The organism is Streptomyces sp. NPDC048277, assembly GCF_040652235.1.
Classification (GTDB): domain Bacteria; phylum Actinomycetota; class Actinomycetes; order Streptomycetales; family Streptomycetaceae; genus Streptomyces.
The window spans coordinates 461,374-517,848 of record NZ_JBEZLQ010000003.1 but is presented as its reverse complement, the minus strand read 5'-3'; the positions used below and the strand labels follow the sequence as shown (position 1 = coordinate 517,848).

Genomic DNA, 56,475 nt, shown 5'->3' with positions numbered 1-56,475 from the left:
TCGTGGTCCTGCCAGGGCCCACGCTGGGGGCCGAACTTGTTGCGGCCCATGATCTCGGCGCCGATGTTGCGGGCGAAGTCCCGGGTGAAGTAGTCGTCGAGGCCACGGCTGCCTCCCCCGTCGGTGCGCATCGGCCAGCTCGCCGTGGCACCGGCCCAGGCGAACAGCCTCCCGGGATCGACATGGCCGAAGGGACGCTCAAGGGTCTGGTGCTCACCGGCACCGATTCCGTCACTCGAGACGCTGAAGTTCATGACTCTCAGCAGCTGTTCCATGGTGTTTTCCTCGTCAGGTCCGGTCGCATCCTCGTGTGGCGAGACGCCCCACACCAGGATGTCGAACGGGCCGCGGCCGGATCGACAACGCCCCGCGACTTTTTCCGGCGCGCCCGGGGCAGTGTCCGGTTTCGCCGGGGGTCATGGGCGCACCAGTACCTTCAGGGCCTCGCGGTCGTTCATCGCCCGGTAGCCGTCCGCGATGTCATCGAGGCCGACGGTTCGGTCGAAGACGCGGCCGGGGCGGATCGTGCCGTCGAGGATGTGGGGCATCAGTTCTTCGATGTACGCGCGGGCGGGGGCGACGCCGCCGGTGAGGGTGACGTTGCGCATGAAGTCGGCGAAGCCGAACGGTACGTCGGTGAACTGGGGAGCCCCGACCCGGCTGACGGTGCCGCCGTCGCGTACGACGGCGAGACTCTGCACGAGCGCGTCCTTCAGCCCGACGCATTCAAGGACCTTGCGGGTGCCTTCTCCGCCGGTCAGCTCGCGGACCCTGGCGATGCCTTCGGCGCCGCGCTCGGCGACCACGTCGGTGGCGCCGAAGCCGCGGCCCAGGTCGGTGCGGATGCGGTGGCGGCCCATCAGGATGATCTGCTCGGCGCCCAGCAGCCGGGCGGAGATGACGGCGGACAGCCCCACGGCGCCGTCGCCGACGACGGTGACGGTGTCGCCGGGCCGTACCCCGGCGGTGCGGGCGGCGTGGTAGCCGGTGCACAGGACGTCGGAGAGGGTCAGCAGGTCCGGCAGCAGGCCGGAGTCCTCGCCGACGGGCATCTTGACCAGGGTGCCGTCGGCCTGCGGTACCCGGGCGGCCTGGCCCTGTCCGCCGTCCACCCCGTTGACGCCCCACTGGCCGCCGTGCGGGCAGGAGGTCTGCAGGCCCTCGCGGCAGTACGCGCAGGTGTTGTCGGCCCAGACGAAGGGGGCCACGACGACGTCGCCGGGCTTGAGGGTGCGTACCTCGGAACCGACGTCCTCGACGACGCCGAGGAACTCGTGGCCCATGTGGCGGGGGTTGTCCGTGGGGGCCAGGGACTTGTAGGGCCACAGGTCGCTGCCGCAGACACAGGACAGCACGATCCGTACGACGGCGTCGGTGGGCTGCTGGATCCTGGGGTCGGCGACGTCCTCGGCGCGTACGTCCTGGGCCGCGTACATCAGGGTGGCTCGCATGAGCGGATCTCTTCCTACGGGGGATGGGGGTGGGTGTCAGCGAGGTTCGAGGCGAAGGGTGGACTCGCGGGCGCGGCCGGTCAGCACGTGTTCGACGATGCTCGGGTACCGGTTGACACGCGCCGGACGCCGCCGGCGACGATGCGGCCCTGGTGGCGGGACTGGGTGCCCCGGTACCAGGGGCCGGCGGTGCCCTTGACCGAGCGGACGTAGAGGTGGTCGCCGGCGCGGACGACCCACATGGTCACGGGGTCGCGCAGGGTGCCGTCGGCCCGCTCGGACTCCAGGTCCAGTTCTTCCGCGGCACCGACCTTCGCCAGGTCAGTGTCGCAGCGAGCCCGTGTAGGCGCGGCCGTTCCGCAGCAGGGGGAAGACATCCAGCGGCATCGGCTCGGTGGTCACAGCAGTGGCGCCGCGGCGGCCGGGTCGAGGGTGTCGGGAACGCGGACGACGGCAGGAGTTGACCATGCAGCCGATGCCGACGAGATCCCCGATCTGGTGGCGGGTGACCTCGGATCCGGTCTCGGTGACCCGTCCGACGATCTCGTGGCCGGGAACGAGCGGCTGACGCACGTCGTGGGCGCCGAACGCCCTGACGGTGGTGGACACGGTGAATCCTTCGAACGGAGTGGTGCCGAGGGGGCGGGTCAGGCTTCGGGGACGGCGCGGCCGTAGGCGGCGAGGGTGACGTTCTCGGGTTCGGGGCCACCGCGCCGACCGGTCTCCAACGCGTCCAGGGCGGTGAGCTCGTCCGCGGTGAGCTCGAAGTCGAAAACGTCGATGTTCTCGGCGATGCGGCTGCGCCTGGTGGACTTGGGGATGACCGAGCGGCCCTGCTGGAGGCCCCAGCGCAGCAGCACCTGGGCGGGGCTCTTGCCGTGTGCCCCGGCGATGCGGGTGACGGCCGGGTCATCGAGGACGTTCTTGCGGTGCTCGCCGTAGCCCGGGTAGAAGGTGATCCCTCCGATCGGGGACCACGCCTGGTTGAGGATGCCGTGCTGGTCGTCGAAGTCGAGGACGGCGCGCTGCTGGAAGTAGGGGTGGATCTCCAGCTGGTTGACCGCCGGGACGACAGCGGTGGCGTCGAGCAGCGTGGTCAGGTGGTCGACCATGAAGTTGCTGACACCGATCGCGCGGACCGCTCCGTCGGCCAGGAGCTTCTCCAGGGCGCGGTAGGCGGCGAGGGTCCTGTCGAACTCGGACGGCAGGGCCTGGTGCAGGATCAGCAGGTCGATCCGGTCCACCCCGAGCTTCGCGGCGCTCTTCGCGAAGCCGTGCAGGGTCTCGTCGTAGCCGTAGTCGCTGATCCAGATCTTCGTCTCGACGAAGATCTCGTCGCGCGGCACACCGGAGTCGCGGAGGGCCCGGCCGACCTCGCGCTCGTTGCCGTAGGCGGCGGCGGTGTCGATGTGCCGGTAGCCGAGGTCGAGCGCGGCTCCGACGGCGGCCCGGGTCTCGTCGGGCGGGGTCTGGAAGACGCCGAGTCCGAGTGCCGGCATCTCGACGCCGTTGTTGAGGGTGAGGGTCTGCATCACAGGGACCTTTCATGGTGCGTGGCCCGTGCGGGCACGATGAGGGTGAGGACGGTCACGACCGCCAGCGCGAGCAGGACGGTGGAGCCGGTCAGGGCCGTTCCCGAGCGGGCGGCGATGTCCGCGGCCGTGTGCCCGGTGGAGACGGAGGCGGCCACGGCGGTCAGGACGCTCAGGCTCAGCGCGCTGCCGATCTGGTGCACGGTGTTGACCAGCCCCGATCCGGCCCCCGCGTCCGCGGGGGCGACGCCGTCGACACCGCTGGAGGTCAGCGGGGCCAGCGTCAGGCCCTGGCCGGCGCCGATGAGCGCCATCGGCAGGGCCAGGCCCGTCAGGTAAGGGGTGTGCAGGTCGAGGCGGCTGAGCCACGCCATGCCCAGCGTGGTCAGGACGACCCCGGTCAGGAGCACCAGCGGCCGTGCGGCCCGTTCCAGCAGCCGCGGGACCTGGACGGCGAGGGCGAAGTTGACCAGCGTCATCGGCAGGAACGCGAGGCCGGCCTGCAGCGGTGTCCAGTGGTAGACGCTCTGCACGAACTGCGCGGTGAAGAAGAAGAACCCCATCATCGCGCCCATGTAGAGCATCCGGGCGAGATAGGCGCCGGTGCGCTCCCGGTCGGCGAACAGCCGCAGCGGCACGATCGGCTGCGCGGCCCGCCGCTCCACCCGGACGAACAGCCCGAGCATCACCACGCCGGCCGCCAGCGGCACCAAGGTGGGGACAGCGGTCCAGCCGAGGTCGGCAGCGTCCACGATGCCGAGGACCAGTGCGGTCGAACCCAGTGTCGCCAGCACCGCCCCGGCGATGTCGAAGCGCCCTTGCCGGCGTTCGGTCTCGGGCAGGAACCGCAGGGCCGGCACCATCATCACGACGCCGACCGGGACGTTGAGGAAGAACCCGGCCCGCCAGGAGACCAGATCGGCGACCAGCCCTCCGACGACCAGGCCGAAGGCGGCGCCGAGACCGGCGACAGCGCTGTAGGCGGCCATCGCCCGGTCACGGACCCGGCCCTCGGCGAAACTGCGCGTCAAGAGGGACAGCGCGGACGGCGCCAGCACCGCGGCCCCGATGCCCTGGAGTGCGCGGGCGCCGATCAGCCACCACTGGGTCTGCGCGGCGCCCACCAGCAGCGACGTCAGCGAGAAGAGAGCGAGGGAGAACACGAACACCCTGCGGTGTCCGAACAGATCACCGGCCCGGGCGCCCAGCAACAGCAGCCCGCCGAAGACCAGGACGTAGGCGTTGGTGATCCACGACAGGCCGGTCTCGGAGAACCCCATGTCGGAGCGGATCTGCGGCAGCCCGGTGAAGACGATCGAATTGTCGAGGATCACCATGAAGTAGCTGACGCAGATGATCGCAAGGATCACGGTGGCGCGACCCGACGGGTCGGCGCCGTGCCCGGCGCGGACGTCGCCGGCTTTGTACGTGAGTGTTGCGCGCACGCTGTTCCTTGAGGTCGGTTCCATCGGTTCCATCGGGCCCGCCGAGGACTCGGAGCCCTTGGTCTTCTCCAGACAACCGCGGGTGGACGCGCAGGTGGGAGTCACTGCTGTTCCAGGTAATGGCAGTACCTCGCAGACGCTCACCGACGCACCTACCGTGAGGGAGTCGCGTTGCCCGTCAAGTTCCCGAGGTCCGACCATGACCGAGAGTGACAAGAAGAAGAACCTGGCCGCCGAGGTCCGCGAGTTCCTGAGCACCCGGCGCGCTCGGATCACTCCGGAGCAGGCCGGGCTGTCCGTCTACGGCGGGAAGCGCCGTGTCGCGGGCCTGCGCCGTGAGGAGGTCGCTCTGCTGGCGGGCATGAGCGTGGACTACTACGTCCGGCTGGAGCGCGGAAACCTCAGCGGTGCCTCCGACGCGGTCCTCGAAGCCCTCGCACACGCCCTGCAGCTCGACGAGGCCGAGCGCACCCACCTCTACGACCTGGCCCGCGCGGCCACTCCCTCAGGCCGGCGGCCCGCAGTGACCGCCTCCCGGGTGCGGCCCACGATCCTGCGGCTGCTCGACTCCATGACCGACGTACCGGCGTACGTCCGCAACGCACGGTTCGACATCCTGGCCGCCAACGCGCTGGGCCGCGCCCTGTACACACCTGTCTTCGACTCACCGCTGTTCGCGCAGCGCGGGCCGGTCAACACCGCTCGTTTCATGTTCCTGGACCCCGCGAGCAGGGAATTCTGGGTCGACTGGGACAAGGGCGCCGACGACGCGGTGGCCTTCCTGCGGAACGAGACGGGCCGGGCACCGCACGACAAGGTGCTGACCGATCTGATCGGAGAGCTGACGACGAGGAGCGGTGAGTTCGCGAGCCGGTGGGCACGTCACGACGTGAAGTTCCACCGCTCCGGCGTGAAGCACCTGCACCACCCGCTGGTCGGTGATCTCGCCCTGCCCTACGAGGCGATGGAGCTGCCGTCCGACCCCGGCCTGCGCCTCAACTTCTACACGCCCGAACCGGACTCCCGGGAACGGGAGGCCCTCGGCCTGCTCGCCAGTTGGGCGGGCACCGGCGCCGTCGCGGCGGCCGGGCCCCAGCCGGGGTGACATCGGCGCGGCGCGGCCGACACGGGTCAGGCGCCGTCGATGAGTTCGGACATCGTCGCGCGGATGACGGCAGTGATCGCGTGGCCCCGCATGCCCGGATCGAGGGAGACCCGGCGTGCGCGAACGGTGACGGTCGGCCGGGCCAGCACCTTCCACCGCGGCAGTCTGCGCTCGACCGGCCATGCGTCATCCGTTCCGGTCAGGGTGAGCACCACCATCTCGGAGGTGCGGTACCCGAGCCAGGCAGCCCCGCCGAAAAGCTCCCCGACACCATCGGACCGTTCGTGATCAGGAACGATACGTCCTTCCGCGGCGATCACCACGACCTGGCCGTCCGCGAGCAGGCGCTCGGCCCGGCGCAGCCCGCCCAGGGCCGAACGCCCTCGGAGGGCGGGGATCGCCCGCAGCACACGAAGGACCGTGCGGCTGAAAGGCCTGTCGAAGAAATCCTCGCGGGCGAACGTGTACGGCCACACGCCGTACCTGCGACACAGGGTCACCACCACCAGCGGGTCGAGGAAGCTGCGGTGATTGATGACGATCAGGGGGCCTTTCCCCAGATCACCGCATTCCTCGTCGAGCCCATCGGTCTCCAGCCGGGCCGCTGCCCGCACGCCCAGCGCGATCAGGGCGCCGGCACCGCGTCGCAGCACCCGGGCGGCCAAGCGGTCGAGCGGGTCGACGTCGCGCGGCGACCCCGTGTGCGGAGCGTGCGCCTCCCGGGGCCTTGTCTCAGCGCTGGACACCGGCAACCTGCAGCTGAGGGAGGTTCAGCTCCCGAGCGTACGCCTGGAGCTGGCGAGAGGCTGTTTCGTGTCCGAGGGCCATCAGCCGGGACACATCGCGTGAGGACCACGAGGAGTGTCCGTCGGTGTCGATGACGATCTCGATGTCGGGCTGAACTGCTTCCGCGGGCGGAAGAACCGCGCGCTGAAGCGCTGAGACACCGCTCCGAGAGGACGACGGCACGCGCAGCCGGATGCCGATCGTTCGTGTGGCACCGAGCCGGTGCGCGGCCCAGACGGGCAGCTGCGAGTTGAGTGCCCCGTCGACGAGCACCCTGTCACCGACGCGGACCGGCGGGAACACGCCGGGGACGGCAACCGCGGCCTGGACCGCCGTGGCAGCCGAGCCCCGGTCCAGCAGGACCGCCCGACGGGTGCGCACGTCGGTGGCCACGGCCGCGAAGCGGCGGGGCAGGTCCTCGACGTGCCGGCGCTGGAAGATCCAGTGCAGGTTCGCCCTCAGCGCGGTCGTCTCGATCAGCGAGATCCGCCGGCTCGGCCGGAGGCTTCCGAAGTCCGACCAGGTCGCGACCTCGATGCGCTCGGCGATCTTCGCCGCCGACAGCCCCGCTGCCCACGCACCACCTATGAGCGCGCCCACGCTCGTCCCGACGACGACCTCGGTGTCGAACCCGTACTCGGCCAGGGCCAGCAGGGCACCGGCGTGAGCGGCTCCGCGTGCCGCCCCACTGGAGAGTACGAGGCCCCAGACCTCGGAAGCCTCCGATCCTGGGCTGTTCGCAGCCTCGGTCGACGTCTCCGCGCGGGGTGCGTCCACGGAATGCCCTCTCCCTCATCCTCACGCGAGCGTCACTCCGCTCGCCGACTCGACGGCACAACTGATAGTCACCTATCGATCTGATAGTAGACTATCGGTTAAGTGATCGCGTAGACGACGAGAAGCACCGAAGTGACGGCGAGGACCGTCCCCTCGAAGAACACCCGCGTGGCAATGGGTGCCTCGCGCAGCTCCATGAAGTGGAGGATCACCCAGCGCGCCTTGACCGCGGCGATCAGGAACACCCCGGCGGTGGCCGCGGCCGGGCCGAACGGCCCGTCGGTGAGCAGCCATGCGGAGGCGCAGGTGAGCACCATCAGGGCGATCCAGACGACGCCCAGTCCTCGGGCCGGTGACGGCGGCATCGTCGGTCTCACCTCGTCAGGTAGAGCAGCGGGAACATGATGATCCAGAGCAGGTCGACCAGATGCCAGAACGACGCCACGGATTCGAGGAGCACCTGGTCGCCGACCCTCGGCGCGGACCGCCGGGATCTCACCCGGAGCGCCGCCAGCAGACAGCTCCCCACCACGACGTGCGCCAGGTGCATGCCGGTCAGGGTGAAGTACCACATGTAGAAGGGGTCGGTGGCGGGGGTGATGCCGACGGCGAACTTCTCGCCGTACTCCACCGACTTGGACAGGACGAACGCGGCGCCGGTGAGGAAGCCGCCCGTCAGGCAGATCCGGGACCGCTTCCGCTCGTCCCGTCGTGCGGCCCCCACCGCCAGTGCCACCAGCCATGAACTGGTGAGCAGGATCAGCGTGTCGGCTCCGCCCAGGGTGTGGCTGAGCGTGAGCCGGGACTTCTCGAACAGGGCGGACTGTGCCCTGCGGTCGTTCATGAAGGAGACGAACAGCACGCAGAAGATGACGAGGTCGGCGCCGAGGAAGACCCAGACGCCCTCGACGCCCGGCAGGCGCCCGGGTTCCGGGAGCCTGCCGCGACTCGTGGTGGTGAGTCCCACCGCGGTGTCAGCCGGTGACCGGGACCGTGGCCGCCGTGGCCGCCTCGTCCTCCGCCCTGAGCCTGGGAATGGCTCTGATGATGTGGAAGGACAGCGCCGGGCACCAGACGAACCACGTACCGAACGCGATCCAGAAGCTGATGACACCGTTGAAGGCCAGCGGGCCGGTGGTCACGAACGGGATCGCGCTCACCACGAAGAACGACGCGAAGGTGACCCACCCCCACCAGTTCACCCAGCTGGGCACCAGGGGCCGGTCCCGCGTGTCGCGGGCGAACACCAGGCTGATGGCGGCGATCTGGAAGGACGTCACGAAGTAGGCCAGGTCGATCAGGAGCCAGCCCGCCCAGTACAGCATGTGCAGCAGCTCGGGGCTGAGGGTGCGGGCCTCATGGGCCGCGGTGAGCCAGATCGCGCACGCCGTCATGATCGGCGCCGTGGTGATCGTGGCCCCCATCATCTCCAGGTTGCCGAGCAGTCCGCCGGGCCCCTCGACGCGGCGCATCACATGGGAGATGGCGCAGCCCCATGCCATGTAGAACGACGTCACGGTGAGGCACACCGACATGCCGATCATGATGGCGAGCCGGTGGTCCAGATAGTGCGCCCTGACCTCGGCGGCCGTCGCGCTCGGCGGGAACGGCGGGAGGTTGCCGGCCAGTGCGCCCCACAACAGGATGAACACGGCCATGAACAGCGGCCCGCACCATGCCAGCAGTGTCCAGGTCCGGTAGTCGTGCCGGACCGTGAGCTGTCCGGAGGGCGGATGGGCCGCCGTGTTCCTCGTGTCCGCGATGGTGACCATGACGGGGTGACTCCTCTGCGTCGAGGGGCGGGTGGTCCTCTGCATGGTGGGCACGGGCCCGGCGGAGCGCGTCGTCCCCGCAGAGGGAGATTTCTCCCCCTGTCTGTTCACCCCGAGAATGGTCTTATACATTCAATGGTCTAACCTTTAGCGTAGGGAGGTCGCCGTGCACGCTGCCGTGCTGCGCGCGTTCGGTCCGGCGCGGAACCTTCGGTCCGAGGAGGTCCCGGCGCCCGCCGAGGAACCCGGCTGGACGGTCGTACACCTGCGTGCCGCCGCCTTGAACTGGCACGACGTGCTCGTGCGGCAGGGCAGATACGGCTCGCCGCTGCCCCATGTGCCGGGCGCGGACGGCGCCGGGATCCGGGCCGACACCGGGGAGGAGGTCGTGATCCTGCCCTCGCTGTGGTGGGGGGAGGACGAGAGCGCGCCCGGGCCCGGCTGGCAGATCCTCGGGGACCGGCTGTCGGGCACGTACGCCGAGTCGGTGCGGGTCCCCACCGAGTGCGTGGTGCCCAAGCCCGCCGGGCTGAGCTGGGCGGAAGCGGCGGCGCTGCCGCTGGTCGGACTGACCGTCCACCGCGCGCTGTTCACCCGCGGCAGACTGCGCGCCGGGGAGTCGCTCCTGGTGCTCGGCGCCGGCGGGGGAGTGGCCACCACGGCGGTCGCCCTCGCCGCCGGAATCGGCGCCCGGACGGTGGTGACCTCCTCCTCCGCCGAGAAGATCGCGAACGCGCGCTCCCTCGGCGCCGCCGACGGTGTCCTCTACACCGAGCCCGGCTGGGCCGATGCGGCCAGGAGCCTCTCCCCGGGCGGCCGGGGCTTCGACCTGGTGCTGGACCCGGTGGGCTCCTGGGCGGATTCCCTGCGGGCGCTTCGTCCGGGCGGCCGTCTGGTGGTCCTCGGCGCCTCCCGGGGCGAACGGGCCTCGCTCGACGTACGGCCCTTCTACTTCGGCCAGTACGACCTGCTGGGCACCACCATGGGCAGCCCGCACGACTTCGCCGGCCTGCTCCGCCTCCTGCGCGACCACAGGATCCCGCCCCCGCCGATCGACCGTGTCTTTCCGTTGGACCGGGCCGCCGAGGCACATGAACACCTCGAACAGGGGCGGGGATTCGGCAAGGTCGTCCTCACCCAGAACTGACCGGAACCGACCAGAACTGACGCCGCGCGCGGAGAACCGAAGGGCAGGCATCGTATGACCGGGAAACTCGTTCGCTACGCGGTCGACGAGGCGGGGGCCGCCTTCGTCACGCTGGACCATCCGCAGTCCCGCAACGCCCTCGGCGACGCACTGCTCGACGAACTGCTGGAGACACTGGAGACGGCACGGCGCGACGAAGCCGTCCGGGTCGTGGTGCTGACGTCCTCGCACGACCGTGTCTTCTCCTCCGGGGGTGACCTGCGTGGCTTCGCGGACGGCCGGCCGCCCGTCGCCAAGTACGCCGAACTGGACCGCTTCCCCCGTCTGTTCAAGCTGATCGGCGCCCTGGGCAAGCCGGTCGTCTGCGCGGCGAACGGAGACGTCCTCGCCGGGGCGTTCGGGCTCGCCCTCGCCTGCGACCTCGTGATCGCCAAGGAGTCGGCACGCTTCGGCTGTCCCGAGATCAACGTCGGCGTGTTCCCCTTCATGATCTCCGCGCTGATCTACCGCAACGTCGGCCGGATGCGGGCCAACGAGCTGATGATGCTGGGCGATCTGCTGACCGCGCGGCAGGCGTGCGAGCTGGGACTCGTCAACCGGGTGGTGCCGGACGAGGAGTTCGGGGACGCGGTCGTGTCGTGGGCGCACCGGATCGCGGCCAAGTCACCGCTGCTGATGCGGTTGGGCAAGGACGCCCTGGACACCACCCGGGACATGGGGCTGCACGAGGCCCTCGACACCCTCCAGGCCCAACTCGCCCTGGCCTTCACGACGGAGGACATGAGCGAGGGCGTCCTGGCGTTCCGGGAGAAGCGGTCGCCGCGGTGGCGTATGCGGTAGCGCTCCGCTGGAAGGGCCACGATGCGCCGTCTGGTGGCTGCGGCGCCATCGTGGCTGGTCGCGCAGTTCCCCGCGCCCCTTCGGGGGCGCTGGTCACTCCTCCTCGGTGACCGTGATCTCCGTGCGATCGTCGACCTCCAGGACCGCGTCCGCGTATCCGTGTACGTGCCGGGTCATTCGGCGGACCGCGGCCTCGGGGTCCTTCGCGCGGATCGCCGCGGTGATGGAGCGGTGCGCCTGGGCGGCCGTGCGGCGCACCTCGTCGTCGATGAACCGCTCGTTCTCCGTCGAGGTGTAGATCGCGCGGGACAGGGCGCTCATGAACCCGGCGAGCAGTTCGTTGTGGCTCGCGACGGCGACCGCCACGTGCCAGTCGACGTTGGCCTGCAGGAAGTCGGCCAGGCTGCCGTCCTCCACGGCGATGGCCCGGTTCGCGGCCTCCAGCGCGGCGAGGTCGTCGTCGGTGCGGTGTACGGCGGCCAGCCGGGCGCAGTGGGGTTCGATCGCCTCCCGGGTCTCCAGCAGCGAGGACAGCCGGATCTGGCGGCCGCGGATCAGCAGGCTCACCGAACTGGCGACGGACTCCGTGCCCGGTCGCTGCACGATCGCCCCGCCGCCGCGGCCGGTCTTGATCCGGATCAGCCGCTGCACCTCCAGGATGCGCAGCGCCTCCCGGACCGTCGCCCGGCTCATCTGGGTCTGTACCACCAGTTCGCGCTCCGGGGGGAGCGCGGTGCCCTCGACGAACTCGCCGCTCAGGATGCGCTCGCGCAGCTCGGCGGCGAGGACGTCGGAGGCCTTGGGGACTTCGACCGGTGACAGCTGAATGGTGGACGGCCTGCCTCCGGCGGGCCGGGCGGCTGATGCGTCGGACATGGGTCTCCGGTAGTCAATGGTCTGAACTTAAACCTGTTTCAAACTATCACCCGAGGCGGTCGCTTCGGCGGGCGAACGTCTCGATGACGGCCTCGGTGTTCTCGGCGACCCGCTCGGGAGCCAGGGTGAAGCTGGGCGAGTAGAGCGCCGCGTGGTCGTAGCGCTTCTCCAGGGCCGGCAGGGCGTCGCGCACCTCGTCGGCCGTCCCGGCGACGGCCATCTGGTCGAGCATGGCGTCCGAGACCGCGTCGGTCATCCGCCGGTGGTCGCCCGCCTGGAAGGCGGCCCGGATCTCGGCCGCCTCGGCCGCGAAGCCGGAGGCCACCATGACCGGACCGTAGGCCTTGGGGGCCACGTAGAACGCGATCTGCGCGGCTGCCTCGCGGCGTGCCGACGCGGTGTCGTCGGCGATCGCACAGATGACGACGCCCTTGAGCCGGATGTCCCCCAGGGAGCGTCCCGCCTTGAGCGCGCCCCGGGCGATGGCCGGCCTGGCGACCTCGTCGAGGTACCGGTCGGTGAGCGTGGGGTGGCAGATCAGGCCGTCCGACACCCGGCCCGCCGCCTCGATCATCCGGGGATTGACGCCCGCCGTGTAGATGGGAACGGCGGGTCGGGTGGGTGGCTGGATGTCGGCGGTGGGGGTGATGTCCAGGGAGTAGAAGCGGCCTTGGTGCCGCACCGGCCCTTCGTGCAGCCGCCAGAGCCGGCGCAGCAGCGGGACCAGTTCCTCCATTCTGGTGGCCGGGCCGTCGGGATCGCTGACGCCGTGCCAGTCCTGCATCATCCGGCGTGTTCCGGTGCCCAGGCCCAGGACCAGCCGGCCGTCGCTCAGTTCGTCGAGGAACCGGGCGTCGTTGGCCAGGATCAGCGGGGAGCGGCCCACGGCGTAGGCGATGGCCGTTCCCACGCCGATGCGGGTGGTGGCCGCGGCCGTCGCGGCGACGGAGACGATCGCGGACCGGTGGAGGAACTCCCCGGACCAGACCGCGTCGAACCCGGCCGCCTCGGCCCGCCGGGCGATCTCCCGGGTGTCCTTCAGTCCGCCGGCCAGAACGGTGATTCCTCGTGTGGTCACGCGCACGCTCCTCGCTCGAATCTCGTCGCATCCAACGTAACTGCACACAGCTGATAATGGTCAGACCTTATTAGGTTACAGTGAGGATACCCCGGGGGCCCAGCCCCCGCTCTGCCCGAAGTGCCCGGAAGGGGTCGCCCCATGAGCCCGTTCACCCTCGGCATCTCCGACCAGGACGGCTTCACCACGCCCGACCTGGGCCGCCGTCGCCTGCTGCTCGACAAGGCCGCGGCGGCCGGACTGGCGCACGTCTGCGTCGGAGACCACATCAGCTTCCACGGCGGGACCGGCTTCGACGGTCTCGTCTCCGCGAGCACCCTGCTCTCCTCGCACGAGCGGCTCTCGGTGATCGTCGGCGTCTATCTCCTCGGTCTGCGTCACCCCATGACGGCCGCGCGGCAACTCGCCACGCTGAGCCAGTCCGCGCCCGGGCGGCTCACGCTCGGCGTCGGCGTCGGCGGGGAGGACCGCCGTGAGGTCGCCAACGCCGGTGTCGATCCCCGCACTCGGGGCCGCCGGCTCGATGAGTCGCTGATGCTGGTGCGCCGCCTGCTGGCGGGTGAGGAAGTCACCCATTGCGGCGAGTTCTTCCAGCTCGACCGGGCCCGGATCCTCCCGTCGCCCGAGCCGCACATCCCCCTGGTCATCGGCGGCAAGGGGGAGGTGGCGGTCCGGCGCGCCGCGCGGTTCGGCGACGGCTGGCTCGGCATCTTCTGCTCGGCGCGCCGCTTCGCGGAGACCCGGGCGAGCGTTCTCGAAGCCGCGGCCGGCTTCGATCGCGAGCCGCCGGGCTGGTTCGGGGTCAACGTGTGGTGCGGGCTCGACAAGGACTCCGAGCGGGCCCGGGAACTGCTGGCGGCCAGGCTGGAGGGGCTCTACCGGCTGCCCTACGAGAAGTTCCGGCACATCGCCCCCGCCGGGACTCCTGAGCGGATAGCCGAGTTCCTGGTGCCGTTCGTCGAGGCCGGGGCCGTGCACCTCACGCTCATCCCCGTTGCCGAGTCCGTCGAGGCGGGGATCGAGGCGGTCGCGGAAGTGGGAGAGCTTCTGCAGAAGCATTGTCTAAACGGTCAGACCATTCTACGTTAGGCATCATTCTCACCAGATACGTTCCTACCCGCCCCCGGGAGGACCGGCGACAGGTTGGCAGGCGAGCCGCATGCCCATGGCGACTGTGCACGACCGCTACACCAGAGAACAAATCGACAGCTACTACGCCGACGGAGTGTGGCGCGACCACGGCTTCTTCGGTGCCCTCGAACAGCAGGTGGGGATCCGCCCGGACAAGGTCTTCGTCACGGACTCCACCACCTCGTACACCTACCGGGAACTGCGCGACGCCGCCCTGGGCCTCGCCGTCGGCCTGACCCGGCTCGGCGTCCGGCCCGGCGACCGGGTGGCCGTACAGGCCCCCAACTGGAGCGAGTTCGTGGTGATCGCCGCCGGGGTCAGCCGGATCGGCGCGGTCATCGTTCCGATCATGCCGATCTACCGGCGGGACGAGGTCTCCTACATCGTCGAGACGGCTCAGGTCCGGGTCGCCTTCACACCCGATGTCTTCCACGGGTTCGACCACGGCGCCATGTTCCGGGACATCGCCGCGGCCCAGCCCGGCCTGCGGAACGTGGTGGTGCTGCGTGGCGGGCCGGTGCCCGAGGGCTGCGTGCGGTACGAGGACCTGGCGGCCGGCGTCGTACCGGAGGAGGCCGAGGCGGTCCTGCCCGCGGCTCCCGGCCCCGACGAACCGTTCGCCATCGTGTTCAGCTCGGGCACCACGGCCCGTCCGAAGGGGTGCCTGCACACCTTCAACACCATGGCCGGGGGCGCCCGGCTGCTCGGCAGGGCCTGGAACTACACCGAGGACGACGTGCAGTTCGGCCCCTCCCCGATCACGCACACCACCGGCCTGGTCACCAGCGTGCTGCTGCCGCTCCTGTACGGCGCGGGAACGCATCTGATGGAGCAGTGGGAGCCGCGCGAGGGTCTCGCGCGCATCGCCAAGTTCCGCTGCACGGCGGCCGTCAGCGCCACCACGTTCCTGCGGATGATGCTGGGTGTCTACGACCCCGATGTGCACGACGCGAGCAGCATGCGGTTCTGGACCTGCGCGGGCTCGCCCATACCCGGCGCCTTCGTGCGGGAGGCCAGGGAGGCCTTCCCCGGCATGCGCGTCCTCAGCCTCTACGGCCGCAGCGAAAACCTCTCCACCACGCTCTGCGCGATCGACGACGACCCGGAGCGCTCCGTCACCTCCGACGGCAGGGCGGCCCCGGGGCAGCAGGTCCGCATCCTCGACGAGCAGGGCGACGAACTGCCGCGGGGGCGGGAGGGGGACATCGCGTACCGGGGCGCCACCAACTGCCTGGAGTACATCGGACGTCCCGAGGAGACGGCCGCGATGTTCACCGCGGACGGCTTCTCGCGCTCCGGCGACCTCGGGGTGATGGACGAGGACGGCTATGTGCGGGTGACCGGTCGGCTCAAGGACATCGTGATCCGCGGCGGGCTCAACATCAGCGTCCGCCAGGTCGAGGACCTGCTGGCCGGCCATCCGGCCGTCGGGGAGGTGGCCGCGGTGGGCATGCCCGACGAGCGCCTCGGTGAGCGGGTCTGCTGCTATCTGACCCCGGCGCCCGGTGCCGAGCCCCTGACCCTCGACGAGGTGCGGGACCACCTCCTCGCCGCGGGCCTGGCGATCCAGAAGGTCCCCGAACGCCTGGAGATCGTCGACTCCCTGCCCACCACGGCCACCGGCAAGGTGCAGAAGCACCTGCTGCGTGCCGACATCGCAGAGAAGCTCAAGGCGGCCGGGGGCTGATCGGTTCGCGACGCTCTCGCGATGTGATCACTGAAACGGGAACACTCAGGCCATTTATTTGGTCTGACCTATAGTATAATTTGCAGTCAAGGAGAGGTGGTGATCATGGATCTTTCCGACGCCCCTGACGAGGCGGAGTTCCGGCACGGCGTCCGGACCTGGCTGAGCACGGCACTGCCCCGGCTGCCCTGGCCGGAGCCGCCCGGACTGGTCGCCAAGGCGCCGTTCTGGCGGCAGTGGCAGTGGATGCTCTTCGACGCCGGTTACGCGGGACTGACCTGGCCCAAGGAGTACGGCGGCCAGGGGCTGGACGAGCGGATGCGGGCGATCTTCACCGAGGAGTGCGACCTGGCCGGCGCCCCCGAGCGCCTCAACACCATCGGCGAGGACTTCGCCGGGCCGACCGTCGCGTCCTTCGGCACCGACGCCCAGAAGGCGCGGCACCTGCGGCCGATCCTGACCGGCGAGGAGATCTGGTGCCAGCTCTTCTCCGAGCCGGACTCCGGATCCGACCTGGCCTCCCTGCGCACCAGGGCGACCAAGGTGGACGGCGGCTGGCGGATCCAGGGCCAGAAGATCTGGACCAGCCGCGCCCAACTCGCCGCGCACGCGATCCTGCTGGCCCGCACCGGGGGCGGCGAGCGGCACCGGGGGATCACCTACTTCCTGCTTCCCATGGACAGCCCGGGCGTCACCGTGCGCCCCCTCGCGCACATGCTCGGTGAGCCGGAGTTCAACGAGGTCTTCCTCGACGACGTCTTCCTCCCCGACGACGCCGTGGTGGGAGAGGTGGACGGCGGCTGGAAGGTGGCGATGGCGACCCTCGCCTTCGAACGGGTCGCCATCGCCACCGGCCGGGTCAACACCACCAAGGCGATCGAGGACGTCATCGCCGACGTCCGCACCATGAAGGCGGCCGACGGCAGCCCGCTGGGCGCCGACCCGCACGTCCGGCAGAAGGTGGCCGACCTGTGGGCGCGTGCGCTGGTGCACCGCACGATCGGCGGACGCGTCGTGTCCGGCGCGGTCTCCGAGGGCCCGCCGGGGGCCGTGACCTCGATCGGCAAGCTCTACTTCTGCCCGCTGGTCGAGGATCTGGCCGACTTCCGGCTCTCCCTGGAGCCGCTGGGCGGCCAGTTCGGCCTGGACGACGAGGAGGCGACGGCCCGGCAGTGGCTGCGGCTCGCCAACCAGTCCCGGGGCACCGCGATCGCCGGCGGCTCGACGTTCATCCAGCGCAACATCGTCGCCGAGCGCATCCTCGGCATGCCCAGGAGCTGACATGCCCTACACCTGGCACCCGTCACGGGACCACCTGGAGCACTCCAACGTCGCCCGCCTGATGCGCATCCTCGGCGCGTCGACCGCCGACGAGCTGCGCGCCAGGTCGGTGGCCGACATCGCGTCCTTCTGGGACACGGTGGTCGACGACCTCGGCATCGAGTTCCGCACGCCGTACACCCGTACGGTCGACCTGGACCGGGGCATCGCCCACGCCGAGTGGTTCGCCGGCGGCCGGATCAACATCACGGACGCGGCCCTGACCCGCTGGGCACGCCGTACACCCGACGCGACGGCCGTCGTGCACGAGACCGAGGACGGGGCCGTACGCGCACTGACGTTCGCGGAACTCGACGACCAAGTGGCCAGGGTCCGTGCGGGACTTCGCGCCCATGGCATCGGCAGGGGGGACGCCGTCGCGCTGCACCTGCCGATGACACCCGAGGCGGTCGTCGCGCTGTACGCGGTGGTGGGCATCGGGGCGATGGCGGTGCCGCTGTTCTCCGGCTTCGGGCCCGGCGCGATCGCGTCGCGGATCCGGGACGCGGACGCCAGGGCGGTCATCACGGCGGCCGGAACCGTCCGCCGGGGCAAGGACGTCGGCATGCTCCCGCAGGTGCGGGAGGCGCTGGAGTCCTGCCCCGGCGTGGACCTGGTCGTCGTGGTCGGCGAGACCCGCGACGAGGAGGTGTCCTGGGCGCGGCTCATCGAGTCCGACCCCGATCCGCGGGTCGAGGACACCGCCGCCTCCGACGTGCTCCTGCTCGCCTACACCTCCGGAACCACCGGCAGGCCCAAGGGGGCCGTGCACACCCACGCCGGGTTCCTGGTGAAGACCGCGAGCGAGGTGGCGTACGGCTTCGACATCGCGCCCGGCCGCACCTTCTGCTGGATCACCGACATGGGCTGGATCATGGGCCCGCTCTCCGTCTTCGGCACCCACGCCAACGGCGGCACCCTGCTGCTCTACGAGGGCTCACCCGACGTACCCGACACGGACCGGCTGTGGCGGCTCGCAGAGCGGCACCAGGTGTCCATGCTCGGGGTGTCGCCCACCCTCATCCGCACCCTGCGGGCGGTGTCCGGGCAACCGCCCTCGGCGGACCTCTCCTCGGTACGGGTGCTGGGCTCGACCGGCGAGCCATGGGACCCCGAGTCCTACGACTGGCTCGCCCGCGACGTGTTCGGCGGCCGGGTCCCGGTCATCAACTTCTCCGGCGGTACCGAGGTCGGCGGCTCGTTCCTGTGCCCGTACCCGGTGGAGGACATCAGCAGCTGCTCCCTCGGCGGTCCGGCGCTGGGCATGGACGTCGACGTCGTGGACGACGAGGGCCGTCAACTGCGCGGCACTGTCGGCGAGTTGGTGTGCCGGCAGCCGTGGCCGTCGATGACCCGGGGCGTGTGGAAGGACCCCGAGCGGTATCACGAGGCCTACTGGTCGGCGCTTCCCGGGCTCTGGCTCCACGGCGACCACGCCCTCGTCGACGAGGCGGGCGACTGGTTCGTCCTCGGCCGCTCCGACGACGTGATGAACGTGGCCGGCAAGCGGGTCGCCCCGGCGGAGATCGAGTCCGTCCTCGCGGTGGACCCGGCGGTGGCCGAGTGCGCGGTCGTCGGCGTCCCGGACCCGAAGAAGGGCGAGGCGGTGTGGGCGTTCTACGTGCCGAGCCCCGCGGCGGAGGATGCGGAGACGGTGGCGGCCAGGCTCCGGCGGCGGGTGGCCGATGAGGTGGGCAGGCCGTTCGCGCCCGCCCGGATCGTCGGCGTCGACCAGTTGCCGAAGACGCGGTCCGCGAAGATCCTGCGGCGCGCGGTCCGCGCGGCGGTGCTCGGCACCGACCCGGGCGACCTGTCGGGCGCGGAGAACCCGGACGCGGTCGAGGCGATCCGGCTGCGGGTCAAGGCAAGCGCGACGAGTGGTCAGGAGGGCGGCGGCGGTGCAGTGGAAGCTGTCTGAGGAACAGCAGGCGTACCAGAAGACGTTCCGGGGCTGGCTCGCCGACGTGGCACCCCCGGCGACGGTACGCGGCTGGCTCGACGCGGGCGACGCGACCGCCTTCCCGGCGCGCTTCGCCGCCGACGGCTGGACCGGTGTCGGACTCCCGGAGGAACTCGGCGGACAGGGCGGTGGACTCGTCGAACTCGCCCTCACCGCAGAGGAGTTGGGGCGCGTCGCGGTTCCGTCGGCCGACTGGCTGGCGACCGTGCTCGCCGCGCCCGCGCAGGCCGGTCCGGCCGCCCTGCTGATCCCTGCCGAGGCCGTCCCCGACGAGGCCCCCGTGCCGCTGCGCATGGACGCCGACGGCACGGTCACCGGAAAGGTCGCCAGGGTGCTCGCCGGGGACACGGCCCGGAGCTTCGTCGTGCCGGCCGGGGACGGGCTGCGGTTCGTCGAGGCGGACGCACCGGGAGTCGTACGGACTCCGCGGCGCCCCCTGGACCGCTCCCGCTCCCTCGCCGACGTCACGCTCGACCGCGCTCCGTCGGTCCGGCTGGACGCCGAGGCCACCGACCTGCTGCGTCAGGCGTCGGCCCGGGCGGCCGTCCTGGTCGCCGCCGACTCGCTGGGCGCCACCGAGCGGATGCTGCACCTGACGGTGGAGTACAGCAAGCAGCGGCACCAGTTCGGGGTCCCGATCGGGTCCTTCCAGGCGGTCAAGCACGCCGCCGCCACCATGCTGGTCGGCATCGAGGCCGCCCGGTCCGTCGTCTACTTCGCCGCCGCCTCCGTGGACGGCGGCGACCCCCGGGCCCCGCTGCACGCGGCGGCCGCCAAGGCCCAGGTCACCGCCGAGGGCGCACGCGCCGCCGACACCGCGCTCACCCTGCACGGCGCGATCGGCTACACCTGGGAGCACGACCTCCACCTGTTCTTCAAGCGGGCCAAGCTCGACGAACAGCTCTTCGGCGCCCCGGCGGCCTGGAACGAGCGGATCGCCGACGGGCTCGCCCTCATCACTCCGGAAGGGACGTGAGGTCGTGGACTTCGCCCTCACCGAGGACCAGCAGACCATCCGCACGGCGGTCCGTGAACTCGCCGCGCGCTTCGACGAGCAGTACTGGATGGAGAAGGACGCGGCACACGAGTTCCCCACCGAGTTCTACCAGGCGTTCGCCGACGGCGGCTGGCTCGGCATCACCACCCCCGAGGCGTACGGCGGCCACGGCTTCGGCATCACCGAGGCCTCGCTGCTCCTGGAGGAGGTCGCCGCGTCGGGCGCGGGCATGAACGGCGCCAGCTCCATGCACCTGTCGATCTTCGGCATGCACCCGGTGATCGTGCACGGCAGCGAGGAGATGAAGAAGGAGAACCTGCCGCGGATCGTCAACGGCGACCTGCACGTCTGCTTCGGCGTCACCGAGCCGGGCGCCGGCCTCGACACCACGAGGATCACGACCTTCGCCCGCCGCGACGGCTCCGACTACGTCGTCAACGGCCGCAAGGTGTGGATCTCCAAGGCCATGGAGTCCGAGAAGATCCTGCTGCTGACCCGCACCACGAAGTTCGAGGACGCGGGGAGGAAGACCGAAGGGCTGACTCTCTTCCTCACCGACCTCGACCGCGACCACGTCGACATCCGCCCGATCCGCAAGATGGGCCGCAACGCGGTCACCTCGAACGAGTTGTTCATCGACGACCTGCGCATCCCCGCCGAACACCGGATCGGGGAGGAGGGCCAGGGCTTCCGGTACATCCTCGACGGACTCAACCCCGAGCGGATGCTCGTCGCCGCCGAAGCCCTCGGCATCGGCCGGGCCGCACTGCGCCGGGCGGTCCGCTACGGCAACGAGCGCGAGGTCTTCGGCCGCCCCATCGGCATGAACCAGGGCCTGCAGTTCCCGCTGGCCGACTCCCTCGCCCGGCTCGACGCCGCCGAACTGGTGCTGCGCAAGGCGACCTGGCTGTACGACAACGGCGAACCGTGCGCCCGCGAGGCGAACACCGCCAAGTACCTGTGCGCCGACGCCGGGTTCCAGGCCGCCGACCGCGCCCTGCAGACCCACGGCGGCATGGGCTACTCCGAGGAGTACCACGTCGCCCGCTACTTCCGGGAGGCACGGCTGACCCGGATCGCCCCGCTCAGCCAGGAGATGGTCCTCAACTTCCTCGGTGAGCACGTCCTCGGCCTTCCCAGGAGCTACTGATGTTTTCTCTGGTGGGGCGCACCGCCCTGGTCACCGGTGCGGGCAACGGCATCGGCGCCGCCGTCGCCCGGGCGTTCGCGGCCGCCGGCGCCGCGGTCGTCGTGGCGGACATCGACAAGGACGCCGCGGCGAGGACGGCCGAGGAGATCGTGGCGGCCGGCGGCCGGGCAGAACCCGTACCGCTCGACGTCCGCGACCCCGAACAGGCGGCCCAGGCAGCCCGGTCGGCCGCCGACCTGGGCGACGGCGTGCTGCACATCCTGGTCAACAACGCCGGGGCGATCGCACCCGCGATGTTCCCGAAGATGACCGCCGACCAGTTCTCGCGGGTGCTCGACATCCACGTCGGCGGCACCTTCACCGTGAGCCAGGCCGTCCTGCCCTTCCTCCCCGCCGACGGCACCGGCCGGATCATCAACGTCACCTCGGCCGCCGGCCTGGTCGGGACGATCGGGCAGGTGAACTACGGGGCGGCGAAGGCGGCGGTCGTCGGGATCACCAAGTCCCTGGCCCGGGAACTGGCGAGGAAGCAGATCACGGTCAACGCCGTCGCCCCGCTGGCGGCCACTTCCATGACGGAGACCGTCCGCAGCGACGAGAAGCTCGCCGCGCTCACCCTCGCCCGCATCCCGCTCGGGCGCTGGGCCCAGCCGGACGAGATCGCCGGAAGCTTCGTCTTCTTCGCGTCGGACGCGGCGTCGTACATCACCGGTCAGGTGCTGCCGGTCGACGGCGGGACGGTGATCTGATGAACCGTCGTTCGTCTGCGGCGCCGTCGGGGCTGGGCGCGCAGTTCCCCGCGCCCCTGCGGGGCGCCGCTGTCCGACCCTTTGCCGGCATTGGCCGCGAGGCGCTCATCGTCGAGGCGCTGCGCACGCCGATGGGCAAGTCGCATCCTGAGCGGGGCTGGTACCGCGACACGCATCCCAACGACATGCTCGGCGCCGTCTACACGGCCCTGCTGGAGAGCACCGGCCTGGCCCCCGAGGCCGTCGAGGATCTGGTGATCGGGTGCACGGCGCCCTTCGGTGAGCAGTCCCGCAACATCGGCCGCAACGCCTGGCTGCAGGCCGGCTACCCGCCCGAGGTTCCGGCAACCGTCCTCGACCGCCGCTGCGGCTCCGCCCAGACGGCCGTCGAGATGGCGGCGGCGCTCGTCGCCTCCGGCACGCACGACATCGTGATCGCGGGCGGCGTCGAGCACATGGGGCATGTGCCGATGAACTCCCCGGCGAAGATCTCCGAGTTGTACGGCGACCCGTGGCCCGCCGAACTCCGGGCGCGCTACGACTTCGTACCCCAGGGCGAGAGCGCCGAGCTGATCGCCGACCGGTGGGGCATCTCCCGTGCGGACATGGACGAGTTCGCGGTCCTCTCGCACCGGCTGGCGAGCGAGGCGGTCGCGGAGGGGCGTTTCGAGCGGGAGATCATCCCGCTGGACCTGGCGGGGGAGAAGCGGACCAGCGATCAGACGATCCGGCCCGACACCACCCTGGAAGGGCTGGCGGCGCTGAAGACCGTCTTCCGTCCCGACGGCCGTATCACGGCGGGGAGTTCGTCCCCCATCTCCGACGGGGCGGCCGGTGTGCTCCTCGCCTCCCGGGAGGCCGCCGAGCGGTACGGCCTGCGCCCTCGCGCCCGGATCCTCGACCAGACGACCGTCGGCGTCGACCCGGTGATCATGCTCACCGGTCCCATTCCGGCGACCCGCAAGCTGCTGGAGCGCAACGGCATGGCGATCGGCGACATCGACCTGATCGAGATCAACGAGGCGTTCAGCTCCGTCGTCCTCGCCTGGGAGCGGGAGCTTCGCCCCGACATGGACCGCGTCAACGTCAACGGAGGCGCGATCGCCCTGGGCCATCCCGTGGGTGCCACCGGCGCCCGCCTGTTCGGCACGCTGATCGCCGAGATGGAGCGCCGGGACGTCGAGACCGGTCTGGTCACCATGTGCTGCGGAGGCGGACTCGGCACGGCCACCCTCGTCCAGCGGGTCGACCGATGATCGACCTGACGCGTTTCGTGCGGCCCGGCGACGGGGTGTGGTGGGGACAGGCGGGTGCCGAGCCCGAACCGCTGGTGAACGCCCTGCTCGACCAGGCCGACTCCATCGGCCCGGTCCGCGCCTTCAGCGGCCTCACCTGGAACGAGCGGCTCTCCGGCGACCTCCCCGACGCGCTGACCGTGCTGTCGTACGGCGGTCTCGGCCGGCTGCGCGGACTGAGCCGGGCGGGACAGCTGGAGGTGGTGCCGTGCCACTACTCCGCCCTGCCCCGGATGTTCGCCGAGCGGAGGCTGCCCTGCGACGTCGGCCTCGTGCAGGTCTCCCCGCCGGACGGTGACGGCATGGTGTCCCTCGGGATCGGGGTCGAGTACGTCGCCGACGCGCTGCCGCACACGCGGACACTCATCGCCGAGATCAACCACCGCATGCCCCGGACCGTCGGGTCCGACCGGCTGCCGCTCGGCGCGTTCGCGGCCACGGTGGAGACCGACCGCCCGCTGACCCAGGCGCCCTCCCGCCCGGCGGACGCCGTGGACCGCGCCATCGCCCGGCATGTGGCGGCTCTCATCGAGAACGGCGACACCCTTCAGCTGGGCGTGGGTTCGCTGCCCGGCGCCGTGCTCGACGCGCTCCGCGCCCACACCGACCTCGGCGTCCACACCGGGATGATCACCGACGGTGTCCTGGACCTCGTGGAGCGGGGCGTCGTGACCGGAGCCAAGAAGGAGATCGACCCCGGCATCGTGGTCACCGGGGCCGCGCTGGGCAGCACGTCGATGTACGACCGGCTGCACACCTTCCCCGTGGAGTTCCGGGCCGCCAGCTACACCCACGCTCCGGCGGTGCTGTCGCGGCTGCGCTCGCTGGTGTCGGTCAACTCGGCCATCGAGGTCGACCTGCTCGGCCAGGTCGGCGCCGAAGTCAGCCGCGGAGTGCACATCGGCGCGGTCGGCGGCCAGGTGGACTTCAGCCGCGCCGCGTCCCTGACCGGCGCCCGGTCGATCATCGCGCTGCGCTCGGAGTCGGGCGGCGAGTCGGCGATCGTCCCCGGGCTGCGCGGTGGTGTGGTGACCACGGCACGGGTCGACGTCGACATGGTCGTCACCGAGCACGGCGCCGCCGTACTCACCGGCTGCACCGTCGCCGAGCGCGCCCGCCGGCTGATCGAGGTGGCCGCACCCCAGTACAGAGAGAGGCTGGACAGGAGCCTCGCGGACCAGGAGGTGCCCCTATGACGTTGCTGCCCGACAACCGCACTCCGGGCGAGTCCCGGCGTGTGCACATCCGGGAGGTCGGCCCGCGCGACGGTTTCCAGAACGAGCCGGAGACCATCGCGACCCCCGACAAGATCCGGCTGATCGACGCGCTCGGCCGGGCCGGTGTCACCCGGATCGAGGTGGCGAGCTTCGTCCGCCCCGACGTCATTCCCCAACTCTCCGACGGCGTCGAGGTGTTGAAGGGGATCGACCTGCCGGCCGGTGTCGAGCGGATGGTGCTGGTACCCAACAGCAAGGGCCTCGACAACGCGCTGAAGGTCCGCGAACTCTTCGAGGACGTCGCCCTGTTCGTCAGCGCGTCCGGGACCCACAACAAGAAGAACATCAACCGCACGGTCGAGGAGACCATGGCCGACGTGAAGGTCATGGGCAAGCGGATCGTGGCCGAGGGGCTCAAGTTCTGTGCCGTGATCGCCACTTCCTTCGGCTGCCCCTACGAGGGCAAGGTGCCGCTCGACCGGGTGCTCGGCCTCGCCGAGGAGTTCGCCGAGGCCGGTGCCACCGAGATCGGCTTCGGCGACACGACGGGGATGGCGAACCCGGCGTATGTCTCGCAGTTCTTCACCGCGGCCCTCGGGCGCCTGCCGGGCGTCGAGGTGACCGCCCACTTCCACAACACCCGAGGACAGGGCCTCGCCAATGCCTACGCCGCCCTCGAAGCCGGCTGCACCAGCTTCGAGTCCAGCTTCGGCGAGCTCGGCGGCTGTCCGGTGCCCGCCGGGTCGACCGGCAACATCGCCACCGAGGACCTGGTCGGCATGTTCCACGAGATGGGCGTCGACACCGGACTCGACCTGGACCGGGTCATCGAGGCCGCGCGCAGTGCGCAGGGCGTCCTCGGCCGCAAGCTCACCAGCCACTCGATCGTCGCCGGGCCCGTGCTGTGGGCCCCGGCCGCCGACTGAACCCATGAGGAGACCCATGAGCAACCGCGTCGCACTCGTCACCGGCGGAGCGCAGGGCATCGGCAGGGGCATCGCCGCCGAACTGGCCGCGCAGGGCTTCCGGGTGGCGATCGCCGACCTGAACCCGGAAACGGCCACGCAGACCGCCAAGGAGATCAACGGCATCGCGGTGGAGGCCGACGTCACCGACACCGCCTCGGTCGAGGCAGCCGTACGCCAGGTCGAGGCGGAGCTGGGCCCGGTCGAGGTCCTCGTCAACAACGCGGGCTGGGACGACTTCATGCCGTTCGTCGCCACCACCGAGGAGTTCTGGGACCGGGTCCTCGACATCAACTTCAAGGGCGCGCTCCGGGTCACCAAGGCCGTCGTGCCCGGGATGGCCGAGCGCGGCTTCGGGCGGATCGTCAACATCGGCTCCGACGCCGGCCGGGTCGGCTCCTCCATGGAGGCCGTCTACTCCGGCGCCAAGGGCGGCATCATCGCCTTCACCAAGACCCTCGCCCGTGAGGTCGCCACCAAGGGCATCACCGTCAACACCGTCTGCCCCGGCCCGACCGACACGCCCGCGCTGCGCCGCTTCATCGACGGCTCGGGCCAGGACGCCGAGAAGGTGATCGGCGGCATGACCAGGGCCGTGCCCATGAAGCGCCTCGGTACGCCCGAGGACGTCGCCCCCGCCGTCGCCTTCCTCGCCTCCGACGCGGCCCGGTTCATCACCGGCCAGACCTTGTCGGTCAGCGGCGGACTCACGATGGCCTGAGGAACGAGGAGACGGAGCACCGATGGACAGTGGAGTCGTCACCTGGAAGCGGGAAGCCCACGGCATCCTGCACGTGACCCTCGCCCGCCCGCCCGCCAACGCCCTGGGCACCCCCCTCCTCGACGGCCTGCACGCCGCCCTCGACGCCGCCGAAGCGGCCGGCGACGTCAAGGTCGTCGTCATCTCCTCGGCCCTCGACGGCTTCTTCGCGGCCGGCGCGGACATCAAACAGCTCTCGACGATCGACGCCGCCTCCTTCGCGGCCTACGGCGATCGGATGCGCGCGGTCAACGACCGGCTGGCCGCCGCGCCGTTCCTCTCCGTCGCGGCGGTCGACGGACTGGCCCTAGGCGGCGGCCTCGAACTGGCCATGGCCTGCACGCTGCGGGTCTCCGGCCCCAGGGCCCGCTTCGGCCTGCCGGAGGTGAAGATCGGGCTGATCCCCGGCGCGGGCGGCACCCAGCGGCTGCCCAGGCTCGTGGGCCGGGGCCGCGCCCTGGACATCATGCTCACCGCCCGCCAGGTCCCGGCCGCCGAGGCGCTCGCCATCGGCCTAGTGGACCGGCTCACCGACGGCGACGTCGTGAAGGAGGCGTTGACCCTCGCCGGGGAACTGGCCAAGGCCTCGCTCCCGGCCCAGCTCGCCGTCGTCCGTACGGTCGACGCCGCCTTCGACCTGACCGCCGAGGAGGGCTTCGCCTACGAGGCGGACCAGGAACAGGAGCTGTTCGAGAGCGGCGAGGCGGCCGAGGGCATCGCCGCCTTCGTCGCCAAGCGCCGCCCGGACTTCGCCTGACAACCCAGCAAGGAGGCCCGATGAAGAGCCTGGACACCCCCTACGACACGTTGCGGCTGACGGAGCCCGCACCCGGCGTCGTCGTGGTCACCCTGGACCGGCCCGACCGGCTCAACGCCATGACCACCACGATGTTCGACGAGCTGGAGGCCATGGCCACCGCCCTCGATGACGAGGACGACTGCCGGGTGGTCGTGCTGACGGGCGCGGGCCGGGCGTTCTGCGCGGGCTACGACCTGGACGAGGCCGAGGAACTGCCGACGCTCGGCCCGCTCGGCATGCTCGACCGGCAGGAGCGCGCCGCCCGCGCCCTGCTCGCCGTGCGCTCGATGCGGGTACCGGTCGTCGCGGCCGTGAACGGGGCCGCCGCGGGCGGTGGTCTCTCGCTCGCGCTCGCCGCCGACATCCGCCTCGCCTCCACCGCCGCCAGGTTCAACGCCGCCTTCGTCCGCATCGGCCTCTCCGCCGGGGACCTGGGCGCCTCCTGGCTGCTCACCCGGCTCATCGGCCCCGCCGCGACCAGCGAGATCTGCTTCACCGGCCGCTTGGTCGAAGCCGAGGAGGCACTGAGCCTCGGCCTGGTGAACAGCGTCAGCGAGCCGGACGCCCTCCTCGACGACACGCTCGCGCTCGCCGCGTCGATCGTGGCCAACTCCCCGGGCGGGGTACAGCTCTCCAAGCGCGCTCTGCAGGCCAACCTGGAGACCGCCTCGTACGCCGCCGCGCTCGAACTGGAGAACCGCGGCCAGGCGCTGCTGACCCGCGGCGAGGACATGTCCGAGGCGCTCGCCGCGTTCAAGGAGAAGCGCCGGCCGATCTTCACGGGGCGGTGACCGCAGTGGACCTCCCGAAGCTCGAAACACTGGAGATCGAGGAACTCGGCGTCGGCACCGCCGTGTTGCGCGTCAACCGTCCCGAGCGCATGAACGCGCAGACGGTACGGATGTTCCACGAGTACGGCATCGCGGCCCGCGCGCTTCGGGACCTCCCCCTGCGCGCGCTGATCCTGACCGGCGCGGGGGAGCGGGCCTTCTGCGCCGGCTTCGACCTCGACGAGATCGACGTCATCACGCGGATGGGCGTGCGCGAGTTCCTCAAGTTCCAGGAGACCGCCACCGGCGGCATCCAGGCGATACGACACCTGCCCTTCCCGGTGATCGCCGCCGTGCACGGCGCGGCCACGGGCGGCGGACTGTCGCTCGCCCTGGCCGCCGATATCCGACTGGTCGCGCCCACCGCCAAGTTCAGCGCCGCGTTCGTCAAAGTCGGCCTGTCGATAGGCGAGTTGGGGACCTCCTACCACCTGAGCCGGCTCGTCGGACCCGGCCGGGCCGCCGAGATCGGCTACACCGCCCGGCTGGTCGGTGCCGAGGAGGCGGTACGGATCGGGCTCGCCAACCGGCTGGTGCCGAGCGAGCTGCTGCTGGACGAGGCTGTCGAGACGGCGCGGCTCATCGCCGCCAACTCCCCGGGCGGCGTACGCCTTTCCAAGCGTGCCATCCAGCGCAACCAGGAGATCACCTCGTACGCCGCCGCGCTCGAACTGGAGAACCGCGGCCAGGCCCTGCTCACCCGCACCGACGACATGCCCGAGGCGCTGACCGCCTTCAAGGAGAAGCGCGCGCCCCGCTTCACCGGGCGATGAGGAGCCCGATGACCCCCGAAGTCCTGCACGCGTTCGCCCGTTTCCTGGCCGAGCGCGGTCTGTGTGCCGGCGACCTGGACGTACGGCGCATCGGCGACGGCCACTCGAATCTCACGTATCTGGTGTCGGACGGCACCCACCGCGTCGTCGTACGGCGGCCCCCGCCGCCCCCGACCCCGCCCGGCGCGCACGACATGCTGCGCGAGGCCGGTTTCCTGGACGCGCTGCGGCACACGCCGGTGCCGGTGCCCGCCGTGCTCGCCACAGCGGAGGCGGGCGAGGTGCTCGACGTGCCGTGCTACGTCATGAGCTTCACCGAGGGCCCGGTGGTCACCACCGCCACACCCGCGCCGCTCGGCACTCCCGCACTCCGGCGCCGGATCGGCGAAGCCCTCGTCGACACCCTCGCCGATCTGCACGCGGTCGACTGGCGGGCGGCCGGGCTCGGCGATCGGGGCCGCCCGGACGGCTTCAACGCCCGCCACCTGCGCCGGATGAGCCGTCTGGTCGCCGACCCGGACGGCGGCCCGCCGCCGCACTTCGCGGCGGTCCAGAGCTGGCTGGCGGCACACGTGCCCGCGGAGTCCGGGGCCGCCGTGGTCCACAACGACTACCGGATCGGCAACGTGATCCTCGCCCCGGACGGGACCGTGGCCGCCGTACTCGACTGGGAGCTGGCCACCATCGGCGACCCCCTGTTCGACGTCGGGTACTTCCTCGCGTCGGTGCCCGCGGCGGACAGCCCGCTCACCCCGACGCAGGCCATGGGCACCGCGATGCTGGAGGAGGGCTACCCGACCCGCGCCCAACTCGCGGCCCGGTACGCCCGGCGCACCGGCCGCGATCTGACCGACCTGAGCTGGTACACCACGCTCGCGCTCTGGAAGCTCGCCGTGCTCTACGAATACGGCCGCCGGCGCGCCGTGCATGGCGAGGGAGACCCGTACTACGCCGACGCGCGCCTGGTGCGCTCGTTCCTGGACGCGGCGCACCGGGCCGCCGCACTGCCCGTGCCCGAACTCGCGGAGGAAAGCCGATGACCGACACCTTTCACGACGCCCTGGTCCGCCCGGGCACCCCGAGCCTTCTCCCGGAGAGGTTCTTCGACCGGTTCGTGTTCAACCTCCACCCCGTGGCGGAGTCCGCCCCGTCGGTCCTCGTCGGACTCGGAGTCCATCCGGCGAAGGACGTCGTGGACGGTTTCGCGCTCCTCGTCACCGGGACCGAACAGCGCAACCTGCGGTTCTCCACAGAGCTCAGCGCCACCGACGGGGCGAGCGCCGGGCCCTTCTCGTGGGAGGTCGTGGAGCCCATGCAGGCTTGGCGGATCGCGCTGGGGCCCAATCCGGCCGGGCTGGAGTTCGATCTCCTCTGGCGCGCCCGCACCCCGGCCTGGACCGGCGAGATCCAGGTGACCAACGGCGACGGCACCCCCACGTCGTTCGACCACCTCTTCCAGTCCGGCCGCTACACCGGAACCCTCACCGTGGACGGGCAGCGCCGGTCCGCCGACGGCTGGTACGGGCAGCGCGACCGCTCCCGCGGCGTACGCACGATGACCGGCGGCCAGGGTCTGCACATCTGGTGCCAGGCCCAGTTCGCCGACCGCTCCGTCGGCTTCCTGCTGGTGGAGACGCGACGACAGGAACGCCTGCTGCTCGAAGGGGCCGTGATGTACGAGGACGGCCGCCTGGACCCGATCACGGATGTACGGCACGCCCTGCGGTTCGACGACGGTCTGGACCTGAAGGGCGGCACCGTCGAGGTGACCGCCGAGAGCGGCACCGTCCAGGTCATCGACTGCGACGCCACCGCCGGTGGCGGCTACATGGCCGGGGCCGGCTACGGCGGACAGCACGGCCGGCACCTCGGGCGCGACCACCTGGAGCACGACGTGTACCCGCTCGACGGGTCGGTGTCGCCCCGCACCCTGGACTCCCCGCTGACCGACCGCCTGACGGCCTTCACCTGCGCGGGGGCACGGGGCCAGGGCATCTTCGAGTTCGCCCTGACCCGCAGCCGCTCGTACACCTACCTGCCGACGCTGTCCTAGCGACCCAGCGACCTAGCCGAGCAGGCTCTTGGCGATGATCTCCCGCTGGATCTCGTTGGTGCCGCCGTAGATCGGCGGTGCCAACGCCCGGCGGACCTGGGCCTCCACGCCGTACTCGCGGGCGTAGCCGTAGCCGCCCATCATCTGTACGGCCTCCAGGGCGGTGTTCTTGGCGATCTCCGTGCAGCGCAGCTTGGCCATCGAGCTCTCCCGGGCGAGGTCGTCCTCCTCGCCGGCGTCGATCCGCGCCGCGGCGTCGTAGACGAAGGACCGTGCGCACTCGATGTCCGTGGCGAGGTCGGCGATCCGGTGGCGGATCGCCTGGAAGCCGCCGATCCTGCGCCCGAACTGCTCGCGCCGGCCGACGTAGTCGATCACGTCGTCGAGGGAGCGCTGGGCGGCGCCCAGACTCATCGCCGAGATGATCAGCCGTTCCACGCCGAGACCGCGCATGAGCTGCTTCCAGGCGCCCCGAGGGTTGCCGACGACGGCCGACGCGGGGACGCGGACGTCGGTGAAGAAGACGTCGTTGACGGTGTGTGCCTCCATCGTCTCGATGGGGCGGATCTCCACGCCGGGCGTGCTCGTCGGGACCATCAGCAGGGTGAGCCCCTGGTGTTTGGTGCCGGTGGCGTCCTCGCGGGTGAGGACGAGGAGATGCTCGGCCACGTGGGCGGCGGAGATCCAGGTCTTCTGGCCGTCCAGGACGTAGTCGTCGCCGTCGCGGGTGGCACGCAGGCGTACGCCGCCCAGGTCGGAGCCCGCCTCCGGCTCGCTGAGCGCGATCGCCTCCAGGCGGCCGCCCGCGAGGTTGGAGACGACGGTCTTCTTCTGCTCCTCGGAGCCCCAGCGCAGATAGGTCTGCGCCGCGGTGAGACCGGACCCGTAGCCCGTGATGGGCAGCAGCCCGCGCGAACTCGCCTCCAGGAACACGCACTCGTCGACGAAGCCGGCGCCCCCGCCGCCGTACTCGGCGGGCAGGGACACCCCCAGCCAGCCCAGGGCGGCCAACTTCGCCAGAATCGGCGGGCTGTTGGAGAGCCGGCCGCCCTCGGTGACCGCGTCGCGCTGGGCCACGGTGCCGCACTCGCGGAGCGAGAAGGCGTGGACGGTGTCCGCGAACTCCCGCTGCTCTCTGCTCAGCCGCATCTCAGGCGCCCCGGAACTTGGTGAAGTCGGGCTTGCGCTTCTCGTTGAACGCCCTGATGCCTTCCTCGGCCTCGGCCGTCTCGCTGAACAGCTTGAGCGTGGTGTACGCCATCGACCCGATGCTCACGAAGTGCTCGGTGTCGGTGTTCATCGACTGCTTGAGCACCTTGAGGGCGGTCGGCGAGAACTCCAGCATCTGGTCGGCCCACTCCCGCACCGCGGAGCGCAACTCGGCCGCCGGTACCACCTTGTTGACCAGGCCCCAGTCCAGAGCCTCCTCGGCACTGAGCCGGCGCAGCATCAGCCACAGTTCGCGGGCCCGCTTCTCGCCGACCACCCGGGCCAGGTAGCCCGAGCCGAGCCCGGCGTCGAACGAGCCGACGCGCGGGCCGTTCTGCCCGAACTGGGCGGTGTCCGCGGCGATGGTCAGGTCGCACAGCACGTGCAGCACATGACCGCCGCCGATCGCCAGGCCGTTGACGGCGGCGATGACCGGCTTCGGCGTGTCCCGGATCACCCGGTGCAGCGCGTCGACCTCGAACAGACCGCTCTGCGAGGGACCGTAGTCACCGGTCTCCATGCGCTGCTTCTGGTCGCCGCCCGCGCAGAACGCCTTGTCGCCCGCGCCGGTCAGCGCGACCACACCGACCTCGTCACTGGCCCAGGCGCGTTTGAAGGCCATGACGAGTTCGTCGACGGTGCGGGCACGGAACGCGTTGTACCGGTCGGGCCGGTTGATCGTGATCCAGGCGAGACCGTCTTCCACCTCGTAGGTCACATCGGTGAACTCGTCCATGGGTACCTGGTCCTCTCGCGGGGAATTATTAGGCCTGACCATTAGCATATTTTAGGAGGTGGTGTTCGTGGCATCAAGGGGAGCGTGTGAAAAAGGTTCGACCATTCGCATTGGTTCCCTGTCAGGCCGATCCCGGTATCCTTGGGCCATGGACGCAGAGACGATCGACGTGGGACTGGCCCGGGTGCTGGGCGTCAAGTACGAGGTACTGGAAGCCGATCACGTGGTGGTCTCCTGCCTTGTCACTCCCCAGCATCTGCAAGGGCACGGCATCGTGCACGGCGGTGTGTACTGCGCCCTCGTGGAGACCGCGGGCAGCGTGGGCGCGAGCCTGTGGTGGGGAGACCGCGGGCGGGTGGTCGGCAGCGCCAACCAGACCGACTTCCTGCGGCCCGTGAGCGACGGCCGGCTCACCGCCTCCGCGGTGCCCGTCCACCGGGGGCGCTCCCAGCAGCTGTGGACGGTCGACGTGGTCGACGGCGAGGGGCGTCTCGCGGCACGGGGGCAGGTACGGCTGGCGAATCTGCCCGCTTGAGTTCGAGGTGAGGAGGCGGCAGTGGACGACGACGTTCCCGCCGACCGGCATCAGATGCACCGAGCCGTCCGCGACGCGCTCGCGAGGACGGCCGAGCTGACCCGCGAACCGGGCCTCCTGCCCGCCCGCGGGGCGCTCGACCTGCGGCTCGCCGACGCGGCGCTGCACACCGCCGAGCGCCTCCTAGCCGCCCGGCTGGCCGGACCCGGAACCGACGACGAGGCCCAACGGCGGCTCGCCGCCCTCCTGATCGCGGTCCAGGCCGTCCGCGGCTCGGTCAGGCAGGCCGAGCTCAGCAGGCGTTCGGCCGCCGTCGGGAACGTACGGGAGGCCCTGCACCGGCTGCAGTCGGTGACCACACTCGCCGAACTCGTCCAGCAGGTCCCCGTCGAGGCGGGCCGCCTCGGCTACCGCCGCGCCCTCATCTCCCGTCTGCAGGGCGGGGACTGGACCGCGCAGGCGGCCTTCGCCGACGAGGATCCCTGGCTGACCGCGGAACTGGTCCGCATCGGCAGCACCTCGCCCGGGCGGCTCGGGCGCGAGCTCCCGGAGACCGAGGTGGTCCGGCGCCGGGTCCCGGTCCTCGTACGGGACGCGCAGAGCAATCCCCGGGTGCACCGGGAACTGGTCACGCTGAGCGGTACCAGGTGCTATGTCGCCGCGCCGCTGGTCGCCCGCGGTGAGGTCGTCGCCCTGGTCCACGCCGACCAGCACCAGGACTCGGGGACCGTCGACTCCTTCGACCGTGAGCTGCTCGGGCTGTTCGCCGAGGGGCTCGGCCTCGCCTTCGAGCGGGTGTACTGCCAGGAACAGCTGCGCGCGCTGCGGAACCGGCTGGAGGACCAGGCGCGGTTCGTGGGGGACGTGCTCGACGGTGTGCTCGGGCCCGCCGGCCCGCCGGAAGCCGTCCCGGCACCGCCGCCCGCACCGCCCGTCTCCTTTCAGCAGCTCCGGTGGCCCCTGTCCGAACTCACCCGCCGTGAACTCGACGTACTGCAGCATCTGTGTGCCGGGGAATCCAACGCCGAGGCGGCCGCGAAGCTGTACGTCTCCGTCGAGACGGTGAAGACGCACGTCAAGAGTGTGCTGCGAAAGCTCGGCGCGGCGAACCGCGCCGAGGCCGTCGCACTGGTGAAGGAACTCACCGGTCAGGTGCCCGCCCCGTCGAGGTAGACGGTCTTGAGCACCTGGTAGCCGTGCAGTCCTTCGGGGCCCAGCTCCCGCCCCATTCCACTGCTCTTGACGCCGCCGAAGGGCGCCGAGGGATCGTTGACATAGGCGTTGATCCCGATCGTGCCCGACCCCACCCTGCGGGCCAGGGCCTCACCGCGGTCCGGATCGGACGTCCACACCGTGCCGCCGAGCCCGTAGTCACTGGCGTTGGCGAGGGCTACCGCCTCCTCCTCCGACCCGTACGGGATCACCGACAGCACCGGGCCGAAGATCTCCTCCTGCGCGATGGTGTGGGCGTTGTCGACATCGGCGAAGACCGTCGGCTCGACGAACCAGCCGTGCTCCCGGTCCTTCGGGCGGCCCCCGCCTGAGGTGAGCCGGGCGCCCTCGCTCAGGCCCTTGGCGATGTAGGACTCCACCCGGTCGCGCTGACGCGACGAGACGAGCGGGCCCATCTGCGTGCTGGGTTCCAGCGGATCGCCCACGGTGAGCGAGCGCGCGAGACCGGTGACGGTGTCCACCACCTCCGTGTACCGGGAGCGCGGGGCCAGCACCCGCGTGCCCAGCCAGCAGATCTGACCGTTGTTCAGCAGCGTCGCGGCGAAGAAACTCTCGATGTTCGACGCCAGGTCGGCGTCGTCCAGCACGATCGCGGCGGACTTGCCGCCCAGCTCCAGGGTGACCGGCCGCAGCAGCCGGCCGCACGACTCGGCGATCGCCCGCCCGGCCGCGGTGGACCCGGTGAAGGACACCTTGTCGACCTGGGGGTGGGTGACGAGATGGGCGCCGAGTTCCCGGCCGCCGGGGACGACACTGAGCACCCCTTCCGGGAGCCCGGCCTCCGCCGCCGCCTCACACATGAGCAGGGCGTCCAGCACCGTCTCGGGCGCGGGCTTCAGCACCACCGTGCAGCCGCTCGCGAGCGCCGGGGCGAGCTTGAGGAAGGTGATCGCCTGCGGCACGTTCCACGGGACGATCGCGGCGACGACACCGACCGGCTCCCGGATGACCCGGGCGGCACCGCCGAACATCCCCGTACGGGTCTCCTCCTGGGGTGTCTCCCTCATCAGCCCGGCGTAGTAGCGCAGCAGCAGCGCCGGGAACATCCCCTCGAAGTTCTGGGCCACGGCGATGGGCATGCCGTTCTGCAGGCTGACGCGCCGCGCGGTCTCGGCGGCCCGTGCGTCGAGCGCGGCGGCGAACCGCTCCAGCACCTCGCCGCGCCTCTCCGGCGTCCACTTCGCCCAGCCCGTCTCGTCGTCGAACGCCCGGCGGGCGGCGGCGACCGCGGCGTCGATGTCGGCCTCGGCCCCCTCCGGGACCGTACCGATGTGCTCCTCGGTGGTCGGCGAGTGCACGGCGATGGTCGCGGCCGTGGCGGGCTCGGTCCAGCGGCCGCCCACATAGAGCCGGTCGTAGGTGATCAGTGACATGTCCGACTCCTGACTGTCATGCGTGCACGAGCACGATCTTCACGGCCTCGCCGCGCTGCTGCGCCGCGACGGCCTCGTTGATCTCCGAGAACGGCTTCGTCGTGATCAACTTGTCGAAGGGGAACCGTCCGGACCTGTGCAGGTCCAGCAGGTGGGGGATGAAGACGTCCGGGTCGCTGTCGCCCTCGACGATCCCGGTGACCGTCACGCCCAGCACCTGCGCCTGGATGAGATTGACGGGGAGCGCCGCCGCGGGATCCGCGGGCACGCCGATGATGCCGAGCTTCGAGCGCTGGCCGAGCGAGGCCATGGCCTGCTCCAGCACGGGGACCATCCCGGTGGTGTCGATCGCGTGGTCCACGCCGTCGGGGACGATGGCACGGACCTGTTCGGACAGAGGGCCCGCGGCGGGGTCGACGACATGGGTGGCCCCCAGCGAGAGCGCGAGTTCCCGGCGCGTGGCCTCGGGCTCCACGACGACCACGGTGGCGAGTTCGCGCACGGCTGCCGCCAGCACGGCGGACAGCCCCACCGAACCGCCGCCGAGCACCAGCAGCGACGAACCAGGCTGGCAGTCAAGGGAGTTGAGGACGGCTCCGGCGCCGGTCTGCACCCCGCAGCCCAGCGGGCCGAGCAGACTCAGCGGTGCGTCGTCGGGCACCTTCACCACGTTGCGCTCGTGCGCGATCGCATGCGTCGCGAACGAGGACTGACCGAAGAACCCCGACCCGAGCGCGGTGCCGTCGAGGTGCAGCGCGCTGCTGCCGTCGGGCCGCGCCCCGCCGAAGTTGAGGGCCATGAACTGCCGGCAGTAGGCGGGTTCACCCGTACGGCACTGCGGGCACAGCCCACAACTGTCGAAGGTCAGCCCGACCTTGTCACCGGGGGCCACTTTGGTGACGGCGCGCCCGACTTCGACGACCACCCCGCTTCCCTCGTGGCCGAAGACGCCCGGCAGCGGGAACGGCAAGTGGCCGTCCCGGGCGGCGAGATCGGTGTGGCACAGCCCGACACCGGCGATCTCGACGACGATCTCGTCGTCCGCCGGATCCGACAGTGTGACCTGTTCCAGTGCGAACGGGCCGCCGAGTTCTCGCACCACGGCCGCGGTGATGTCCATGGGTCGCTCCTTTGCCTGGGGGGTGTCTGAGGTGTGTGAGGGGTGTCTGAGGGGGGTCAGTTGTCGCCGCCGGCCACGGTCACCCGTACCGGCGCGCAGTCGTCGGTGAGAATCAGCTGGCAGGCCAGCCGGGAGTTCGGCCGGACGCCGTCGGTGAACTCCAGCAGTTCCCGCTCCTCGTCCGAGGCCTCGGGGAACGGCGACCCGGACGAGTCGTCGAGGTACACATGGCAGGTGGCGCACGAGCAACTGCCGCCGCACTCCGCGACGATCCCGGGCAGGTTGTGGTGGACGGACCCCTCCATGACGCTCTGTCCGCCGGGGACTTCGACCTCGTGGACGGCTCCGTCGGGTACGACGTAGGTGACCTTGGGCATGCGGGTGCTCCGTGCTCAGTTCAGGACGGTGTCGGACAGCCGCGTCCCGGCGTCCGCCAGGCGCAACGGGTCGATGCGCCGTCGGGTGGCGATGAACTTCCGGCCGGCCGCGAACTCGGCGGGTGCGCCGACGGACTCCACGGCGGTGACGACCTGGTCCTCGTGGTGGAAGAGCGCGAAGCGGCCGGCGGCCGGGTCGCCGCGCAGGACGACCTCGCGTCCGTCGTCGACCAGCCCGGCGATCTTCAGCTTGAGGTCGAACTGGTCGGACCAGAACCAGGGGACCTCGGGCGGCGGAGGGGCGGTGCCCAGGATGGCGGCGCAGGCCTGTCCGGCCTGTTCCGTCGCGCTGGGGATGGACTCCAGACGGACCGCCCCGTCCGCGCCGGTGACCGGGCGGCGCGTCGCGTCCCCGATGGCCAGGACGGACGGATCGCCGGTACGTGCCGACGCGTCCACCAGGATCCCCTGGTCGCAGGCGAGCCCGGCCGCCGAGGCCAGTTCGTCCCGGGGAGCCGCGCCGACCCCGACGAGTACGGCGGCGCACCCGACGCGGGAGCCGTCGCCCAGTTCGACACCGTCGACCCGCCCGTCCCGCCCGCCGAACCGCAGCAGGCGGGCCCCGGTGACGATCCGGGTGCCCCGCGCCCGGTGCCGGTCCGCCAGGAACTCCGCGAACCGGGCGCTCGCCGTACGGGCCAGCACCCGCGGCTCCCGCTCGACGACCGTGACCTCGACGCCGTGGGCCCGGGCGACCGCGGCCACCTCCAGGCCGACGTAACCGCCGCCGATGACGACGAGTCCGCGTCCGTCCAGCAGGTACTTGCGCAGGACACGGGCGTCGGCGAGGGTGCGCAGGGTGATCACGCCGTCCAGGTCGGCGCCCGGCACGGGGAGCCGGCGCGGGCGGGCTCCGGTGGCCAGCACGAGGACGTCGTAGCCGATGGCGTCCCCGGAGGCGGTGCGTACCTGCCGGGCGGCCCGGTCGAGGGAGACGACGTGCTCGCCGAGGCGGATGTCGATGCCCTGCTCGCGGTAGAACTCGGCGGGGCGGAGCCACTGTTCGAGATCCCCCGCCATGAACGCCTTCGACAGTGGCGGCCGTTGGTAGGGATGGTCCGTCTCGCTCCCGAGCAGGACGATCTCCCCCCGGTACCCGCCCTGGCGGAGCCGCGCGACGAGCGTGGCCCCGGCCTGTCCGGCCCCGACCACGACCACCCGGTCCGGGGCTGTGGTCACGACGAAAGTTCCAGGCACACGGGCAGTCTGCGCAGCCCGCCGACGAAGTTGGTCTGTACGACCCGGCGCTCGCCGGTGATCTCGACGCTCCGGATGCGCGGCAGCAACTCCTCGAACATCACCCGGAGTTCGAGCTTGGACAGATGCTGGCCGATGCACATGTGGGGCCCGTAGCCGAAGGCGATGTGCCGGTTCGGCCGCCGCTCGATCCGGAAGGTGTCCGGGTCGTCGAAGACGTCGGCGTCGCGGTTGGCCGACTGGTAGAGCAGCATCAGCCGGTCCCCCTCGCTGATCCGCCGCCCGCGCAGGGTGCAGTCCCGGGTGGCCCGGCGGGTGAACTGCTTGACCGGGGAGGACCAGCGCAGTCCCTCGTTGACCAGGTCGGGCAGCAGCTGCGGGTTCTGTTGCACCTTGGTCAACAACTCCGGATTCAGGGCGAGTTGCTCGATCGTGCCGGACAGGGTGCTGGACGTGGTGTCATGCCCGGCGGTGGCGATGGCCACGAACCAGCCGTAGGCGAAGGTCTTCGGGTAGTACTCACCGTTCTCCTGCTTCGCGCACGCGATGATCGTGGCGAGGTCGTCCCGCGGACTCTTCCTGCGGTCCTCCACCAGGACGTCGAAGTAGGCGTAGAAGTCGTCGATGGCGGCCTTCCACTGGCGGGCCGCGGCCTCCGGGGTCAGCTCCTCGACGTCGGCGCGGCGCGCGTCGGGGTCGGCGGTGCCGAAGAAGTCCTGGGTGAGGGCCATCATCCGGGGCTCGTCGCTCTCGGGCACCCCGAACAGGCTCATGACGACGTGCAGCGGGAAGCCGAGGGCGAAGTCCCTGACGAGGTCGAGGTCGTTGGCCCCGCTGTGCAGGGACTTGCCGATGGCCTCCCGGGCCAGGCCCCGGACGGTGTCCTCCCACTTCTTGAGGTTCGCCGGCCGGAACCAGTCGGCGGCGATGCCCCGCACCGCCGTGTGCTCGGGCGGGTCGAGGTAGGTGACGGCGTCGAGGACGCGCAGACTGCCGCCGAGCAGGCTCCGGGTGAACGCGTCCCCGGCCTGGTTCTGCAGGATCGGGTTGTGCGAACCGGGGTCGGCGCCGCCGCCGCTGGTGAAGACGTCCGGCTGCCGTTCGATCTCCATGACGTCGGCGTGCTTGCTGACCAGCCAGAGGGGGTCGTAGCCCTCGACCTCGACCCGGCCGAGGGGGTTGTTCTCGCGCAGCCAGCGGTAGGCCGCGAAGAGCGGGACGTCGTCGCGGTGGCCCTCCGGCAGAACGATCTGCCGGGCGATGTCGTCCGGCACGGCAGGGGCTTGGATGGCTTCGGCGGTGGTCATGTTCCCTCCCAGGCGAAGGTCCGGTGCTGCCGTGTCGTGATTCCGTACGGCGGCTCGTGGCTCGAAGTGGTCCCCATGCTGGGCGCCGGGACACCGCCGTACATCGCCCCGGTCGAGGGAGGTTTTTCCCCCGGGTCATCCCTCTTGACGGACACATTTGGAGTGACATTAATAATGGTCAGTCCATAACGTGGAGAGAGGGCGTCATGTGGCTCCATGCCGAGATCCGCACGCTCGTCGACCTGCCGAGGTACTGGGCCGCGACCACCCCGGACAAGATCGCGCTGTGTGAGGGCGACCGCTCCCTGACGTACGCCGAGCTGGACGAGCGGACCGACCGCCTGGCCGCCGCCATCACGGCCGCCGGTGTCGCCCCGGGCTCGTGCATCGGTCTGCTGGCCAAGAACTCGGTGGAGTTCTTCGAGCTCTGGTTCGGCGCGGCCAAGGCCGGCTGCGCGTTCGTACCCTTCAACTGGCGCTGCACACCGGCGGAACTCTCCGAACTGGTGGCGGACGCCCGTCCCGCGCTGCTCGTGGCGGGCGCCGAATTCGCCGAAGTCGCCCACAGCGTCTGTGCCTCGGTCACCCCCGCCGTCGAAGTCGTCGTACTGCATGGCTCCGGCCTGGCGGACTGGCTCGGCCGGCACCCCGGCGCACCACCCGCGCCCCGGATCCACACCGAGGACATCGCGCTGGTGTCCTACACCTCCGGTACGACGGGACGGCCCAAGGGCGTGGAGCTGTCCCACGGGGCCTTCGCCAACTGGTTCCTGATCTCCTCGCTGGAACGCACCGAGACGTGGACCTCCGACGACGTGGCCCTCATGGTCATGCCGGGGTTCCACCTGGCGGGAAGCTGGGTCTCGCTGACCGCCCTGTACCACGGTGGGACCGTCGCGATCATGCCCGCTTTCGACCCCGACGCGCTGCCGGCCGCGATCCGGCGCCACCGGCCGACGGTCACCTGCCTGGTCCCCACCGCCATCGCGCTCCTGCTCGACCACCCCGGCACCGCGAGCCAGGACTTCTCCTCGCTGCGCCGCCTCCTCTACGCCGGATCGCCCATCGGACCCGAGACCCTGCGCCGGGCGATCGCCACCTTCGACTGCCAACTGACCCAGTTCTACGGCACGTCGGAGACCTTCATCATCACCCTGCTCCGGCCCGAGCAGCACGACCCGGGCGAGCCCGCCCTGCTGACCTCGTGCGGTGCTCCGCTGCCGCTGGTCGACGTCCGGGTCGTCGACACGGCGGGCCGCGCCCTGTCACCGGGTGAGGTCGGCGAGGTCCTGGTCCGCTCACCCATGATGTTCAGCGGTTACCGGAACCAGCCCGAAGCCACCGCCACCGCGCTGACCGGCGGCTGGTACCACACCGGCGACCTGGGCAGACTCGACGGCGCCGGACACCTGTATCTCGTCGACCGGCTCAAGGACATGATCGTCACCGGGGGCGAGAACGTGTACCCGGCCGAGGTCGAACGCGCGCTCGGCACGCACCCGGGCGTCGCCGCCTGCGCGGTCGTCGGCGCGCCCGACGAACGGTGGGGGGAACGCGTCGTCGCCCATGTCGTGAAGCACCCGGGCGCCGACATCGACGAGCAGGGCCTCCTGGCCCACTGCCGGGCGCTGATCGCCGGATACAAGGTGCCCAAGCAGGTCCGGTTCACCGACGCGCTGCCGATGACCGGCACCGGAAAGATCCACAAGGCCGCGCTGCGAGCACCCCGTGCCGACAGGCCCGCGACCGCCACAGCCTGACCCCTGCTTCACGAGAGGACCTCTGCCCGTGCCCTACCAATCGGTCTTCACCCCGGGCCTGTTCGCCGGCCGCAGCGTCGTCGTCACCGGCGGCGGCAGCGGCATCGGCCGGTGCACCGCCCATGAACTCGCCGCGCTCGGCGCCTCCGTGGCGATCGTGGGACGCGACCCCGGCAAACTCGCCGCCGTCGCCGAGGAGATCCGGGCGGACGGCGGCACCGTCACGCCACACGCCACGGACATCCGGGACGAGAGCGGTGTCGCCGCTGTCGTCGACGAGGTCCTGGCCGCCCACGGCCGGATCGACGGACTGGTCAACAACGCGGGCGGACAGTACCGGGCCGAACTGTCCACGATCACCACCAAGGGGTTCGAGGCGGTCGTACGCACCAACCTGACCGGCGGATTCATCGTGATGCGCGAGGTCTACAACCGGTGGATGGCCCGGCACGGCGGCGCCGTCGTCAACATGATCGCGGACATCTGGCACGGCTGGCCCCACTTCTCCCACTCGGCCGCCGCCCGCGGCGGCATGCTGACACTGAGCGAGTCGGCGGCCACCGAATGGGCCTCGTCGGGCGTGCGGGTCAACACCGTCGCTCCCGGGTCCATCGCCTCCAGCGGCCTCGACACCTACGACGACGCCGACCGCGACTTCATCCAGAACGAGGTCGCCCGGGAGATACCCCTGCAGCGCTTCGGCACCGAGGCCGAGGTGTCCGCGGCGATCGTCTTCCTGCTGTCGCCCGCCGCCTCCTTCATCACCGGCACCTGCGTCCGTATCGACGGCGGCGCGCCGAACGCCAAGCCCGGCTGGTGGCAGCTGCGGTCCCCGGAGCGCGGCGAGCGGTTCGACGGGTTCCACCGCTCCCGGCTCCCCGAGATCCTCGACCCCGCCGCCTCCTGAACCCCCTGAACTCCCTGAACGCTCTGAACCTCCTGAAAGGTCCGCCATGTCAGCGAAGGTCCTCTACGACAAGCGTGGTGGCGTCGCCTACGTCACGCTCAACCGGCCCGAGGTCAAGAACGCGGTCGACATCGAGACGCACGAACTGCTCTGCGAGATCTGGGCGGACTTCCGCGACGACCCCGAGCTGCGGGTCGCCGTGCTGACCGGCAGCGGTGACGCCTTCACCGCTGGCGCCGACCTCAAGACCCACGCCCCCGAGTGGCAGACCGTCGGCCCCATGGTCGGCCGCGAACGCCTCGAAGACGGCCTGTGCGGCATCACCCGCGGCCCCCTCTCCCGGATCAGCAAGCCGATCGTGGCCTCCATCAACGGCTGGTGCCTCGGCCACGGCGTCGAACTCGCCATGGCCTGCGACATCCGGATCGCCTCCGACCGTGCCCAGTTCGGAACCTTCGAGGTCCGCCGTGGCATGCACCCCGCCGACGGCGGCATCGTCCGGCTCGTGAACACCTGCGGTGTCGGCGTCGCCATGGAACTGCTGCTCACCGGCGAACCGATCAGCGCCGAACGCGCCTACACCGCCAACATGGTCAACCGGGTCGTACCCCACGACGAACTCGAAGCACAGACCGAACTGCTCGTGTCCACCATCCTGCGCTGCGACCAGGCCGCCGTGGAGTCCGCGAAGGAGACGGTGCTGGAGATCGTCGGGCGCCCGCTGCACGACCAGCTCCGTGTCGAGGCCATGTGGGGCTACGCCCTGTGCGCCGCCAACCCCACCGTGACCGGCCGCTCGCAGCAGTTCTTCGACAAGACCGACCGAGGGCGCGCCGGAGCGACGGCGAGCCCTCTGTGAGCGGAAGTGGGGACCGGAGCCAGGATCGGTGTGCGGGTCAGAGGGCGGTGAAGGTCCACAGCAGGTTGGTGCTGCTGTCGTAGGTCCACTGCTTGGTGACGGAGCCGGAGGACACGTTGCCGCCGCCGTCCAGGACGAGTCCGGTGGTGCGGTTGGCGACGGAGTAGCGGCCGTCGCCGCGGTGGGTGATCAGCCACTGCTGGTTGGTGCCGCCGTTCCAGGCGGCCTGCCGGGCGGCGGAGCCGTCGGCGGTGGCGCCCCACCCGTCGGCGACCATGCCGTTGGTGCGGTTGACCAGCTTGTAGTAGCCGCCGCCCACCTCGACCGCCTGCCACTGAAGGTTGCTGCTGCCGTCCCAGGTCCACTGCTTCAGGTTGGAGCCGGAGGACACGTTGCCGCCGCTGTCCAGAGCCAGGCCGTCGGTGACGTTGAGGACCTTGACGTACGTGGCCGGGTTGAACTGCACCTTCAGGGACGTCACCTTGTCGTTGTTGCCGGTGGTCCTCAGGTCGGCGTTGTCGGCGGTGAAGGTCCAGGCGGTGCCGGTGAAGTCGTCGCCGGAGTAGCCGATGACCTGGTAGCCGGGGGCGAGCCGCAGGGAGGAGAGGGTGAGCGGGGCGAGGCCGGCCAGGGTCAGGTCGTCCGCGGTGTAGTCGCCGACTTCGAGGACGGTGCCGGAGCCGGAGTAGTCGACGTCCTTGAAGCCCACGGCCCCGGCCAGTGGCCGCAGGCTGGGGATCTCGCCGGTGAAGGTCAGCTTCAGGACGTAGGCGTTCGCGGTGAAGGGCGCGGACGACGGCAGGGTGACCGTCAGGCCCGTGGAATCCTGCGTCGGAGTCGGCAGGCCGATGTAGTTGCCGGCGGTGGAGCCGAGCAGCTTGGCCGACGCCAGCGAGGAGACGTCGATCCGGGCGGAGTTGAGCGTCTTGACCGTCAGTGAACTGCCGGGCCAGCCCAGCACGGTGGCGTACAGGACGGTGTTCGCCTTGTCGCGGGTGAAGCGGATGTCCTGGGCGGTGCCGGCCGTGGGGGTGGTGAAGGAGCCGCCGCCCATCTTCGTGGGGCCCTCGCCGTAGGCCGTCCAGGCCCGCGTGTCGTAGATCGACTCGCCGAAGCGCCCCAGGTAGTCACCGATGGCGAGCAGGATGTCCTTCTGCCCCTGCGGGATCGTGCCGTCGGCCATCGGCGCGATGTTCAGCAGCATGTTGCCGTTCTTGCTGACCCGGTCGATCAGCGCGTGCAGCATCTGCTGCGTCGAGTAGTAGCCGATGCCGGTGGTGTAGCACCAACTGGAGCTGGAGATGCTGTCGTCGGTCAGCCAGTACGGCGCGGTGAGGTCGGCCGGGCCGCCGCGCTCGAAGTCGTAGACCTCGCCGTGGCTGTCGAGGCCGTCCTTGTAGGTGGCGACGACTTCCCTGCCCCACTTGGCGGCCTGGTTGTAGTAGTACGAGAGGAAGTCGAGGCGCTGGGTCTCGTCGACGTGGTCCAGGCGCCAGTCCTGCCACAGGATGTCGGGCTCGGCTAGGTCGATCACCTCCTTGAGCTTGTCGTACCAGAGCTGGTTCTCCTCGGCCGAACTCAGCTGCCCGTACAGCTTCTTGAGGCTCGCGTCCGTCTGGGCGGGCGCGTACTCGTAGTAGCCGGTGAAGTTGTACGCGTGGTGCATCGCCACCAGCAGTTTCAGGTCCTTCGCCCGGATGGCGTCGATGAACAGCTTCAGCAGGTTCAGGCGGGGGCCCTTGGCCACCGAGTTCCACTCGTTGACCTGGCTGTCCCACATGGAGAAGCCGTCGTGGTGCTCGGAGACCGGTCCGGCGAACCGCGCGCCCGCGTCGACGAACAACTGGGCCCACTCCGCGGGGTCGAAGTTCCCGCCGGCCGACTTGAGCTTCGGCGCGAACTCCACGTGGTTGCCGGCGAGGTCGTCCGCGCCGTTGACGAAGTTGTGGAACGGCCAGACCGAGGGGTCGCCGTAGGTGGCGATGTGGTGCTTGTTGGCCTTGCTGCCCGAGTCGTACATGTTGCGCGGGTACCACTCGCTGTCGTACGCGGGGACGCTGAAGACGCCCCAGTGGAAGTAGATGCCGAACTTGGCGTCTTTGAACCACTCGGGTGAGGCGGTGTGTTGGTTCACGGAGTCCCATGTGGGTGTGTAGGAGCTCGACGCCGCCCGGGCGCTGCCGACGGCGAACCCGTCGGCGGCGATCGCGGTGGCCACGACGGCGGTGGCACCGGCCAGGAGTTGGCGTCTGCTGATTGAACTCGGCATGAGGACATCCCTGTTGCGGAGGGGGACGGGGGGACCCGGGCGCCGGATGCTACGCATGAAGGTCGTCCACGTATCCCGTCCATGTCAACAGGCATGCACTCGATTAATGGGATGGATTCTATGGGGCGGGTGGCCGTGGGGGCGTAGATCCTGACCGTCGTACGAGAAAACTGCTGATGAACCGGGTTAGTGTGGTGGAGTGGCGGCTGGATACTCCGATCGCCTCTGCATATACATCCCATCTCCCTGTGGTCGGCGGTGCGTGCGCCCGTATCATCGAGGTCACTTTGAGCCTGCGGAGCCGGGCAGGGAGAGAGGTCGCGGTGTCCCTGACGGACAAGGCCATTGAGCAGATCCGTGAACTGATCCGGACCGGCGCGCTCCCGCCGGGCTCCAAGCTGCCGCCGGAACCGGAGCTGGCGGCCCAGCTGGGTCTGTCCCGCAACCTCGCCCGCGAGGCGGTCAAGGCCCTGGCCGTGGCCCGGGTCCTGGAGATCCGGCGCGGTGACGGAACCTATGTCACCAGCCTTCAGCCGAGCCTGCTGCTGGAGGGGCTGGGCGGTGCCGTGGAACTCCTCCAGGGAGACTCGGCCGCCCTGCGGGACCTCATGGAGGTACGGCGCCTGCTCGAACCCGTCGCCACGGCCCTGGCCGCGACCCGGATCTCCGACGAGCAACTGGCCGAGGTGGAGCGGCATCTGGAGGCCATGCGCGGGGCACGCGACGATGTCGAGCGGCTGAACGCCCACGACGCCGCGTTCCACCGCGCGGTCATCTCGGCCACCGGCAACGAATCGCTGCTCACGTTGCTGGAGGGCGTGTCCGGCCGTACGCTGCGTGCCCGCATCTGGCGTGGCCTGGTCGACACCCGGGCAGCCGGACGCACCCTCGCCGAACACGAGGCGATCTTCGCGGCCCTGTCCCGCCGCGACGCGGCCGTCAGCCAGGCCGCAGCGCTGCTGCATGTGAGCAACACCGAGCAGTGGCTGCGGGAACACCTGCGCTCGGGCGAGTCCGGCGGGTCCAGCGAGTCCCTCGCGTCCTGAAGGGACGGTGCCGCGAATGCCGCGATGGTAGCGGTCACAGCTGGAGCCCCGCCTCGAAGACCTCCTGGTCGATGTGGTCCAGGGCGGTGCGCACCGCGCCCAGCGCCACCGATTCGTCGCCCAGCGCGGAGACCTCGATACGGGGGGTGGTCAGGCACAACTCGCCCAGCCGGTCGCGCAGCGGCTGGAGCAGCTGCTCGCCCGCGCGGGACAGACCGCCGCCGATGACGACGAGGTCGGGGTCCAGGGTGAGCACGAGGGCGGCGATGCCGTTGGAGAGCGCGGACGTGTAGGCCCGTACGGCTTCGGCGGCCTCGGGGTCGGCCTGCGCGGCACCGAAGACGGCCGCGGCGTCGGCGCCATGGGACTCCAGGTCGCCGGGGGCGTCCCACCAGCCGAGCATGCGCAGGTTGCCGATCTCGCCCGCGGCGCCGTTGGGGCCGCGGTGCAGACGTCCGCCGACGATCATTCCGGCGCCGGTGCGCCGGCCCGCGAGGATGTAGACGACGTCGTCGACATGGCGGGCGCAGCCGCGCCAGTGCTCGGCCAGGGTCGCGAGGTTCGCGTCGTTCTCGGCGTTGACCCGGCAGCCGAACCGGTCGGCGAAATAGCCGCTCAGGTTCACCCCGGTCAGCCCGGGCAGGACCGTGGAGCGGGTCATGCGTCCGGCGCGGTCCATGAGACCCGGCAGGCCGACCGTGAGTGCCCACAGGGACGACGGTGCCAGCCGGGCCTCCTGGAGGCACTCCTCGACCAGGTTCCCGGCGCGTTCCAGGCGGTCGGGGCCGGGCAGGTCGTCGCCGAGTGCGCAGCGCCGGGTGGCGACGACCCGGCCCCCCAGGTCGGTGACGATCACCAGCGCCTTGCGCATGCCGATGTCGAGACCGACGGCGTGCCCGGCCGCGGCGTGGAAGCGGAAGCGGCGGGCCGGGCGTCCCATCGCCCCGTCGTCCGGGGGGAGTTCCTCGGCCCAGCCGCGGGCGGTCAGGTCGGCCAGCACGGACTCGACCGTGGGGCGGGAGAGCCCGGCGGTCTTCGCCAGCTGGCTGAGGGTCGCCGGCGTACCGGTGTGCCGCAGGGCACGCAGCGCCGCCTGGGCGTTGTGGGCGCGGATGAACGCCTGGTCAGCGCCGCTGTTCTCACGATTGCGCATGCCATCCCTCGGTCATGGGACGCACCGGCGTCGCCGCCGATGGACCCTCGCTTCTGTAGGGCACTTTCATATTACTCGCGCGTGAACCCTTGACGACCGCTGATTACGAGGCTGTACTGAGCCGCGCCGACATACGAAAAGCATCTTCGTATGTATGAAGTCCCGGGAACGCCCCTTCCCGCCCGGACAGTCCTTCCCCACCCTCGGTCGCAGCCAGGAGTCGCACCATGTCACACGCCATGACCACCCGCCGGAGACACGGCCGCCCGATCCGCCACGGCGCGGGTGCCACCGCCGCGACGGCGGTCCTGCTCCTGGTGGCCGCCTGCGCACCGGGCGGGGCGTCGTCGGACACGACGAGGACCACGGCGGTGTCCACCACGATCCCCTCGGACAAGAAGATCACCCTCACGCTCGCCACCTCGGAGAACGCCGGGCTGACCAAGGGCCTGATCGCGGCCTTCGAGAAGGCGCACCCGAACATCACGATCACCATGAAGTACACGGGCTACGACGACTACAACCACTCCCTGGGGCTGTCGCTCGCCTCCGACTCCTCGCCGGACATCGTGCTCCTCAACATGGTCGGCACCACGGTGAGGAACAAGCTCCTGCTGAACCTGGATCCCTACGCCAGGGCGTACGGCTGGGACAAGATCTACCCGAGCTCCCAGCTCTCCCAGTGGCAGGTGGGTGCCGACGGCACCTCGCTGGGCACCGGCCATCTGTGGGCGGCCCCGGCCGGCTTCTCCATGGTGGGCGTCTTCTACAACAAGGAACTCGCCGCCAAGCTCGGCATCACCTCCCCGCCGACCACCCTCGCGGAGTTCCAGGCCGACCTCGACAAGGCCGAGGCCGCCGGGAAGACGGGCCTGCAGATGCCCAACCTGGACGGCCACTCCGCGTTCGTCGTGCAGTCGATCGCCCAGTCCGTCGACGGCGCCGAGACCACCCGGAAGTGGTTCGAGGGCCGTACCGGATCCACCTTCGACACCCCCGGCAACCTCCAGGGCGCCCAGAGCCTGCTGAAGTGGTCCAAGGCCGGCGAGCTCTCCAAGGGTGCCAACGGCACCGACCTCTCCGGCGCGGTCGCCGCCTTCGCCAAGGGCGACGGCCTCTTCCTGGTCGACGGCAACTGGGACGCGGCGACCATCGACAAGGCCCTGCCCGGCAAGGTCGGCTTCGTCGCCTACCCGAAGGCGTCGAGCGACGGGAAGTACGCGGCCGTCGGCGGCTCCATCGCCTACGGCATCTCCGCCCGCTCCAAGAACGCCGACGCCGCTGCCGCGTTCCTCGACTTCTGGCACAGCAAGGCGGCGGCCCAGGTCCAGCTGGACCACTACTTCATGCCGGCCGACTCCAGCAGTTCCGCCGGCTCGGACGCCAAGAGCGTGCTGGGCGACATGTCCAAGGCGTGGGCCCAGGTCAACCAGGACAACGGCCTGGTCGGCTTCTACGCCAACGCCACCTCCTCGATGAACGACACCCTCACCTCGTCCTCGCAGTCCCTGATCGCCGGCCGTGTCACTCCGCAGGAGTACGTCGACGCGGTGCAGAAGGACTGGTCCAAGGCGCACACCAAGTAGGCCGTCGAGGCAACCGGAAGACCGTGTGATGACCAAGACCCTGGACCGGCGCCGTCAGACGCCGGCACCCCCCGCGCCGGTGCGCCCGGCCCGGCGCCCACCCCGCCGGGAGAGCCGCCGGATCGCCTACCTGCTGCTCGCCCCCGCGCTGCTCGCCTACACCGTGTTCGTGGCCCTGCCCTGGCTGCACACCATGTGGCTGTCCCTCTACGACTGGGACGGCATCGGCGTGGGCACCTGGGCCGGCCTCGCCAACTACCGTCAGGTGCTGACCGATCCGGACCTGTACGGGGCGATCGAGCACTCGCTCGGCTTCGTCCTCTTCTACTCGGTCCTGCCGATCGTGATCGCCCTGGTCCTGGCCGCCGTCCTCGGCGGCCGGACCGGCGCCGGGGGATCCGCGGCCCGGGCGGTCCTGTTCCTGCCCCAGGTGGTCCCGCTGGTGGCCGGCGGTATCGCCTGGCGCTGGATGTACGCCCAGGACGGCGTGGTCAACCAGGTCCTGAGCGCCGTGGGGCTCGGCGGCCTGACCCGCGCCTGGCTGGGCGACTTCACCTGGGCCTTCCCCGCGGTCGGCCTGGTCGGCACCTGGGTCATGCTCGGCCTGTGCCTGGTGTTCTTCCTGACCGGCATCGCCAAGATCGACCCGGCGCTGTTCGAGGCGTGCCGTATCGACGGCGCCGGTCCGGTGCGCACCTTCTTCGCGGTCACCCTGCCCGCCCTGCGCAACGAGATCGTCGTCGCCACGGTCGTCACCGTCATCGCCGCCCTGTCCAGCTTCGACGTCGTCTACGCCACCACCGGCGGCGGCCCCGGCGACTCGTCGATCGTGCCGGCCGTCCTCATCTACCGACTGGCCTTCACCGATGGCCAGGTCGGGCTCGCCTGCGCGCTCGCCGTCGTGCTCAGCGTGCTGATCTCGGTCATCGTGCTCGCACTCGGCCGACTCTCCAAGGAGGACTCATGAGCGCGTCCGTCATGAGCACCCGCGCCGAACGACTGACCGGCACCGTCGTCCTGTGGGCCTTCGCCGCAGCCGTCCTGGTGCCCTTCGCCGCCATCACACTGGCCGCCCTGCACCCGGCCGGCGCACCCGTCGCCGGGCTGTCCTGGCCGTCGACCCCGCACTTCGAGAACTTCCGGCGGGCCTGGACCATCGCCGGCTTCGGCTCCCTGCTGCGCTCCAGCGCGACCATCGCCCTGGTCGTCGTACCGATCGGCGGGCTCTTCGCGACCATGGCCGGCTACGCGTTCGGCACCATGCGCTTCACCGGCAGCAGGCTGCTGTTCTCCTTCCTCCTCATCGGACTGACCCTGCCTCCGGAGGCCGCGGTCATCCCGCTCTACTACGACCTCAAGCAGGTCGGCCTCACCGACTCCTACTGGGCGCTGATCCTGCCGCTGATCGGCCTGTACATGCCCTTCGGGGCCTTCTGGATGCGGGCCCACTTCCTCAGTGTCCCCAGGGAACTCGCCGAGGCCGCCCGGGTCGACGGCGCGAGTGAGTGGTCGGTGTTCCGGCGCATCATGATCCCCACCGCGCGCCCGGCCATCGCCACCCTCGCCATGCTCTTCTTCGTGTGGAGCTGGAACCAGTTCCTGCTGGCCCTGATCCTCATCCAGGAGCCCTCCCGCCGCACCGCACCGGCCGGTCTCGGCTTCTTCATCGACCAGAACACCCGTGACGTGCCCATGCTCTGCGCCGCCACGCTGATCGTCATCGCCCCCGTGATCGCGCTGTACCTGATCGGCCAGCGTCACCTCATCCGCGGCATGACCCAGGGCGCGGTCAAGGGCTGACCCCACCCCCACACCGAGTCAGGAGTACGACTTCTTGAACGCCCCCTCGAACGCTGCCTGGTGGACCGAGTCCGTCACCTACCAGATCTACGTCCGCAGCTTCGCCGACTCCGACGGAGACGGCGTCGGCGACCTCGACGGCATCCGCTCCCGACTGCCGTATCTCCGCGAACTCGGCGTCGACGCCGTCTGGTTGACGCCCTGTTACCCGTCGCCCCAGCACGACCACGGGTATGACGTGGCCGACTACACGGACATCGAACCGGCCTACGGCACCCTGCACGACTTCGACCGGCTCGTCGCCGAGGCGCACGGGCTGGGCCTGCGGGTGCTGCTGGACATCGTGCCCAACCACTGCTCGGTCGAGCACCCGTGGTTCCGCGCCGCGCTCGCCGCCGGACCGGGCAGCCCCGAGCGCGAACGCTTCCACTTCCGTCCCGGCGACGGGGACGACCCCCCGAACAACTGGCGCTCGATGTTCGGCGGCCCCGCCTGGCGGCGGACGCCCGACGGCGAGTGGTTCCTGCACCTGTTCACCCCGGAACAGCCCGACTGGAACTGGAACCACCCGGACGTGGTCGAGATGTTCGAGGGCGTGCTGAGGTTCTGGCTGGACCGAGGTGTCGACGGCTTCCGTATCGACGCGGCCCAGGGGCTGCACAAGGACCCCGAACTCCCGGACGTGGCCGACCCGTTCGAGGAGGAGCGGATCGCGGACGCCACCAACGTCCACGCCTGGAACCGCCCCGAGGTGCACGAGGTGTACCGCGCCTGGCGGCGCATCGCGGACGAGTACGCCGCGCGGGACGGCAGCGACCGGCCGCTCATCGGCGAGATCACCGGCATCGGCAAGCGGCATCTGCACGAGTACGTCCAGCCCGATCAACTCCACCAGGGCTTCTTCTGGGACCTGCTGGACTCGCCGTTCGACGCCGAGGCGTTCGCGACCACCATCCGGCGCGGCCAGGACCAGGCGGCCCGCACCGGCGCGCCGGTCACCTGGGTCCTCGGCAACCACGACACCGTCCGCGTCGCCACCCGCTACGGGGGCGGCGCCCCGGGCGCAGGTCCGGGTGACATCGAGGCCGGCACCGCACGGGCCCGCGCCGCCGCCCTGCTCGCCCTCGCCCTCCCCGGCGCGGTCTACATCTACCAGGGAGAGGAACTCGCCCTCCCCGAGGTCGTCGACCTCCCCCTCGACCGCATCACCGACCCCATCTACTGGCGTACCGAAGGCCGCCGCCTGGGCCGCGACGGATGCCGGATCCCCCTGCCCTGGAACGGTACGACGGCCCCGTTCGGCTTCTCCGGCACCCCGCACACCTGGCTGCCCCAACCACTCTCCTTCGCCCGCCACACCGTCGAACACGCGCAGTCCGACCCCGCCTCCACCTGGCACCTCTACCGACAGGCGCTGCGCCTGCGCCGCGACCTCCTCGCCGACGCCGGTCCCGTCCAACTGCTCCCGGCTCCTCCCGGAGTCCTCGTCTTCCGGCGAGGGGACGGCTTCACCTGCGCCGTCAACACGGGGGACGCCCCGGTGGACGCACCGCACCCCGGCACCCCCCTCCTGTCCAGCGCCCCGCTGCCCGCCGGCAAGCTGCCCGCCGACACGGCGGCCTGGTGGACCGACTGACCCTCCCCGGAATCCCACCTCCGTCTTCCGAGAGGACACCCGTACCCGTGCAACCAAGAAGACTCCGCGCCCGGAACGCGTTCCGGGCCGTCACCGCCGCCGCGCTGGGCCTGTTCAGCGCCGGGCTGCTCACCGTCGCCGGACCCGCCCCGAGCGCGCACGCGGCCACCTCGACCGTTGTGTCCCGCCTGGTCGCGGGCCGCGAGATCCAGGTCGACGGCGTCCCGTTCAACCCGCTCCCGGTGCAGTACCGCGTCGACCGGGCCCTGCGCTACAACGGGCTGACGCTCGCCGACACGGCCGCCTTCTACGCGGACGCCAAGCGGCTCGGCTTCAACACCATCAGCATCCCGTTGCTCTGGAACAAGTTCGAGACCAGCGAGGGCGTCTACGACTACACCTGGCTGAACTCGTTCATCGACAACGCCAAGGCCAACGGGCTGAAGCTGGAGGTCATCTGGTTCGGCTCGAACGTCGGTGGCGGCGGCGCCTCGAACTTCATGCCGTCGTACATCCAGGACGACACCACCACCTACCCCCGGCAGCTGAACTCCGACGGCACGGCCCGCCAGTGGACCAACACCTGGGACGGCACGGTCACCCCGTACAGCCTGGAGGACCCAAAACTGCTCGCGCGTGAGGAGGCGGCGCTCCAGGCCGTCGACGACCACCTGGCGAGCTACGACACCGCGCACACCACCATCGGCATCCAGGTCAACAACGAGCCGACGCCCGGGACCTGCAACGGCGACCGCTCCTACGACACGGACACCACCGACGCGTACAACGCCTACGTCGCCGCCAACGGGTCCATCAGCGGCAAGGACTTCGCGAACATGGAGCTCGCGGTACGGCAGAACAGGCTGGCCGAGGTGATCAAGGGCGGACCCTATGTCACCTACACCCGCATGAACCTGTCCTGCAACAACGACCCCAACAAGTTCGTCACATACAGCCCGGACATCGACTTCGTCGGGATCGACCCGTACACCACGTCCGTCAGCACCATCCAGAGCAAGATCAAGCCCGACCAGAAGCTGATCTCTATCCCGGAGAACGGGCCGTCCTCCAACACCGGGGGCACCTCCAACGTGCCCGCGCTGATGCTCGCCGCCTACGACTCCGGGGCGGTCGACTACTCCACGTACCAGCTGGCGTACGAGATGAACGACAGCGACGTGTGGAACCGCTACACGATGGTCAACCTGGACCACACGGACACCGCCTACGCCGGCCCCGCGAGCAACGCCGTCACCCAGCTGGGCAAGGACCCCCAGCTGATGAGCAAGGCCAACGGCGTCGACCTCGGCTACTTCTACAGCTCCAGCAGCAGCTACAGCACGACGAAGACGCTCGGCGCGGTCACCGTGAAGTACGCGACCACCGCGAGCGGCAGCGGTGTGGCGGAGACCGACCAGAGCAACGTCTACCTGATGGGGCTCGGCGCGTCCGGCACCTTCACCGTCACCGCGTCCTCCGCGCCGACAGCCGCCTCGGACGGCTACTTCGACGCCCATCACAACTGGGTCGCCTCCGGCTCCGCCGCCTTCACGGACAACGGCGACGGAACCTACACGGTGACCGCGTCCAGCAGTCAGTTCATCCGGCTGACCTTCGGCTCGGGCCTCAGCACGGCCACCATGACCGCGAGTTCGACGGCGAGCTCCGGCGGCGCTCCGGCGAACGCGATCGACGGAAACCTGGACAACGCCTACGTCAGCGCCGACACCCCGTCCTTCCCGCAGACGCTGACCGAGACCTACGCCGGCCCCCAGAACATCTCGGGTGTCACCGTCGCCTGCGAGTACTGCCAGGGCCAGGGCATCACCAAGTTCGACGTCCAGGTGTCGGTCGACGGCTCGACGAACTGGACCACGGTGGCCTCGTCCGGGACCCTCACCTACTCCACGAACAGTTCCACCGTGGAGAGCAAGACCGTTGAGTTCCCGGCCCAGTTGCAGGTCAAGGGTCTGCGGCTGGTGGTGAACGCGGCGAACCTGAAGTGGAAGCACTACGTCGTGGACGAGCTGCTCCCGATCCTCGACGGGCCGGCCTACTACTACCAGATCGCCAACCGGAGCGACGGGACGTACCTCAACCTCGAAAGCGGCGGCACCTACGTGGACGCCACCGCGCTCGGCGGGCCCGACTGGTGGTCCGCGCAGTGGACCCTGAGCGCCACCTCCGACCAGTACCTGCGCTTCAGCAACCGCAACACCGGCGCCTACCTCCACAACCAGGACGACCTCGCCTACCTGGAACACGGCTCCCTCGGGAACTCCAGCTGGTGGAGCGCCCAGTGGACGTTCGTCCCGACCGACTCCGGGTACGCGCAACTGCGCAGCCACTACAAGACGAGCAACTACATCAGCCTCCAGAACGACCTCGGCCACGCCGAACAGGGCACCCTGAGCGACTCGACGTCATCGAGCTCGCAGTGGGAGTTCCTGCCCACCCGCTGAGAAACGCACAGAGTCGGGCCTCGACGCCGGGGCCCGACTCTGCCGTCCGCCCGCTGTGCTCATGCTCACATGCACTGTCACCTAGAGTAGTTTACTAGGACGTCCTACTATTCCTGTAGTCGCTGTTCCCCAGCCCTGTCAGGGAAGGCATTCCATGAGCGCGTTGCACCAGCCCCTGCACCCGGTCCGTCTGGTCACGGCCTCGGCGCTGTTCGACGGACATGACGCGTCGATCAACATCATGCGGCGGATCTTCCAGTCGCAGGGCGCGGAGGTGATCCACCTCGGCCACAACCGGTCGGTGCGGGAGGTCGTGGACGCGGCGCTGGAGGAGGATGCGCACGGTGTGGCGGTCTCGTCGTACCAGGGTGGGCACGTCGAGTACTTCGAGTACCTGGTCGAGTCGCTGCGCGCGCAGGGCGCGGACCACATCCGGGTGGTGGGCGGCGGGGGCGGAGTCATCGTGCCCGAGGAGATCGCCCGGCTGCGGGGGAGCGGGGTGACCATCTTCTCTCCGGAGGACGGGCAGCGGATGGGCCTGGCCGGGATGGTCAACTCGGTGCTCCGGGACTGTGACTTCGACCTGTGGGACGGCAAGCAGGCCGACGTCGACGCGGTACTCGCCGGGGACAGGTTCGCGGTCGCCCGTGCCGTCACCGGTGCCGAACTGGGCAAGCTGCCGCCGGAGTTCCTGGCGCGACTGCGGGAGCCGGCCCGTGTGGTGCCGGTGCTGGGCATCACCGGCACCGGCGGTTCCGGGAAGTCGTCGCTCACCGACGAGTTGGTGCGGCGCTTCCGAGTGGACCAGCAGGACAAGCTGCGGATCGCGGTGATCGCGGTCGACCCGACCCGGCGGCGTGGCGGCGGCGCGCTGCTCGGCGACCGGATCCGGATGAACTCCCTCGACGGGAACCGGGTGTTCTTCCGCAGCCTGGCGACCCGTGGCAGCCGTGAGCTGCCCGAGCACCTTCCCGACGTGCTCGACGTCGTCAAGGCGGCCGGCTTCGACCTGGTGATCGTGGAGACCCCGGGCATCGGCCAGGGCGACGCGGCGATCGTGCCGTTCGTCGACACCTCCCTGTATGTGATGACACCGGAGTTCGGTGCCGCCTCGCAGCTGGAGAAGATCGACATGCTCGACTTCGCGGACGTGGTGGCGATCAACAAGTTCGAGCGGCGCGGCGGCAAGGACGCCATGCGCGACGTCGGCCGCCAACTGGTGCGCAACCGCGAGGCGTTCGGCATGCGGCCCGAGGACATGCCGGTCTACGGCACCTCCGCGGCCACCTTCAACGACGACGGCGTCACCGCGCTCCACCAGTACCTCAAGACCGCCCTCGCGGAGAAGGGGCTGC

52 protein-coding genes and 1 pseudogene (2 of these 53 cut by a window edge) are annotated in these 56,475 nt (G+C 70.7%); 31 read left to right on the top strand and 22 right to left on the bottom strand.

Annotated features, from left to right (window positions below):
• The 6 genes and pseudogenes from AB0D85_RS09925 to AB0D85_RS09900 form a co-directional block, all read right to left on the bottom strand.
• Positions 1-275, bottom strand: the 5' portion of a protein-coding gene (locus AB0D85_RS09925; protein WP_362316385.1) for a dihydrofolate reductase family protein. 370 nt of this gene lie to the left of the window's left edge; the window shows 275 of its 645 coding nt (coding positions 1-275); it begins with the start codon at positions 273-275; its stop codon lies beyond the left edge, outside the window.
• Positions 276-416: 141 nt separating this feature from the next.
• Positions 417-1,451, bottom strand: a complete 1,035-nt coding sequence (locus AB0D85_RS09920) for a zinc-dependent alcohol dehydrogenase family protein (RefSeq protein ID WP_362316382.1) — start codon at positions 1,449-1,451, stop codon at positions 417-419.
• 80 nt (positions 1,452-1,531) lie between these two features.
• Positions 1,532-1,828: a DUF2255 family protein gene (locus tag AB0D85_RS09915; RefSeq protein WP_362316379.1), complete on the bottom strand. Its 297-nt coding sequence runs from the start codon at positions 1,826-1,828 to the stop codon at positions 1,532-1,534.
• Between the two features lie 73 nt (positions 1,829-1,901).
• Positions 1,902-2,102: pseudogene (locus AB0D85_RS09910) on the bottom strand (alcohol dehydrogenase catalytic domain-containing protein); the annotation flags it as partial.
• Entirely contained in the window at positions 2,099-2,983 is an 885-nt protein-coding gene (locus tag AB0D85_RS09905) for an aldo/keto reductase (RefSeq protein WP_362316376.1), read from the bottom strand. The gene AB0D85_RS09905 and the pseudogene AB0D85_RS09910, both read right to left, overlap by 4 nt.
• On the bottom strand, positions 2,983-4,428 hold the full coding sequence (locus AB0D85_RS09900) for an MFS transporter (RefSeq protein ID WP_362316373.1): 1,446 nt from the start codon (positions 4,426-4,428) through the stop codon (positions 2,983-2,985). Before AB0D85_RS09900 ends, AB0D85_RS09905 begins: the two co-directional genes overlap by 1 nt.
• A gap of 199 nt (positions 4,429-4,627) precedes the next feature.
• Between AB0D85_RS09900 and AB0D85_RS09895 the strand changes: the two genes are divergently transcribed.
• Positions 4,628-5,533, top strand: coding sequence for a helix-turn-helix transcriptional regulator (locus tag AB0D85_RS09895; RefSeq protein ID WP_362316371.1), 906 nt, complete (start codon positions 4,628-4,630; stop codon positions 5,531-5,533).
• Between the two features lie 26 nt (positions 5,534-5,559).
• Here the strand turns inward: AB0D85_RS09895 and AB0D85_RS09890 are convergent, their stop codons facing one another.
• From AB0D85_RS09890 to AB0D85_RS09870, 5 genes are all read right to left on the bottom strand, one after another.
• Complete coding sequence (locus AB0D85_RS09890) at positions 5,560-6,198, bottom strand: lysophospholipid acyltransferase family protein (protein WP_362316368.1); 639 nt, start codon at positions 6,196-6,198, stop codon at positions 5,560-5,562.
• Positions 6,199-6,265: 67 nt separating this feature from the next.
• Positions 6,266-7,096, bottom strand: a complete 831-nt coding sequence (locus AB0D85_RS09885) for a patatin-like phospholipase family protein (protein WP_362316366.1) — start codon at positions 7,094-7,096, stop codon at positions 6,266-6,268.
• Between the two features lie 98 nt (positions 7,097-7,194).
• Complete coding sequence (locus tag AB0D85_RS09880; RefSeq protein WP_362316363.1) at positions 7,195-7,461, bottom strand: cytochrome C oxidase subunit IV family protein; 267 nt, start codon at positions 7,459-7,461, stop codon at positions 7,195-7,197.
• Positions 7,462-7,469: 8 nt separating this feature from the next.
• Positions 7,470-8,063: a cytochrome c oxidase subunit 3 family protein gene (locus AB0D85_RS09875; protein ID WP_362316361.1), complete on the bottom strand. Its 594-nt coding sequence runs from the start codon at positions 8,061-8,063 to the stop codon at positions 7,470-7,472.
• 7 nt (positions 8,064-8,070) lie between these two features.
• Complete coding sequence (locus AB0D85_RS09870) at positions 8,071-8,868, bottom strand: hypothetical protein (RefSeq protein WP_362316358.1); 798 nt, start codon at positions 8,866-8,868, stop codon at positions 8,071-8,073.
• 166 nt (positions 8,869-9,034) lie between these two features.
• On the opposite strand from AB0D85_RS09870, the gene AB0D85_RS09865 reads away from it, so the two are divergent.
• On the top strand, positions 9,035-10,015 hold the full coding sequence (locus AB0D85_RS09865; RefSeq protein ID WP_362316355.1) for a zinc-binding dehydrogenase: 981 nt from the start codon (positions 9,035-9,037) through the stop codon (positions 10,013-10,015).
• Between the two features lie 54 nt (positions 10,016-10,069).
• Complete coding sequence (locus AB0D85_RS09860; RefSeq protein ID WP_362316352.1) at positions 10,070-10,855, top strand: enoyl-CoA hydratase/isomerase family protein; 786 nt, start codon at positions 10,070-10,072, stop codon at positions 10,853-10,855.
• Between the two features lie 93 nt (positions 10,856-10,948).
• On the opposite strand, the gene AB0D85_RS09855 is transcribed toward AB0D85_RS09860, so the two are convergent.
• Together AB0D85_RS09855 and AB0D85_RS09850 are read right to left on the bottom strand one after the other, a co-directional pair.
• Entirely contained in the window at positions 10,949-11,731 is a 783-nt protein-coding gene (locus AB0D85_RS09855) for a FadR/GntR family transcriptional regulator (protein WP_362316350.1), read from the bottom strand.
• Positions 11,732-11,777: 46 nt separating this feature from the next.
• Positions 11,778-12,809 (bottom strand): LLM class flavin-dependent oxidoreductase, encoded by a 1,032-nt coding sequence (locus AB0D85_RS09850; RefSeq protein ID WP_362316347.1) that lies wholly within the window; start codon positions 12,807-12,809, stop codon positions 11,778-11,780.
• A 141-nt stretch (positions 12,810-12,950) separates the two neighbouring features.
• Between AB0D85_RS09850 and AB0D85_RS09845 the strand changes: the two genes are divergently transcribed.
• The 16 genes from AB0D85_RS09845 (at position 12,951) to AB0D85_RS09770 (ending at position 30,495) form a co-directional block, all read left to right on the top strand.
• Positions 12,951-13,898 (top strand): LLM class flavin-dependent oxidoreductase, encoded by a 948-nt coding sequence (locus AB0D85_RS09845; RefSeq protein ID WP_362316344.1) that lies wholly within the window; start codon positions 12,951-12,953, stop codon positions 13,896-13,898.
• 70 nt (positions 13,899-13,968) lie between these two features.
• Positions 13,969-15,627: an AMP-binding protein gene (locus AB0D85_RS09840; RefSeq protein ID WP_362316341.1), complete on the top strand. Its 1,659-nt coding sequence runs from the start codon at positions 13,969-13,971 to the stop codon at positions 15,625-15,627.
• Positions 15,628-15,732: 105 nt separating this feature from the next.
• The gene (locus tag AB0D85_RS09835; RefSeq protein ID WP_362316338.1) at positions 15,733-16,908 is read left to right on the top strand and encodes an acyl-CoA dehydrogenase family protein; all 1,176 of its coding nucleotides are present in this window, start codon (positions 15,733-15,735) and stop codon (positions 16,906-16,908) included.
• 1 nt (position 16,909) lies between these two features.
• Positions 16,910-18,865: an AMP-binding protein gene (locus AB0D85_RS09830; protein WP_362316335.1), complete on the top strand. Its 1,956-nt coding sequence runs from the start codon at positions 16,910-16,912 to the stop codon at positions 18,863-18,865.
• Positions 18,846-19,883 (top strand): acyl-CoA dehydrogenase family protein, encoded by a 1,038-nt coding sequence (locus tag AB0D85_RS09825; RefSeq protein WP_362316332.1) that lies wholly within the window; start codon positions 18,846-18,848, stop codon positions 19,881-19,883. Before AB0D85_RS09830 ends, AB0D85_RS09825 begins: the two co-directional genes overlap by 20 nt.
• Positions 19,884-19,887: 4 nt before the next feature.
• A complete protein-coding gene (locus tag AB0D85_RS09820) occupies positions 19,888-21,054 on the top strand; it encodes an acyl-CoA dehydrogenase family protein (protein ID WP_362316329.1) in 1,167 nt (388 codons plus the stop codon).
• Positions 21,054-21,803 (top strand): SDR family NAD(P)-dependent oxidoreductase, encoded by a 750-nt coding sequence (locus AB0D85_RS09815; RefSeq protein ID WP_362316327.1) that lies wholly within the window; start codon positions 21,054-21,056, stop codon positions 21,801-21,803. Before AB0D85_RS09820 ends, AB0D85_RS09815 begins: the two co-directional genes overlap by 1 nt.
• The gene (locus AB0D85_RS09810; protein WP_362316324.1) at positions 21,803-23,059 is read left to right on the top strand and encodes a thiolase family protein; all 1,257 of its coding nucleotides are present in this window, start codon (positions 21,803-21,805) and stop codon (positions 23,057-23,059) included. The genes AB0D85_RS09815 and AB0D85_RS09810 overlap by 1 nt, the downstream gene beginning before the upstream one ends.
• Positions 23,056-24,294, top strand: a complete 1,239-nt coding sequence (locus AB0D85_RS09805) for an acetyl-CoA hydrolase/transferase C-terminal domain-containing protein (protein WP_362316322.1) — start codon at positions 23,056-23,058, stop codon at positions 24,292-24,294. Before AB0D85_RS09810 ends, AB0D85_RS09805 begins: the two co-directional genes overlap by 4 nt.
• On the top strand, positions 24,291-25,241 hold the full coding sequence (locus tag AB0D85_RS09800; protein WP_362316319.1) for a hydroxymethylglutaryl-CoA lyase: 951 nt from the start codon (positions 24,291-24,293) through the stop codon (positions 25,239-25,241). The genes AB0D85_RS09805 and AB0D85_RS09800 overlap by 4 nt, the downstream gene beginning before the upstream one ends.
• Positions 25,242-25,257: 16 nt before the next feature.
• A complete protein-coding gene (locus AB0D85_RS09795; RefSeq protein WP_362316317.1) occupies positions 25,258-26,001 on the top strand; it encodes a 3-oxoacyl-ACP reductase family protein in 744 nt (247 codons plus the stop codon).
• A 22-nt stretch (positions 26,002-26,023) separates the two neighbouring features.
• Positions 26,024-26,797, top strand: a complete 774-nt coding sequence (locus AB0D85_RS09790) for an enoyl-CoA hydratase-related protein (protein WP_362316314.1) — start codon at positions 26,024-26,026, stop codon at positions 26,795-26,797.
• A 20-nt stretch (positions 26,798-26,817) separates the two neighbouring features.
• Positions 26,818-27,630, top strand: a complete 813-nt coding sequence (locus AB0D85_RS09785; protein ID WP_362316311.1) for an enoyl-CoA hydratase-related protein — start codon at positions 26,818-26,820, stop codon at positions 27,628-27,630.
• Complete coding sequence (locus tag AB0D85_RS09780) at positions 27,627-28,442, top strand: enoyl-CoA hydratase-related protein (protein WP_362316308.1); 816 nt, start codon at positions 27,627-27,629, stop codon at positions 28,440-28,442. The genes AB0D85_RS09785 and AB0D85_RS09780 overlap by 4 nt, the downstream gene beginning before the upstream one ends.
• Positions 28,443-28,450: 8 nt before the next feature.
• Positions 28,451-29,482, top strand: coding sequence for a phosphotransferase family protein (locus AB0D85_RS09775; protein WP_362316305.1), 1,032 nt, complete (start codon positions 28,451-28,453; stop codon positions 29,480-29,482).
• Positions 29,479-30,495 carry a hypothetical protein gene (locus AB0D85_RS09770; RefSeq protein WP_362316302.1) on the top strand — a complete coding sequence of 339 codons (1,017 nt, stop codon included), beginning with the start codon at positions 29,479-29,481 and terminating at the stop codon, positions 30,493-30,495. Before AB0D85_RS09775 ends, AB0D85_RS09770 begins: the two co-directional genes overlap by 4 nt.
• 12 nt (positions 30,496-30,507) lie before the next feature.
• On the opposite strand, the gene AB0D85_RS09765 is transcribed toward AB0D85_RS09770, so the two are convergent.
• A complete protein-coding gene (locus AB0D85_RS09765) occupies positions 30,508-31,644 on the bottom strand; it encodes an acyl-CoA dehydrogenase family protein (RefSeq protein WP_362316300.1) in 1,137 nt (378 codons plus the stop codon).
• A gap of 1 nt (position 31,645) precedes the next feature.
• The gene (locus AB0D85_RS09760) at positions 31,646-32,440 is read right to left on the bottom strand and encodes an enoyl-CoA hydratase-related protein (RefSeq protein ID WP_362316297.1); all 795 of its coding nucleotides are present in this window, start codon (positions 32,438-32,440) and stop codon (positions 31,646-31,648) included.
• A 148-nt stretch (positions 32,441-32,588) separates the two neighbouring features.
• On the opposite strand from AB0D85_RS09760, the gene AB0D85_RS09755 reads away from it, so the two are divergent.
• Positions 32,589-32,975, top strand: a complete 387-nt coding sequence (locus tag AB0D85_RS09755) for a PaaI family thioesterase (protein WP_362316294.1) — start codon at positions 32,589-32,591, stop codon at positions 32,973-32,975.
• 21 nt (positions 32,976-32,996) lie between these two features.
• Positions 32,997-34,148: a LuxR C-terminal-related transcriptional regulator gene (locus AB0D85_RS09750; RefSeq protein ID WP_362316292.1), complete on the top strand. Its 1,152-nt coding sequence runs from the start codon at positions 32,997-32,999 to the stop codon at positions 34,146-34,148.
• Here AB0D85_RS09750 and AB0D85_RS09745 read toward each other — a convergent pair.
• From AB0D85_RS09745 to AB0D85_RS09725, 5 genes are read right to left on the bottom strand one after another with little or no spacing between them, the layout of a single operon-like run.
• On the bottom strand, positions 34,124-35,581 hold the full coding sequence (locus AB0D85_RS09745) for an aldehyde dehydrogenase (RefSeq protein ID WP_362316289.1): 1,458 nt from the start codon (positions 35,579-35,581) through the stop codon (positions 34,124-34,126). The genes AB0D85_RS09750 and AB0D85_RS09745 overlap by 25 nt on opposite strands.
• Positions 35,582-35,597: 16 nt before the next feature.
• The gene (locus tag AB0D85_RS09740) at positions 35,598-36,701 is read right to left on the bottom strand and encodes an NAD(P)-dependent alcohol dehydrogenase (protein WP_362316286.1); all 1,104 of its coding nucleotides are present in this window, start codon (positions 36,699-36,701) and stop codon (positions 35,598-35,600) included.
• Between the two features lie 56 nt (positions 36,702-36,757).
• Positions 36,758-37,078 (bottom strand): 2Fe-2S iron-sulfur cluster-binding protein, encoded by a 321-nt coding sequence (locus AB0D85_RS09735; RefSeq protein WP_362316283.1) that lies wholly within the window; start codon positions 37,076-37,078, stop codon positions 36,758-36,760.
• Between the two features lie 15 nt (positions 37,079-37,093).
• Positions 37,094-38,317 carry an FAD-dependent oxidoreductase gene (locus AB0D85_RS09730; RefSeq protein WP_362316280.1) on the bottom strand — a complete coding sequence of 408 codons (1,224 nt, stop codon included), beginning with the start codon at positions 38,315-38,317 and terminating at the stop codon, positions 37,094-37,096.
• Positions 38,314-39,642: a cytochrome P450 gene (locus tag AB0D85_RS09725; RefSeq protein WP_362316278.1), complete on the bottom strand. Its 1,329-nt coding sequence runs from the start codon at positions 39,640-39,642 to the stop codon at positions 38,314-38,316. The genes AB0D85_RS09730 and AB0D85_RS09725 overlap by 4 nt, the downstream gene beginning before the upstream one ends.
• Before the next feature lie 206 nt (positions 39,643-39,848).
• Between AB0D85_RS09725 and AB0D85_RS09720 the strand changes: the two genes are divergently transcribed.
• From AB0D85_RS09720 to AB0D85_RS09710, 3 genes are read left to right on the top strand one after another with little or no spacing between them, the layout of a single operon-like run.
• Positions 39,849-41,402 carry an AMP-binding protein gene (locus AB0D85_RS09720; RefSeq protein WP_362316275.1) on the top strand — a complete coding sequence of 518 codons (1,554 nt, stop codon included), beginning with the start codon at positions 39,849-39,851 and terminating at the stop codon, positions 41,400-41,402.
• A 28-nt stretch (positions 41,403-41,430) separates the two neighbouring features.
• Positions 41,431-42,309: an SDR family oxidoreductase gene (locus tag AB0D85_RS09715; protein WP_362316272.1), complete on the top strand. Its 879-nt coding sequence runs from the start codon at positions 41,431-41,433 to the stop codon at positions 42,307-42,309.
• 46 nt (positions 42,310-42,355) lie between these two features.
• Positions 42,356-43,168, top strand: coding sequence for an enoyl-CoA hydratase/isomerase family protein (locus AB0D85_RS09710; RefSeq protein ID WP_362316270.1), 813 nt, complete (start codon positions 42,356-42,358; stop codon positions 43,166-43,168).
• Between the two features lie 37 nt (positions 43,169-43,205).
• Here AB0D85_RS09710 and AB0D85_RS09705 read toward each other — a convergent pair whose 3' ends face one another.
• Complete coding sequence (locus tag AB0D85_RS09705; protein ID WP_362316266.1) at positions 43,206-45,437, bottom strand: alpha-L-fucosidase; 2,232 nt, start codon at positions 45,435-45,437, stop codon at positions 43,206-43,208.
• 323 nt (positions 45,438-45,760) lie between these two features.
• Between AB0D85_RS09705 and AB0D85_RS09700 the strand changes: the two genes are divergently transcribed.
• Positions 45,761-46,483: a FadR/GntR family transcriptional regulator gene (locus AB0D85_RS09700; RefSeq protein ID WP_362316263.1), complete on the top strand. Its 723-nt coding sequence runs from the start codon at positions 45,761-45,763 to the stop codon at positions 46,481-46,483.
• Between the two features lie 34 nt (positions 46,484-46,517).
• Here the strand turns inward: AB0D85_RS09700 and AB0D85_RS09695 are convergent, their stop codons facing one another.
• Positions 46,518-47,636, bottom strand: coding sequence for an ROK family transcriptional regulator (locus AB0D85_RS09695; protein WP_362316260.1), 1,119 nt, complete (start codon positions 47,634-47,636; stop codon positions 46,518-46,520).
• Between the two features lie 227 nt (positions 47,637-47,863).
• Here AB0D85_RS09695 and AB0D85_RS09690 point away from each other — a divergent pair, with 227 nt between their 5' ends.
• The 6 genes from AB0D85_RS09690 to icmF form a co-directional block, all read left to right on the top strand.
• The gene (locus tag AB0D85_RS09690; RefSeq protein WP_362316257.1) at positions 47,864-49,222 is read left to right on the top strand and encodes an extracellular solute-binding protein; all 1,359 of its coding nucleotides are present in this window, start codon (positions 47,864-47,866) and stop codon (positions 49,220-49,222) included.
• A 28-nt stretch (positions 49,223-49,250) separates the two neighbouring features.
• Positions 49,251-50,189: a sugar ABC transporter permease gene (locus AB0D85_RS09685; protein WP_362316255.1), complete on the top strand. Its 939-nt coding sequence runs from the start codon at positions 49,251-49,253 to the stop codon at positions 50,187-50,189.
• Positions 50,186-51,022, top strand: a complete 837-nt coding sequence (locus AB0D85_RS09680; RefSeq protein WP_362316253.1) for a carbohydrate ABC transporter permease — start codon at positions 50,186-50,188, stop codon at positions 51,020-51,022. Before AB0D85_RS09685 ends, AB0D85_RS09680 begins: the two co-directional genes overlap by 4 nt.
• Before the next feature lie 34 nt (positions 51,023-51,056).
• Complete coding sequence (locus AB0D85_RS09675; protein WP_362316250.1) at positions 51,057-52,658, top strand: alpha-amylase family glycosyl hydrolase; 1,602 nt, start codon at positions 51,057-51,059, stop codon at positions 52,656-52,658.
• A 47-nt stretch (positions 52,659-52,705) separates the two neighbouring features.
• Entirely contained in the window at positions 52,706-55,120 is a 2,415-nt protein-coding gene (locus AB0D85_RS09670; protein WP_362316247.1) for a discoidin domain-containing protein, read from the top strand.
• Between the two features lie 154 nt (positions 55,121-55,274).
• Positions 55,275-56,475 carry the 5' end (the start) of a fused isobutyryl-CoA mutase/GTPase IcmF gene (gene icmF, locus AB0D85_RS09665; RefSeq protein ID WP_362316244.1) on the top strand. Its footprint extends 2,024 nt past the window's final position, so only the first 1,201 of its 3,225 coding nucleotides appear in the window; the start codon lies at positions 55,275-55,277; its stop codon lies beyond the right edge, outside the window.

What these genes read in the sequence shown, in the direction of transcription:
- AB0D85_RS09920 (WP_362316382.1), bottom strand. Translation starts at nt 1,451, where the DNA reads ATGCGAGCCACCCTGATGTACGCGGCCCAGGACGTACGCGCCGAGGAC.
- AB0D85_RS09915 (WP_362316379.1), bottom strand. Translation starts at nt 1,828, where the DNA reads ATGTCTTCCCCCTGCTGCGGAACGGCCGCGCCTACACGGGCTCGCTGC.
- AB0D85_RS09905 (WP_362316376.1), bottom strand. Translation starts at nt 2,983, where the DNA reads ATGCAGACCCTCACCCTCAACAACGGCGTCGAGATGCCGGCACTCGGA.
- AB0D85_RS09895 (WP_362316371.1), top strand. Translation starts at nt 4,628, where the DNA reads ATGACCGAGAGTGACAAGAAGAAGAACCTGGCCGCCGAGGTCCGCGAG.
- AB0D85_RS09880 (WP_362316363.1), bottom strand. Translation starts at nt 7,461, where the DNA reads ATGCCGCCGTCACCGGCCCGAGGACTGGGCGTCGTCTGGATCGCCCTG.
- AB0D85_RS09870 (WP_362316358.1), bottom strand. Translation starts at nt 8,868, where the DNA reads ATGGTCACCATCGCGGACACGAGGAACACGGCGGCCCATCCGCCCTCC.
- AB0D85_RS09860 (WP_362316352.1), top strand. Translation starts at nt 10,070, where the DNA reads ATGACCGGGAAACTCGTTCGCTACGCGGTCGACGAGGCGGGGGCCGCC.
- AB0D85_RS09855 (WP_362316350.1), bottom strand. Translation starts at nt 11,731, where the DNA reads ATGTCCGACGCATCAGCCGCCCGGCCCGCCGGAGGCAGGCCGTCCACC.
- AB0D85_RS09845 (WP_362316344.1), top strand. Translation starts at nt 12,951, where the DNA reads ATGAGCCCGTTCACCCTCGGCATCTCCGACCAGGACGGCTTCACCACG.
- AB0D85_RS09840 (WP_362316341.1), top strand. Translation starts at nt 13,969, where the DNA reads ATGCCCATGGCGACTGTGCACGACCGCTACACCAGAGAACAAATCGAC.
- AB0D85_RS09835 (WP_362316338.1), top strand. Translation starts at nt 15,733, where the DNA reads ATGGATCTTTCCGACGCCCCTGACGAGGCGGAGTTCCGGCACGGCGTC.
- AB0D85_RS09830 (WP_362316335.1), top strand. Translation starts at nt 16,910, where the DNA reads ATGCCCTACACCTGGCACCCGTCACGGGACCACCTGGAGCACTCCAAC.
- AB0D85_RS09815 (WP_362316327.1), top strand. Translation starts at nt 21,054, where the DNA reads ATGTTTTCTCTGGTGGGGCGCACCGCCCTGGTCACCGGTGCGGGCAAC.
- AB0D85_RS09810 (WP_362316324.1), top strand. Translation starts at nt 21,803, where the DNA reads ATGAACCGTCGTTCGTCTGCGGCGCCGTCGGGGCTGGGCGCGCAGTTC.
- AB0D85_RS09805 (WP_362316322.1), top strand. Translation starts at nt 23,056, where the DNA reads ATGATCGACCTGACGCGTTTCGTGCGGCCCGGCGACGGGGTGTGGTGG.
- AB0D85_RS09800 (WP_362316319.1), top strand. Translation starts at nt 24,291, where the DNA reads ATGACGTTGCTGCCCGACAACCGCACTCCGGGCGAGTCCCGGCGTGTG.
- AB0D85_RS09795 (WP_362316317.1), top strand. Translation starts at nt 25,258, where the DNA reads ATGAGCAACCGCGTCGCACTCGTCACCGGCGGAGCGCAGGGCATCGGC.
- AB0D85_RS09790 (WP_362316314.1), top strand. Translation starts at nt 26,024, where the DNA reads ATGGACAGTGGAGTCGTCACCTGGAAGCGGGAAGCCCACGGCATCCTG.
- AB0D85_RS09785 (WP_362316311.1), top strand. Translation starts at nt 26,818, where the DNA reads ATGAAGAGCCTGGACACCCCCTACGACACGTTGCGGCTGACGGAGCCC.
- AB0D85_RS09775 (WP_362316305.1), top strand. Translation starts at nt 28,451, where the DNA reads ATGACCCCCGAAGTCCTGCACGCGTTCGCCCGTTTCCTGGCCGAGCGC.
- AB0D85_RS09770 (WP_362316302.1), top strand. Translation starts at nt 29,479, where the DNA reads ATGACCGACACCTTTCACGACGCCCTGGTCCGCCCGGGCACCCCGAGC.
- AB0D85_RS09765 (WP_362316300.1), bottom strand. Translation starts at nt 31,644, where the DNA reads ATGCGGCTGAGCAGAGAGCAGCGGGAGTTCGCGGACACCGTCCACGCC.
- AB0D85_RS09760 (WP_362316297.1), bottom strand. Translation starts at nt 32,440, where the DNA reads ATGGACGAGTTCACCGATGTGACCTACGAGGTGGAAGACGGTCTCGCC.
- AB0D85_RS09755 (WP_362316294.1), top strand. Translation starts at nt 32,589, where the DNA reads ATGGACGCAGAGACGATCGACGTGGGACTGGCCCGGGTGCTGGGCGTC.
- AB0D85_RS09745 (WP_362316289.1), bottom strand. Translation starts at nt 35,581, where the DNA reads ATGTCACTGATCACCTACGACCGGCTCTATGTGGGCGGCCGCTGGACC.
- AB0D85_RS09740 (WP_362316286.1), bottom strand. Translation starts at nt 36,701, where the DNA reads ATGGACATCACCGCGGCCGTGGTGCGAGAACTCGGCGGCCCGTTCGCA.
- AB0D85_RS09735 (WP_362316283.1), bottom strand. Translation starts at nt 37,078, where the DNA reads ATGCCCAAGGTCACCTACGTCGTACCCGACGGAGCCGTCCACGAGGTC.
- AB0D85_RS09725 (WP_362316278.1), bottom strand. Translation starts at nt 39,642, where the DNA reads ATGACCACCGCCGAAGCCATCCAAGCCCCTGCCGTGCCGGACGACATC.
- AB0D85_RS09720 (WP_362316275.1), top strand. Translation starts at nt 39,849, where the DNA reads ATGTGGCTCCATGCCGAGATCCGCACGCTCGTCGACCTGCCGAGGTAC.
- AB0D85_RS09710 (WP_362316270.1), top strand. Translation starts at nt 42,356, where the DNA reads ATGTCAGCGAAGGTCCTCTACGACAAGCGTGGTGGCGTCGCCTACGTC.
- AB0D85_RS09705 (WP_362316266.1), bottom strand. Translation starts at nt 45,437, where the DNA reads ATGCCGAGTTCAATCAGCAGACGCCAACTCCTGGCCGGTGCCACCGCC.
- AB0D85_RS09695 (WP_362316260.1), bottom strand. Translation starts at nt 47,636, where the DNA reads ATGCGCAATCGTGAGAACAGCGGCGCTGACCAGGCGTTCATCCGCGCC.
- AB0D85_RS09690 (WP_362316257.1), top strand. Translation starts at nt 47,864, where the DNA reads ATGTCACACGCCATGACCACCCGCCGGAGACACGGCCGCCCGATCCGC.
- AB0D85_RS09685 (WP_362316255.1), top strand. Translation starts at nt 49,251, where the DNA reads ATGACCAAGACCCTGGACCGGCGCCGTCAGACGCCGGCACCCCCCGCG.
- AB0D85_RS09680 (WP_362316253.1), top strand. Translation starts at nt 50,186, where the DNA reads ATGAGCGCGTCCGTCATGAGCACCCGCGCCGAACGACTGACCGGCACC.